The organism is Paenibacillus sp. plas6 (genome assembly GCF_057221655.1).
Window position 1 is genome coordinate 403701 of the sequence record NZ_CM170151.1, and the last position, 57671, is coordinate 461371.

The window sequence follows — 57671 nt, forward strand, 5'->3', positions numbered from 1 at the left end:
TCCTTGCACTAACTTTGTAACTTTCCCGATCATGGCGGCACTATGCTGTAGCTGCTCCATTTGCTGCTGTTGCTTGATCGCATTTGAGCTAATAAATGAGATCGCCTGTGTTAGTCTGCTAAGCATCGTTTTTCCCTCTAACGTCATATCGACCATTTGCTTAAATTTTTGCTCACTGCCGTGTACGACAAGCTGTACCCGCTCCACTTCATGAACGATCTGCTGAATGCTTTGCTGTGAGGACGTAATTAGCAATAGCTGTTGCTGTCTAAGCTTTTTTTGTAAAACCGTCGATAGCTCAAGCAGACTGGACATAGTTAGAACACCTTTTACCACTTTTTCGTCACAAACGATTACACATTCATATTGGCTTGCCCCTGTTCGGTCCAATGCTTGCCGAACAATTTGTTGGACATCCATTTTCAAATCGATCAGTAGCGGATTAGGGTTCATTAGCTTTGTTATTGGACGATGACTGAATAAATCGCGAATTAACGGCACGCTTAGCTTTACAAACAGCTCATTGCGCATAATAAGTCCAACCGCTTGATGCCGCTCATCAACGACAACTAAACATTCAAACTCTGGCTCATTTTGAAACATTGTCAGAGCTTCCTCACAATTGGTAGATTTATGTATAAGCGGGACCTCAATCATTGCTTGCTGAAGCAATTGCCCATTGTCATTGTCTACTACGAACATCGTATGTCGCCCCTCTATCTCTTTTTGAGCTAACTATAGAGAAGGAGAGTTAACTTATTTACTTAAATTTGTAAACTCAAGATTAAATATTTAAAAATTTGAAGTTGCTTATCCTAGAAGTAGCTTTATAATGAAAAAGAAAGCGATAACAATAATTTGCTTCAGTAAAAAAGGTTACACCATATCTTAAAACTCATTTGCCACTACGAAACTGTTTGGGAGGGGATAGTAGATGGAGGCTTACCATGAAATCGTTCCTTACGATAATCCGTTACTAAGGATTCGGATATTCCAATCACAGCGCAAACCTCATACGAGAACAGAGTGGCATTACCATAAACAGCTTGAGCTGTTGCTTATCCTTAAAGGACAGCTTGATTTATATATGGAATCCGATATGATCTCATTAACTGCTGGTAATGTCGCCATTCTTGGTACTTACGAGCTTCATCGAGACTATTGCTCTTCCCACTTGGAATATATCGTTGTCCAGTTTGATTTGGAGCATTTTTTCGATCAAAGCTCAATTTCTTATATGCGTTATTTTTCTGAAACGCGTGAGCCGTTAAGCCGTGCAAATTATATTTTTGCCGAACAACCGCACATTCAGCTTGAGGTCGCTAAATGTGTGCGAACAATATTGCAAGAAGCTAGCAATAAAGAAGCAGGCTATGAAATTGCAGTAAGTATTCTTATTAAGCAAATTCTGTTACTGCTGCTGCGCAACGATAATCGGAAAGTTTTATCCGAGCAGGATCCTTTTGATAAAATGCGGCTAAAACCAGTATTAGATTATGTGGAGCAACATTTGACCGATCGCATTCAAGTAGAAGAAGTATGCCAAATCGTTAATATGAGCTACTATTATTTTGTAAAGTTTTTCAAAAGATCAATTGGCTTGTCGTTTACGGAATATGTGAACTATCGGAAGGTAAAGCGCGCAGAACGTTTGCTGCTAACGAAGGATTTAAGTATTACAGAGGTTGGAGAACAAATAGGAATGCCGAATATGGCACATTTCTATAAAATGTTCAAGAAATATAACGATTGCTCGCCAAAGCAATATCAGAAAAAAATGCTGCAGTGGACTTCAGCTGATTCACAAAAATAAATATAAAGCAATAAAAGCTCGAAGACCTAACGACTAGGACTTACGAGCTTTTTTGGCATAACTAGTTTATAACCAACACCGCGGATCGATTCAATCCGAACCGATTGCTGTTCTAGCTCAAGTTTTTTACGAAGTGAGCTGACATGCACATCAACTGTGCGCTGGCCGCCAATATAATCAAATCCCCAAACGACATTCATTAGATCGTCGCGACTAATCACCATGCCTGGACGCTGGACCAAATATAACAAAACCTCAAATTCCTTTGGCCGCAAAGATATTGGCTGATTTTTAACACTAACCTCATATTTTTCTGGATAAATCGAAAGTTCACCTGCTTGTATAACTTTCTCATTTGATAAATTCGGCTTTGGCACATCATTTTGTGTTCTGCGCAAAACAGCGGATACTCGCGCTAGCAATTCAGCAACACCAAATGGTTTCGTAATATAATCATCAGCCCCATGCCGCAAGCCTTGAACAACCTCTTCCTCTGCATTGCGAGCAGTTAAAATAATAACAGGCGTCCGAACACCATGTTGATGGAGGCGGTTTAACACCTCAAAGCCATTCATGCCGGGCAGCATAATATCGAGAATAATTAAATCAAATTTATGCTCTAATGCAATTTGCAGCCCTTCACTGCCATTTTCAACGACAGTTGTCTCATAGCCTTCTTGATTCAAATTATATGTTAACAACCTAGCTAATGTAGGCTCGTCCTCGATAACTAATATTTTATTAGACATTATGAAACCTCCATCATTATACGATTTCTTTGTTTCCTCTATCGATAGTGTAACACTATCATGATTTGTGTGTAAAACATAAATAACGGACATCTTCATTTGTAAATCTTCCCTAATGATGTTAATGAATTGCTGGCAGCTCTAATGTAAATGTAGTGCCTTTGCCGACTTCACTTTGTACAGTTATTACACCTTTATGCAGTTCAACCAAATGCTTGACGATTGATAGACCAAGACCTGTTCCGCCTGAACTTCTAGAACGCGCTTTATCTACCCGATAAAACCGCTCAAAAATTCGCGGAAGATCTTTTTCTGGGATACCGATGCCAGTATCTGCTATTTCAATTCGAACCTTCTCTTGCTCAGTTAATGCAATTCGCACATCAACCTTTCCTCCATCAGGTGTGTAGGCTATTGCATTGCTTAGCAGATTAACAAAGATTTGTCGCAAACGATCCTCATCAGCCTCCATGTAAAGTTCCTGCGGAGCAGTTAAATTCACTTTAATATGTTTTCGCTTCGCACTTACTTCTAAAATCGTAATCGTGTCTGCCATAAAGCTTGAAATATCTACAGGCGACAAAATTAGCGGGGCACGACGTGACTCGATTTTCGACAGCTCCAATATATCTCCAATTAAGCGATCAAGCCGCTCACTTTCATCATAAATAATTTGCAGAAACGAATGGGCTGTTTCTTCATCTTTCACAGCACCGCCTAGTAGCGTCTCAGCAAAGCCTTTCACGGCCGCAATTGGCGTTTTCAGCTCATGGGATACATTGGCTACAAATTCACTGCGCATCCGTTCAAGTCTGCGTATAGCTGAAACGTCTTGCAGCACAAGCAGGATACCGCTAAAATCCTTACCTTGTGACTGATAAATCGGCACTAGATTCAGCTCAAGCAGTCTTTCCTCTGGATAATAAAACGTGATTTCATCATGAATTAGTTGTCGGGTATCAAAGCCTTCTGAAATTAGCTGAGCTAGCTCATACTGTTGCTTAATCTCGCTGTAATGCTTGCCGATTAACTTAGAGGCAGATACGCCTAAAATTTGCTCTGCTCGTTCATTCATTATAAGAATAGCACCACTGCTATCCATCATAATGACTCCGTTTATCATATTGCTTAATACACTTTGCAGATGGTTCTCATTTTCGCGAATACGTGTCATTTGAATTTGCAAACTGTCTGCCATGGCATTAATTGCATTGCCAAGCTCACCAATTTCATCATTTTTTGTGTTTTCTACACGCGCGCGATAATCCATATTTCGTATTTTTTTCGCGACCTGAGTAATTTTTTCAAGCGGCTTAGTAAGGCCGAGTGCAATGCGGTAGCTAATTAACGCAGCAATTATAAATAAAATAATTAAGCCTACAACAAGCACAGCGGTTAAGCTGCTAATCGACTGTTCAACCTCTCCTAAGCTTATCGCTAATCGCAGCACATAGATTTCATTGCTAGCTGTATTCGTAACGGGAATAGCAACATAAAGCATATTTTCATGCTGCGTTTCACTTGAACGCGTGGATTTGCCTATCCCGCTTTCTAATGCACCGATAACTTCTTCACGATGACTATGATTGTCCATTCTCCGTGCATCGTAGCTGGAATCTGCAAGCACTGTACCGTCAGCTTTCATTAAAGTGATACGGGCATCTGTCAATTGATGGAGCTGTACTGCACGCTCTGTATAATACTTAATAAGCTCTTTATCGTCGCCCGCAATCCAGTCCATTTGCGCAGCGATAAGCTTCATTTCACGCTCTAATGTATCCTCTAGTACATTGATATGGTTTTCCTTAAATGTGTTCAGCATTAAAAAGCCCGAAGCTATAACTGAAAGTGCAACCATTGAAATAATAATAAGCGTCAGCCTTGCACGAAAGCTTAACAATATATGTCCCTCCTAATATTCTCGCAGGCTGGTTAACCTGTATTAACTATATCACTGATTTGTAAACGTGCTGTTAACGAAATGTAAACTAGTTGTTTACTTCAATTACCGCTATAATAGCATAAGAACTGCAGATGCACGACATTTATATGAAATGAGGTGCCGATGTGAATAACAGCCATTACTTCAAATCAATCATTCAAATGCAATATGTTCGCCGCTGGCAGGAATTTTCGCCACGTTATATTGATAATGCAGCCAGTCATAGCTTCCGCTGTGCCAGCATTGCAGTACTAATCAGTATTGTTGAACGAAGATTGTTGCAAAAGGATATTCCTGCAGCTCTGCTTATTGGAAGAGCGCTATTACATGATTTGAATGAAACAGTTACTGGCTCGATTAAATATGTAACGAAAAAGGAAAAGTCGCTGGCAGGTCATATTCAACGATTAGAAAATGAAGTGAATCGCCAACTTGTTAGCAAATTATCGAAATCGCTACAAAACTCATTTACGGAATATATTGTCTATGCAGAGGACGATAGCTACATCGGCGGCTTAGTTCGAGAAATTGATTCGTTTGATGCGATGCTTTTTTGCAAGCGAGAAAGCGACCTGCAACAGGGAGGGTATTTTGCTGCACGTTATCATGAGCTGCGAAGCCAGCTACTACAGAGCAAATACGACTCTATCCGCTGGCTGCTGCATGCACAGGAGCAAGATCAAGGGGTCGCGCAGTTTTTACATTACATTTTAAATCTCGATTTAATTGAACGTTGGGGCGGCAGCTTTAATTTAATTCCCGATAACGATGCTACGCATAGCTTTCGGGTCGCTGCCATCGCTTTGTTTAATGCTCATTTGGAAAAAGAAAAATATAATCATGCCCATATAAACCTTTATGCCTTGCTAGGAAAAGCAATTATGCATGATGTCGTTGAAGGAGTTAGCGGTGATGTCGCTTCGCCAATTAAACACTCCTCTGCGGAAATTAAACAGGCTTTTGCTCAGTTCGAAGCACAAGTAGCTCGAGATATGGTGCATGAGCTGCCAAGCTTTATGATCGAGGATATGATGGACTTTCTCGTTTACGCGAAGGACGATAGCTATGAAGGCGAGCTCGTTGATATTGCAGATAAAATCGACGCACTAATTAAAAGCAATCTTGAAATACGTAACAATCCACATTATGCCTCCAAATATGAGCAGCAATTAATTCAAATTCAGCATCGTTATGAAAATCCATCGGTTATTTTCTTTTTAGCTTATATTTTGCATGATTTGACGTTTGATCATATTATGCGTTAATGATGTGCTAAAAATATTAAAAAATATCAATAGCCAAGCAGACGAATATCCCCGCTTGAATTCGAGGTATTTATTGTCGCTTGGCTATTATTTGCCAGAAGTTAATATCTATTCGTTTTATTTTCTTTTTAATGACTTCGCATATTGTGAAATTGCCGCATAGAATTCCTTCCATTGCTTACTTCCTGTAATTGGCGGTGCAGCTTGAGCAGCAGCCAGCTCCTCTTGCTCTTGACGAAATTCTTCGCTAGCATCCTTTAACCCGTTTGTTACGTTAGCAGCTGGCTTTTCACTTGACTCATTGTCGCTTCGCTTTATTTGCTCATTTGTCTTGCTCGACTCTTTTTGCTCGGCAGTCACGAAAATTTCTGTTTCATTTATCAAATGCTGCTCACTCCTTTAACCAGCTATTGCGCAACGTAAATAGCTCGCGCAATTCATCCGTACTCAGCTCAGTAATCCATTGTTCAGATTGCTGAACAATTTGCTCATTCAGCATTTGTTTGCTGTCGATCATCGCGTCAATTTTTTCCTCCAGCGTACCGATCGTAATAAATTTATGCACCTGTACTTGTCTCGTTTGCCCAATACGAAATGCACGGTCAGTTGCTTGATTTTCTACTGCAGGATTCCACCAACGATCAAAATGAATGACGTGATTTGCTGCGGTTAAATTTAGCCCTGTTCCTCCAGCCTTTAAGCTTAAAACAAATGCTACATGCGGCACATTCTCATCCTGGAAGGCTGCTATCATTTCATCACGCTTTTGCTTTGGAACTCCGCCGTGTAAGTACGGAATTTCCAGCTCGTAGCGCTGCTCTAACAGCTGCTTAATTTGCTGACCCATTTCCAAATATTGAGTAAAAATTAAGCAACGCTCTCCTAGTTCGGCAATATGATCAACAATTTCCAACAATCGCTCTAACTTGCTGGAACGAGTAATCGCCCATTGCTTTTTCGTTTGCTGTCCTAATAATAGCGCAGGATGATCGCATAATTGTTTAAGCTTCGTTAATGAGCCGAGAATTAATCCTCTGCGCTGCATTGGCGGTTCCTTATCCAGTCTCTCGAGCAGCTCGCTTACGATACCTTCATATAAGGAAACCTGCTCAGCCGTTAAAGGAATAAAGCTCTTTGTCTCTTGCTTGTCAGGCAACGAAAGTGAAATATTTGGATCTCGCTTCACCCTTCTTAGCATAAATGGCTTTACCCAGCGTTGTAGCGCTTCGATTTTGCCACTATCCTTCTCACGCTCAATCGGAACTATCATCGAACGGCGAAACTGATAGAGACTTCCTAAATAGCCTGGATTAATAAAATCATAGATTGACCATAGCTCTGTTAAGCGATTTTCCATCGGTGTCCCTGTTAAAGCAATGCGATGCTTTGCAGACAGTTTACGAATTGCGCTAGACTGCTTCGTATAAACATTTTTAATATTTTGTGCTTCATCAAGACAAAGCGAATCCCAAACAATTCCTCCTAAATCTTCAGCATCAATTTGTGCTAAAGCATAAGAGGTAATTACCAAATCAGCACCTTGCACGGCAGCTATAAACTGCTCACCTTTCAGGCGCTTTGAGCCATAGTGCAAAACAACACGCAAATGCGGTACAAAGCGCTGCAGCTCTCGCTCCCAGTTACCGATTACTGATGTCGGACAAATAAGCAAGGAAGGACTTTCTCTCTGCTCCAGCTCACTTTCCTTTATATTTGCTAAGTAAGCCATATATTGAATCGTTTTCCCTAAACCCATATCATCAGCAAGCACTGCGCCCAAACCGTAGCGGCGTAAAAAAAGTAGCCATGAGGTTCCTTGCTGCTGGTATGGACGCAGCTCTCCTAAGAATAGGGCTGGAGGTTCAACTAGCGGTATTTCACTAACGTTTTGCAATTGTGCGAGCCATTTCATTAAATATTGATTGAATTCGATTTCTGTTTCGATATTATCGTCCAGCTCATCCTCGATCCAATCTCCATGCTCGCCGCGCAAGTGCATTTGCAGCACATCACTAAAAGTTAACCCTTTTTTTCGATGAACGTGTTTTATCCATTTTTTTACACGAGCAATATCATCGGCTGAAAGATAAACCCACTGCTCTCCTATTTTGACAAGACCGCGATTGCTTGCAGCTAGCTCAAGAAACTGCTCTTCACTAATTTCGCTGTCTCCTAAAGCAAATCGCCAATCGAATTGGACAATTTGACTTAGCCCAAACATCGGCTCTGCAGGTGATCCTAGCGCACCGCGAATTTTACCTTTAATTTTTAAGCGACGATTTTTTACATTTTCCCACCATGACGGCAAAATAACTTTACAACCTGCTGCCAGTAACTGTTGGCTAACATATTCTAAAAATTGCCATGCTTCTTGCTCTGACATCGCATGCTGTAAAATTCCATTATTATTAAATTGAAGATCTTGTTCTATCACTTGTTTATATCGCTGCTGCTCACGCATTAACTTATCTGGCAATGTTTCAAGCCATTCAGCAGGTAAAGGCAGCTTACTGCCATCTATCGCTTGCATCATCCAGCGACTACTGCTAGAAATACCAGATGCTGGCGCAGAAGATTTGCTTTGCGCAAATGAAGAATTTTCATATTGTAACAAATACCACTGCTCATGCAGACTGCTATAAATTGATGTGCGCAGCATCCAGCTAGCATTTTTATGAGCTGGCTCATGCAAGGAAATTGCCAGCTTATAAGGAACTGTCCCTGCTTTATAACCTATGCTCGCTAACCATTCATCCTCATCATCTACAGTTGTCATCAATATGCTCTCACTTATATCGTTAAGCAAGTTATCCCAGCTCCGCTTAACAGCTTCATCAACCTCGAGCAATTCATTAATAATTAAGCTAGGCCATAACTGAATCCCTTCAAAGCCAAAAGCCTGTGCCTGCAGCAACATATTTTCCCACTGCTGCTGCTGATCTGCTGTAAGAACAAGCCTCCAGCTAGCCTGGTCTTTGCTCCATAATGCTGCGTCAGGCTCAAATTGTCCCTGCTCTAAACTGTGAACCAGTAACTGTGCCATACTGCGCATAAGCATTAACCGTTCACTATGTGCAAGTTTTAGAATTTGCAAAGCTCCTGGCGCGGTTAAAAACTCAAATGCTTGACGTGGCGTTAACGTTAGAATGGTGCGGCCATTTAATTTACTTTCCTCAATATCTGTGCCGTACCATGAACGAGCATCCCATCCAAATAAATAGGTTCTTAGCTGACCGTACGTCGTCTCCTTCCAACCGTCTACGCGCAGGACAATGCTATAATTTAATTGTTCATCTCGATTCCATATACCATCAATGGATATAGTCTGAACGCCTTCGTTGTTCATCATTCCAATTATTTTCCTTTCACAAGCTCCTCTTGTAATGCACGAAGCCGACTATATTTGCTCTGCATCCGCTCATTATAGCTCTGCCATACATCAAGTTTATCTAATTGCTCATATAAGCTATATAATTTCTTCATATGCTTCGCTGCCATTCGATAACCTTGACGATTACGCGAATGAATCGCCTGTTCAATCGCTTGATGATACATCGGCAGCAGCACTTGAGGTGCATGCAATTCTACTTTTTGCATTTCAGAGCCTTTAAAGTCTTCCGGCTTTCGTCCCATATACATTTGTAAATCTGCCCAAGCAGTATATTCTCCCTGTGAATAGTAGTAATCCGTTAACGCTTGATAGGAATGCGGCAGCAGCTCAAGCATTGCCTCAATCCATTTTTTCTCCTGTGGCTGTTGATTTAATGCTTTTCGCAATAAAGATAAAAATGGTCCGACTGAACGCAAATGATTGCCTCCAGAAAATTGCTGCATCAGCCACGTCATCCATATCGTCACTATGTCCCAACGCTCGCCTGCCATACGCTGTTCTATCATCGGATATACTAAACGTTGTACTTTCTCAAATGGACATTGCTGAACATAAGCAAGTGCAGTTTCATCATCATTACAATGAAAAGCTAATGCTGCTAACGAGCCATTAATCAATTGCAGCATATACGGTCGCTGTTCATATTTTAGATTTCGCTGAAGCTCGTTCTTTATGTCTTCTTCCAGCGGCTGTCGACCAGCGGCTACTGCCATCATGCGATAAATGATATGTTCCCATTCCAGCATCGGCTTTTCATATGTTTCAGCACATTCGTAGGCAAACAAAAATAGCTGCTGCAACCAGCGTTGTTGAAATGGCTGTAATCTGTCGTTTTGGAGTTGCTCAAACGTTTCATAAAGTTGACTGATCCATGGATCTGAAATACGTTTAAAGCTAATTTCATGATAATAACGGCTAAAACTATCAGTAGCTTGTAATGCACGTTCACCTAAGTAAAGCACAAATAATATTGAGGCGCACCAATGCATTCGTTGCACCTCATATTCACTATTTCTAGCCAAACTTTTTATTGCGGTTAACGTTTGCGAAAGCGGATGAAATGAATGCTTGCATTTTTTCCATTCATCGCCAAATCGTTCACGCAATTTATTAAATAATCCTTCGATTTCTGTATCTTGATCGATGGTTGGCTGCTGCTCTTTTCTTTCTATCGTTGCTGCTTTTACAATGCCAACTATTTGAAAATAGGCTTGCTCAGCGAGAACTTTTCCATTTTCCAAAGTCATGCAATATTGAAAAAACAGTGCACCGATATGCTCACAAAGCTGTGGTTGCTGGCATGTGCAACTGCTGTAGCGAATATGCTCAGAATCAATCACAACTGCATGCAGCTCTCCATCTCTAACTATTCCATTAATCATTCCGCCAGCATAAACCTTTACCTTCTGTACCGCTTCATCCTGCATAAGCTGCCAAGCTTGCTTAACAGTAGAGGTATACGCTCCATTCTGGCAAAGCTGAACAAATGCCGCCAGCAATTGATTATAGATTTGCATGCGTATTGATTCACCTCATTTTTATTCTCTCCATTCTAACTATTATATCAAAAAAACAAAAAAAGCGTACGAACAGATAAGCAATTAATTGCTTATTTGCCCGTACGCTGCTCGTATTTTATTACTTGCTTGCGACGATATGTAATTGTCTATTGATCTTTTTCATTTAAATGCGGCAACGAAACTGTAACAGCGGTACCTCTATTCTCTTGGCTATTAAGCTCTATTTGCCCATTATGGAGATCTATAATCTTTTTCACAATGGATAAGCCTAATCCATATCCATCAAGAAAAGGGATGGAACGCTCTCTGTAAAATCGTTCAAAAAGCAATCCATTGTCAGGTTTTTCCAAACCTTCGCCGCTGTCCTTGATAATAACGATACAATGATGATGATCCTCTTTCACCTCGATCGTTATGCTGCCTTCTTCAGGTGTATGCTTGATCGCATTGGACAGCAAATTACTCCAAACCTGCTGCAAAAGAATTTTATCACCGTATATGAATATGTTATCCTTTATTTTTAATGTACTTAAAAGCTTTTTATGCGAAAGCTGATATTCAAAAAGTTGAAGTGTATGGCGAAGCTGATCTTTTACTGGATAGTTTTGCTTGGATAGTGTTATCCCTTTATGCTCTAAACGAGCTAGCAGTAACAATTGACTGCATAGTTCTGAAAGCTGATTGACCTCATCGCTAATTATTTTTGCAAAATCAATTCGTTGCTGCTCTGTTGCTCCATCATGTTGAATAAGCATAGCATAGTTTTGCAAAATTGCTAAAGCGGCATGTATTTCATGAGAAACATCTGCAACAAATGCTTGTGCAGCTTGTTCTGATGTCTGCAATTCCGCTTGTTTACTGTATAGTTGCTCTACTTTTTCCCCCAGCTTATTGATTTTTTGCTTAGATTTCCGCAGCAAAACGATGAGTAAAAGGGTAACTAATATAAGCAAAGCTAGAATACAATTGAATGCAATAAACTGCAACGATAGTTTATCTGTCGAATAATTGAGCAGCTTTAGGCTACTATTCATTTCACGCACACCTCAAGCTTATAGCCTAGCCCTCTTATAGTACGTATTCTAAAACTATGCTCGTATTGAGCAAAGCGTTTACGCAACCGTTTAATATGTACATCAATTGTTCGTTCATCTCCGCTGTAATCAGCTCCCCAAATTAATGTAATTAACTCATCACGTGTAAACAGTCTGCAAGGATATTGGGCTAACTGGGCTAACAGTTCAAATTCCTTAAGCGGCAATATTTGCACTGTTTCACCGTCAGTTACCTCATGATTTATTCGATCGATAACAAGCTTATTTAGGCGAATTTTATCGCTCGCGACAATATAATAACGGCGAAAGAGAGCTTTAATACGAAACAATAGCTCTGGCAGCTCAAATGGCTTAGTTACATAGTCATCTGTACCACTTAAATATCCTTGCTCCTTCTCCTCTATTTTCTGATGTGCTGTTAACAAAATAATTGGAATATCATAATTGCTTCTAATATAACGGCATACATCTAAACCATTAATTTCAGGCATGTTCACATCCAAAATTGCTAAATCAATATGATAATCCTGCATAACTTGAAGCGCTTGTTTTCCGTTATCTGCTTCAACGACTTTAAATCCTTCTCGCGTTAAATAATGATTAACCTGCAAACGAATCCGTGCATCATCATCAGCAATTAGCAGCTGCTTCATAGCAATCTCCACCTTCTCTAACTCCAATATTGCAAAATACAGAAGGTATTTTCTATTATTTTACAACTATTATTGATAATGATAATCAATATCGTTTGTTTTGTAAACCATTACTTTTGCTCTAATTCTGGATACAGCATCGGCAATAATGCATCGATCGCTTCAATTGCCAATATATTGCCTGTTGTACCAAACAGCTCTTCCTCCAGGTCATAAACTCGATTATTTTTCACCGCATCAAAATGCTTCCAAATATCATTATTTTTAAATTCCTCATCAAACATTTTCACTACTTCATCTGGCATACCATGTGCGGCACGTAATATTACGTCAGGATTTGATTGATACAGATACTCAGTATTGGATGCTAAATATTCAACATCTTCGCCTTCCCCCTGTACCACGTTGACACCGCCAGCTAATTTAACAAGATCACCGATATATGAATGCTCAGTTGCTACCAGATAACTTCCAGGAATCCCCATTAAAATTAACACTGATGGTTTTTCATACTCTGCTGTTAATTCCTCTATTTTATCCACTTTTGCTTGAAATTTTTGAACGAGCTTTTCTGCTTGAGTTTGACGATTGTAGCGTTCTCCGAAATCAACAATCGCTTGGTTCATTGCTGCCACGCTTGTTAAATCTACAAATGTCGCATCAATCCCCGCTTCCTCAAAAACTGGCTTTAGATCGTACTCTAACGTTGTAACGGATAGAACCTCTGTCGGATTGAGCATTTTAACAAGCTCCATATCAGGACTCATCGGATTGCCAACCTTCGTTACACCATTATAACGTTTCGGTAATACCTTCACTGATGTTGGGATGCCGACGACATCTAATTCAAGTTCATCTAAAATTTGTGTAATTGCTACTGTAGTTGAAACAATGCGATATTCCTCGTCTTGCTTCTCCTCCTCATTCTTTGCCGCAGCTTGTGTACTATCACTAGAAACTTGTTTTGCATTAACGAAAGAGTCGTTTTCGTTCTGCGAGCAGCCTGTTAATAATGCTGTAACTAATACAGCAATAACTAACACAAGCACTGCTAAAAATAAGCTCCCCCTTTTCATTTTCACCCTCCTCGCCTTTAGTTACCGTATTTATCTAAAAGTCGCATAATCAGTGTTAGTGCCTCAGCTCGAGTAGCAGAAGTTGATGGTTCAAAGCGATGATTACTCTTACCGCTAATTAGCCCAGCTTGAACTGCTGCTGCCACTTCTTTTTGTGCCCAGGCTGGAATGTTTGCTTTATCAATGAAGTTAAGCGTTGCTTCTACCTCTATGTTAAGATTAGCTGCACGCGCAATAATTACGGCTATTTCAGCACGAGTAATGTTTTTATCGCCGCGGAAAGTTTGATCGCTATATCCGCTCATCAGCTTAGCAGCTACTGCTGCATTAACATGCTCAATTGCCCAAGAAGGAATATCCTTCTGATCGATAAATGATTCAGCTTGATTACTAGCGGGAAGCTTTAAAGCACGACTAAGCATTACAGCAAATTGCGAACGATTAATTAGTTCATCAGGACGGAACGTTCCATCGCTGTGACCAGCGGCAATACCAAGTTCAGTAGCACGAGTAATTGCTGCTTTTGCCCAATGATTTTCAACATCTTTAAAGCTCACACTGCCTGTTTGCTCGCCTGTTGTTGGTTGCGTGTTCGCTTCTTGCTCTGTAGAACCTCCTTTAGAATCAATAATATTCTCCGCATCGCTTGCATTTAGTCCGCTAGGAAAACCAACTGTTCCATCTTTCGTAGGGACTGGAGCATCTGCTTCAACACTAACAATCGTTTCAGGAAGTAACTTAAAGCGAATATCATAGGAGTGAATATATTTAAAATCTATCGCTTCAACAATCCAATGAATACTAATCCAAGCTGGATATGTACGTGTTAAATCATCCAATTGGAAGGTAACAACGCGAGTATTGTTGCCCTTATCTTCCTTAGAAACAACACCCTCTTGACCATCAATTTTGAATCCAACAATTTCTTTACTTTGCAGCACTGTTAATGAAAGGCTCTTTTTACCGTCATCTACCTTTAACAACGCTGGGCTTACTAAATATTGTGCAGAAATCGATGTTTTCTCCTTATCAGCATAGAGTACCTCATAGTCAATATAATAAGTGCCATCTTGTAAATTAGCTGGATCTATAGCTGAACTTTTGTTTTCTGTATTTGCTGCAGTAGCATTTTCTCCTTTAGCTGCATTTACCCATTGAACTCCTAATAACGAGACAAACAACATTGCAACCATTGTAATAAGCAGCAACTTTTTACGGCTCCGATTTAATATGAATTCCAACATTTAATTAACTCCCCTCGGTCAAGTTGTATTACTGTTTCACTTTTCTTTTGCGATACATAGCGATAATTGCAAATCCAACAATAAATACGAGAACAATAACTGCTCCGATAATCATCCAATTTGAACTGCTTGACTTATTGTTAACAGAAGCACTAATCACATTGGCATCTTCTTCATTTGCTCCATCTAATACCGTTCCTAGTTCAACATTTTCAGCGCCAGTAACTTGCTCCTCCTCATTATCACTTGGTTGCGGAATTGATTCATTTTCCTCACTATCGCTAGCAAAAGGCTCTATATCTTCCTTACTAGCTTCATTTTCTGCTAGATTAGCTTTATTTTCTTTTTCCGAGGAATCAGTACTTGGTGTTGTTGAAGGTGCAGACTCAGCTGCGGAATCAGTTGCGCTTGGTGTTGCAGTCGGTTTAACTGATTGCTCTATTGTTTGCGAGCTAGTGCTGGTAGAAGTTGACGCTGGTTTTGTGCTTGCAGTTGGTTGTGAACTTGCTTTAACAGCTTCTGAAGGTTTTGCTGTCGCCTTCACTTCTGAATTTGTCTCCGCAGCTTTTGATGGTTGTGTTGTTGCGCTTGCAGCAGGAGTAGCTGTTGGAGCGCTGCTGCTTTGCGGCTGGCTAACTAATTGTAACGAACTCGTATCATAAACAAAGCGAATCGTATAGTCGTGATCGTAATTAATATCTGGTACAGTTACATGGATTTGTGACAGCATGTCGTTATCTAAACTATCTACTGAAAATTGCACAACTCTCTTATCATTATCACTGTCGCTACTTACTAATTTAGCATCGACATAGCCACTTCCACCTGGAACTTTAAAGACCGTTACCCATTTGCTATGATTAATCGTCATTTGTACTGTAATTTTTCCTCCATCGACGATTACTTTTGCAGGCTTATCCCAATAATCATTCGCTATTGAAACCGACTCATCGTCCGGCTTCTTAATGAGAAAATCAACGGTATACGTGCCATCTGATAAGCTAGCTGCGTAAGTAGATTGACCCCCTTGAAAGAAAACAATAATCAATGAAAGTGTAATAAAAATACTTGAGATTACTTTCCACTTCATATGGATAATATTTCTCTCCCTTCCTTTACTCTATAGAATCTCATTGAGAATTCGGCATCATCTTGACTTAACCGCTTATTCTAGCGAGAAAATGATAATCATTATCATTGATAAATCAAAAAAAATAGTTTCTGCCAAATCCAACCATTATTGTAACCTAAAATTATGAACTGAATATGAACAACAGATTACAAAATAGTTGATAATATCCAGTTATAACAAAAAACTTTCGTCTGTAGCCTTTTGCACTCACTACAGACGAAAGCTAACTTATTAAGTATGATCAGTTTTTACTTAAATAATCCAGTAAGCGAATAATGATCGTTAATGCTTCTGCTCTTGTTGCTATTCCATTGCCATCGAAAAGATTATTTCCTTTACCAGAAATGAGACCTGCTTTTACTGCCGCTGCAACTTCCTTCTGTGCCCAGCTTGGAATATCTGCAGCATCTTTAAAGCTTAGCGAAATAGCTTCTTCGGTATTTAGCTTTGCTGCACGAGCAACGATAACAGCTAGCTGTGTGCGAGATAGTTGACCTTCTGCTCTAAAGCTGCCATCGGCAAAGCCTTGAATTAGTCCTGCTGTAACAATACGTCCAACATGCTCTTTTGCCCAGTTTGGAATGTTGGCTGCATCGCTAAAGGTTGTTTTCCCATTTCTGTCTAGCTTCAAGGCACGGCTAAGCATGACTGCAAATTCTCCGCGTGTTACAGTTGCATTTGGACGGAAGGTACCATCAGCATAGCCAGTTACAATTCCTAATCTCACTGCTCGAGTAATACTTGTTTTGGCCCAGTGGTTTTCTATATCACTGAATTCAACATTTTTAGTTGTCACACTGGAAGTTGACTCATTAGTTGTTGACTCCCCATTGTTGGTACTTGTCTCCGTTTCAGTTGCTTGCTCGTCTTTATCAGCTTTCTCCTCATCAGTCTGCTCTGTTGTGCCGCCTGGATGTGGTAAACCCGGAGCATCAGGAGTAAAATCTGCACCAGGCACTTGCGGATCACTAATATAAATAGCAGCCCCTTCGTCAAATTTGAACTGAATATCGTATGAATAATGGTAATTAACCTCTGGCCAGTCTACTTTTACCCATCCATCTAACGTTTGGGACAAATCATTTAGCGTAAAGCTGACAACACGTTGATTTTTTTTAGAATCTGAGCTTACTACACTGCCGCTGCTTCCATTAATTTTCAGACCAGTTATCTCTTTGCTGCGCAACACGGTAAACATTACTGTTTTCGAGTTGCCTTGCACTTTTACTAATGCTTCAGTTACCACATAAGTCTCTGCAACTGATGAATTCGTTGTTCCATATTTATAAATATGGAATGGCATTAAATAGTATCCGTTGGCAGGGTATACTGGATCCCCTGGGTTTGTTGGATTCGTTGGGTTACTTGGATTAGACGGATTTGGATCTGTTCCTCCGCCCGTTGTATCATTAAAGATGTTTAATGCGCTATTTAGCGCTTGATAAGCTTCATCGGTTGTTGCTTGCTGCGATGGCATACGTGTTGCTTCCTCATTTGCTCGTTGTATAGCTCTAGCTAAAGCATCAAGCGCAACTGTGTAATTTTGATTATTACTGTCACTGCTTGCCACTTTATTATAAGCTGCTTGAGCTGAAACAATTAACTCATATAATTGCGTGTTGTTCACATTGTTAAAGTTCAAGCGAATATTGTACGTTTGATCAAGGCTTTGTGATTGATCGACAACTTGCAGCTGAGCATCAAGCAACTGACTTAAGCTATTCGTTTTAAAGCTAAAGGTGCGTGTACCACTGGCTTCATCTTTTTCCACATTCGCAGCAGTAAATTGCTCTCCATCTTTTATTTTTAATGCTGCAATATGGCTGCTGTCTTTCACAGTTAAGCCAACTTGAATTTCTCCCTCATCATTTGTTTTCACCAATGCTGGTGTATCAAAATATTGCTGGAATGAAGAGAAAGCATCTTTATCTGCCTCAGCAGTTGTAACATAACTTAACTTCGTTTCAGCTGAAACGAATGTATCGATCGCTTCTTGCAAATTCGCTTTTGCTTTTAGAATTGTTGGTCGATCTGCAGATAGCTGTTCCGCTACCTCTTTAGCATCTGCTATTGCTGTTTTAAGCAGTTGAATATAATGTGCAGAGTGTTGACCTACTGCTATTCCTTCTTCTGCATTAGCTAGCAGCGCATTCGCATCTTCAATGAGTTGCTGCAACTCTTCTAAGTATGCTTTATTAAAGCTAATATAAATCGTTTTACGTTCTGCTTCTGGCAATTCAGTTGGATATTGAAGCCTCCATAGTCCTAACCATACATCATCTGAAATACTAGCTGCTCTTATTTGCGTTTGGAACACCTTAATGACATCGGCATTCTCACCTTCAAGTACAGCCTTAAACTGCGGGGTATTGCTTACATCAACATGATTTACTCGAGGAGCGGCAGTTGAAATCCAACTGTTATATCCGCCATTTGAAGTACTTGCTTGGCGAATAGATGAATCTGTAAGTTTGTTTTCATGGTCGTAAAAAGCAATATGCGCAAATGTCTGATAATAACCCGGTCCTGCTTGTTGCAGCAAAACCGCATTAGAGCTAATCTCATCTGCATATGGAGAAATGTTAGCATCCTTTTCAAGTGAATCCAGTACTAGCAATTCAATGTCTTGAGCAATCAATCGTTGCTTTTCATATAACTCCCATGTGCTTATTTTACTAAGATTATTATAAGCAGCAGTGACCTGTGAATTTGATGCAAATTGATCATCTACAACTAGCTGTGCTTCAGCTAATTTCTCTTTAACTTCCGTTACTGGTCCTTTGTAGCCAATTTCACGTCCATAAAATGTTTGTGGTAAATATTCTCCGTGAGCTACAGCAAATCTTTTAATATCACTAGGTATGCCTGTCTCATGTACACCAGCATCAGCTTTACCTTCTACCCATTCTGTAGCTTCAGCGATTAAGTCAATAAGAGCGGTTTTGTCTACAACAACTTTAGAGTTTTTAAATTTGATAATTGCCTCTTTGACAATTGTATATACTGCCTTTAGCATATCACTGTTGCCTGCAGCTTCCGCCACTAAGCTTTCTGCAAGTTGCAACTTGCTTAATAAAGTCTCCTTTGAATTGACAGGATAAGCCCCATCGTACTCTCCTTCAACTGCTTCTTCATGCAATTGATACCCTTCTGCGATTAACTTTGCAACCATATCTTCGCTAACTTGACTGTCGTTATCGTTTCCGTTTCCATTTTCGCCATCACTATTGTCTTCAGGTATTGTAATATTAGAAGTATAAATGACGATTTGAACGTTATACCAATGATTATATATGCTGCCTAGTCCAAAGGAATCCTCTTTGTCATTAATATGGATTAAGGCATCCTGCTTTTGCCAAACATCTTCAATTGCCAATGATAAGATTACATAATCTCCTTCTTCTCGCACCTGCACAGGCTGGTAGCCTTCCATTCCGACAATGACTGTTTCATTGTTTTCATTAGTAATGACTGCTTTATCTGCACCAGATTTTCTTGTTCCTAAATATTCAAACGTCTTATAAACGTTTTTCGTTACTTTGTGTTCCAGCATTGCCTTGCCGTTTATAATAATGAGCTTTGCTCCATCATGAACCATAAAGGTATCAGCTGCTGACGGATCATTCGTGCCATCCTTAACATAATCAAATTCAACATCGTATGTACCATCAGGAAGTGGCGTATTTGGTTCTACATACGCAAACGCTGAACTTGGGATTGTTAATGTAACTAGCAATGCAATCGTTAAAAATATAGCCAGTACGTTATTTGTTGCTCTCAACTTATTAGTCTCCTTTTCTTTTAAAATTACAAAAGTTATTGCAAGCTAAATAATATCCAAGTATTAAACTATAGGCATTCCTCCTTTACTAAACGATTTAATAAGAAAAAACGATTTGAATCGTATTCAGGATAATGATAATCATTATCACTATTAAGTAAAAAAAATATTAGCTGCCAAATCTAGCCAGTATCATACCCTAGAATTATGAACTAAATATGAACAATAGATTACAAATCACATTATTTTATCCAATTGAATTAAAGAACACGATAAAGAGCGTTCTGTAAAAACAGAGCGCTCTTGTATAGATGTATTATTTGCTTAGCCCCACACCAATGTTAGTGGGTACCAAGCATTGTGCCAAGGAGCTACAACAACATGCAATGTTAACTCAATATTTGATGAACTGCTGCCAGGGAATGTAAAAGTAGTTGTATTCGTTGTTGCATTGTACACACCAGTATAGTAATCTCCATCAACTTCGATTTCAGGAAAATAGTTACCGGATAACGTGATTGTTACATTGCCATCAGAAACTGTGGCATCAGCAGCAATATAGCCGCTGGAATGAGCATGATAGCTGCCGTTATACTCAAAGTAATAGTTATATGAATTGTAAGGATTTGCAAACGCTGAAGCAGCCAATACTAACATAAGCATTAAAGCAAACATTGCCAGACCAAAAGATCTTTTCATAGTTTTTACCATCGTTCAAACACTCCTTCTTTTTCATAAAAATAACTATAATAGCTTGCTGTGTACACATGTTGTTAGCCTCTTTCATTTTTAATGAACGAAGCTATAATCAAAGTATTAACTGCAGGCATTCCTCCTTAAAGATTGATTTGCACTGGAAGGCTGCATTATTGTTTTTTTAGATAATGATAATCATTATCATCAAAGTGGTAAAAAAATATTTCCCAGCAACTCCAGCTGTTAATGAGTATACAACTCTTCTATGAACAGAATATGAATAAAAGATTACAAAAAAATAGAGCCTCTAGGGCTCATAAAATTAATTTAAATATTTATCTAAACAATAAACTAATCTACTTTTAGATTGATAGAAAATACATTGTTGTCAATAGAATTAATGTTTGATTCCATTCGTCCTACATCAGTACTAATGTTATCGACATCGTATCTAATACTGTCTAAATTAGAATCGATTGACGATAACTGATCATCGATCGAGCTAGTATTACCCTCGATGTTACTTAACTCTTCCTTAATATCATTCAGTGTTTCCTCCATACTTTCCATTCTGGAGTTCATTCGTCTAACTTCATTTAATAATTCAGATAGTAACTCAATCGTAGGGTCCACAATATTCATCGTTCATCCACCATTTCTGTCGAAAGTTGTCTGTCTAGCTCTAAATATATTTTTGATGAAAATGATGAAGTTGTCAACTAGCGGGTTGCAGCTCATTTCTTAACAGCAAGAAGGGTGAAAAGCTTTAAAGCTCTCACCCTTCTTAATTGTTTTAGGTCATTGGGGGACTATCCTTTTAAATCGGTGAAATATTTCCATCATATTGAGTTTAAAGCATTGTAAATAATGACTGCTGCTTCTGCTCGGCTGGCATTTTCTTTCGGAGCGAATTTGTTGTTACCCACTCCATTGATAATGCCTGTCGCTTTCATCGCAATGACGGCTTTTTGGGCATAAGGAGAAATTTGCTCCTGATCGCTAAACAGTGTCGTACCTGTTGATGCGGTTTCTAATTGTAAATATTCCATAACCATATACACCATCATTGCCATATCTTGTCTAGTTATAGCTTCATGAATACCGAAGCTGCCATCTGGCTTACCGCTTACGATGCCTAGCTTTTGAGCAGTTGCCACTTGAGCATAATACCATGCGCCTTCTTTTACATCGCTAAAGCTGCTTCGAGCAGTTTCATCTGTTAAGTCAAACGCATTTATCAGCATCGTAATAAATTCAGCACGAGTGACTTGATCATTTGGTTTAAATAACTCTTCACTTTTGCCTTTTACAATGCTTTTTGCCGCTAATGCTTCAATCGCATCTTGCGCCCATCCCAGTGTTATATCAGTGAAGCTTGTTTTCACATGGGCTATAGCAAATTTGCTTAAATGATTTGGCTTAAAGATGATTGTACCAGCAGCTGAATTATATTGAGCATTTCTTTCAACTGTTAGCTCTCCGTTGTCTTTAATCCAATATACAATAATTTGATTTGGCTTTTCGTCCACTTTTAGCTTATATGGCAATTCAATCATTAGATCACTTCTGCCGTCAAACTCCGTAATTTTCTTTCCATTAATCTCTACATAAATTTCATATATCGGATTGCCATTTAACTGTGACTGAAGCTCACTTGATAAAGAAGAATGATGAACCTTTTTCACAACGAGTTTCATAGTTTCAGCTTTATTTGCTGATTTCGTAATGATGTCTGTTGATAATGTAATTGTGGCAAGCCCGCTGCTAATCACAATGCTCTCGATAAATGCACTTCCGTTTTTGATACTATCGTTAATTGGAAATTCAATAGAAAGCTCACTCATTTGCCCGTTTGCTTCAATAGCAATGTGTAGTTCGTTACCTTGTGTTTGTTCGATTGCTCGACTCATTACATCGGCGTTAAGTTTTATTGCAGCTTCACCATCAGCATTTAAGCTCGGTTTAATTGTTATCTCACCATTTTGCTTAACTTGAACCTCTTCTGTTGATGTGACAGGTGTTTCTGAACTATCGCTGACTGGACTTGAATTGCTTGGCCGCACAGGAGTTCCAGCGACAACAACTCCAGCCGATTCATTACCGGCATTGTCTACCGTTACAATGATAAATTCATAGCGTTTACCATTCAATAAACCAGTAAAGGTATGGCTTACTTGCTCCTTACTTAATTCGACCGTCGCAATGTCTATTGCGCTGTCACCATGTCCGCTTATTTTTATTTTAGCAAAGTCAGGATCAATAGGATTAATCCATTTAAGCGTTAATTTGGTGTTGCCAACCTCAACTTTTACATTAGAAACTGCTCCTGGTGGAGTCGTATCCCGATCATCAGGACCGCCTGGGGTTTCTCCTGGATCATCTGGAGTTTCTCCCGGATCATCTGGGGTTTCTCCTGGATCATCTGGGGTTTCTCCTGGATCATCTGGGGTTTCTCCTGGGTCATCTGGGGTTTCTCCCGGATCATCCGGGGTTTCTCCTGGGTCGACTGGTTCCTCTGTATCAGCTTCTACTGTAATGATTGCCGAGGCAGTAAAGCCTCCATCTGCTGTTTTTACCGTAATTGTTGCTGTACCCCGAAGAATCGCTGTTACAGCTCCATTTTCATTAACAGTAGCTATCGATTGATCGCTTGAACTCCAGCTTACAGCTTTATTCGTTGCGTTGGCTGGTTGCACAGTAGCGGTTAATTGCAAGGTTTCGCCAACTTTTATTACAGCTTCATTGACATTAAGCTCGACACCCGTAACCGCAACTGGAGCTGGTGCTAAATATTTGGCATAAATTGCGTCATACTCACTTTGAGTAATTGGTATTACCGTTCCATGTCTAGGGCTTGTAGGCAAACTATAGTTAGAGGATAATGTCCATACGCCAGAATCAAGATCGGCGGATTCAAATGGAATATATCCTCTGCCGCCAAATTCATCAACAAAGAGATACCATTTGTCCTCTGTATTTGATTTAAAGATTGTTGGTCCTTCCACCCATTTAATATTACCGACTCCTTGATTAATCATCTCGAAGTTCGGATCTAAGATTGAACCGCCTTTTTCTTGGAAAATCATTTTTCCATATGGACTAGCTGCTTCATTGTTACGTTCATCTTTTGAGAATCTATAAATTTTACCGTTATGCTCAATCATTGTTGTATCGATAACAGAGTAACCGTAATCGATATAAATTTTCGGCTCGGTAAAGGTATAGAAGTCTCTCGTTTTGCTATACATAATTCTTTGATAAGCACTGCCCGTATGCTCTGGATTGTCATATAGCTTAGAAGCCCAGAAAACAATGTATTCGCCAGTACTATAATCATAAATGACTTCTGGCGCCCAAGTATTACCAGCTGTTTCAGGTGCAACCTCAACCATACGCTGCTCGCTCCAATTGATTAAATCATTAGACTCCCAAACCATAATAGAGCGGCTGCCCCATTGTTGCGCTCGCGTCCAGTTGCCATTGCCATAAATTCTTAGATCCGTAGCGATCATATAAAATTTATCGCCCTCTGGAGATCTGATAATAAACGGATCTCTAACTCCCATTTCACCTAAATGAGAGGTCAAAACCGGATTTCCGTTATTTAACTCATGCCATTGCAGCGGATTATTGCCATTACTTAGCGCAAAGTAAATTTGCTCTCCATTCGCTTTGCCTTCACCTGTAAAGTAGGTGAAGAAGTAACCTGCATAAGCCTCCTGCTTTGGCAGCTCTTTAACTACTGCAATAAATTCCTTTGTTGCAGTTGCACTGTTGCGCTGAATCGTTGCAGTTAGCTTGACAATAGTATCGCCGCTGCCATTTACTGGACGTGTAACCTCTCCTGTTGAAGTGATAATTTCATTATCTGAGCTCCAAGAAATACTTGAGCCGTTTGCACCTTTCGTTGGTAAAGTTAGATTGCCTCTTACGTCATGAATGTTATAGACAACTAGTGCATCTTTATCCAATTGAACGGCTTGCTCATCATTCGGTAATTTAATAACCTTCACTTCAAAGCTTCTTATCGCTAATGCTTTGCCGTCCGTTAGGCTGGCTGTTAATGTGATAATTTGATCGCCTGCTTCATAGTCAGGTCTTGTAACAGCACCGCTATTGCTAATTACGTCAGGATTTGAGGAAGTCCAAGTAATCGTAGTACCATATGCCCCGCTGCTTGGTAATACTAGATTGCTAACAATACTATCCTTACTATCATTTTCACCAAGAATATCATTATACGACAACGCAGCCGCAGCAGCTTCAACGAATACACTTCCCATTTTCTGGATTTTTCCGTCTGCTTCTTGTTTTAGCTCTACAATATCAGCCGCATTCAAGACACCATCATAAATTCGGAAATCTGCAATCATTCCGCCAAAATATGGGTCAGCCGCATAGAACGATCTGCCGAGATAACCGCTAATTCCTGAAGTTGCTTTAATTTGCTGGAGTGAATATCCATTAGTCGAACCAGTAGCAACAAGTACACCATCAATATAAAGCGATAATGTTCCAGTTGAGCCTGACAGAACAGCAGTAACGAGCTTCCATTGGTTGGCAGGTAATGCAGTTGCATATCTCGCCGAGGTTTCATCTCGCCAGCCATTCGTCGCAATTCCTAAGCGCATAGAGCTGTCAGCATTATATCTCGGTGTAAAATACGTATAATGAGTTTCTGTATTCGCTCTGCCGAGTGCATATAGCCATTCTGCAGAAGCTTTGCCGCTCCAGTTAACTAATGTGGAGACTGTCATATCCGTTAAGTTATTTAAAATCCCCGCTGGCAATTCAATATATGAATTTGTTGTACCTCCTGCAAAGCTAATTACGCCAACCTCTGTGGAATGAATCCATTCAGATTTATCTGAATTCACCCAAGTGCCATCATAATTTCCAGTTTGGTCTTTCACAATATTCCCTGCAATATCCCTCATATCATAATGCAGAATTAACTCAGCATCGGTCGGTTCTTGCACTGGCGGCTCCACATCTTGATCTGCTAATGCAGCTACTTCCGTTGCGGATAATGCACGATTATAGATACGGAAATCATCAAATTTACCATCAAACAAGCTGTCTTCACTGCGTCTTGATTTACCGATATAGTTCATTGTCGTTTCAAGCAGCATTCTCGGCTCAACATTATAAGTTGAGCTTCTAGCAACTTCTTCACCGTTAACGTATAACACTGCATCAAATCCATCGATCGTAATCGCAATATGCTGCCATGCATTGGTCGGAAGTAAAGAGTTGCCTCTAAGTGCATACTTATAGCTTGCTGAAAGATTGCTGCTGTCATTGCTGAATTTCTCAGTAAATGGTGTAATAATGGCAAATTCGAGAGTACCAGTATCGCCTTGTGTGCTTAAATACATTGTATTGCGATTCACCAGTCTGCCAGTGTCAGAAGCAAAATCAAACAGGCGTTGTTTGCTTTGATTTTTATCTAATTTCACCCAAGTTGCAAATGTTGCTTTTTCAAGATTTAAACTTTGAATGATATTGTCTGGCAGCTTCACATAGCCTGTTGAACCATCAAGCTCTAATGCCCCGCCATTTTCACCAACTTTATCTTCGCTGTTAATGGTTGCCCCGCCAATTAATGTTGCATCATAGCCATTCCCAGAAACGTCAGTAATCGTCGTTCCATTAACCGTATTCGGATCAAATGTATAATGCACGACCGGCTCATCGGAGATTTCTGGACCAGGAACACTATATTTTTCTTGAAGTGCTTCATATTCTGCACGTGAAATTGGAATAACAGTTCCGTGACGTGGACCTGGCGGCAAAGCATATTGTGAGCTGTCCAACACATTATTTTTATACTGCTCGCCATCATCTAAATCGGTTGTATAACGAACATGATATGGCCAAGAATCAAGGAATAAATACCATTTATCTTCTTTCAAGTCTTTAAAGATCGTTTGACCTTCGTTATTCCCGCTATGCCCGATTAAGCCTTGGTTACCGTTTCGCGTGCCTTCTACTGGCTCATACTGGAAGCCATTTTCCACAATCCCATCCTTGTCATAGTAGAAATGATCGGCTTTTTCTACATATACTTTATAGTTAACCTCAGACTTAGTTAAGCGATAAAGCGTGCCATTATGTTCAATAAAAGTTGTATCAATGGTCGGTAACGATTCATCGATCATTACTTTCGGTTCAGAGAAATTGTAGAAATCACGTGTTGTTGCATAATACATGACATTATATTGACCATTTGGTCGTCCATTAGGATAACTGCCATACGTATCGCTATCTTTCATTGACGAAGCCCAGAAAACAATATATTCACCTGATTGTTCATCGTATATCGCTTCAGGCGCCCAAGTGTTTCCACCATTTTTCGGAGCTACCTCTACCATTCGTTGCTCGCTCCAATTAACAAGGTCATCAGATTCCCAGATCATAATGGAATGACTGCCTGTAATTTGTGCCTGATCGAAGTTAGTGCTCTCACCCATTTTCAAATCAGTCGCTAACAAATAGAACTTATCGCCTTCATGTGAGCGCATAATAAACGGATCACGTACCCCTTTTTCACCTAGTGTTGATTGAAGTACTGATTTACCGTTGTTTAATGCTCTCCAATATAAAGGATCCTCCGCAGTAGCAAACGATATTTCTTCTCCTCCTTCATACTCCCCCGTAAAATATGCAAAGAAATATGCATCGTAATCTACTGGATCAGGAGCTTTCACCACTGTTACATGGAAAGTCCGTTCTGCTGAAACATTGCCGCTAGAAACTGTTGCAGTTAACGTTACATACGTATCTGTTGCTTGACGTACCACCCAGCCAAGCTTTTTCTCATCTTCTGCAGCTTCAGCAGTGCCTTTAATTACATCAGAATTGCTTGAAACCCAAGTAATCGTTGAACCATGTTTTCCTTGAGTAGGTAATCTTAGATGTCCTTTCACATTATTTGCATGATAAATGATTAACTCTTGCGCATCTAAATCAACAATTTGCTGATCATCATATTCCTTTAATACTGTTATTGGGAATATCTTGGATACAGATACACCTTGGTATGATACAGTCGCTGTAAGTTCAACTAGAACATCAGCAGCATCTACTGCAGGACGCATTACTCGACCGTTGTTTGCTAATACATTTGGATTGCTAGAGCTCCAAGAAATAGTTACCCCATTTTTTCCTGTTACAGGCAACGTTAAGTTTTTCGTTACACGCTCCGCACTATTATCGCCTTCACCCAAATAATCAAGAATATCTAATGCATTTGCGGCATCCTCAACCGTAAGCTGACGAATTTGTGCAATTTGATTTGCGCCTTCAATATCATATAACTCACTCGCTTGCTGATCCGTAAATGCAACGTTATAAACTTTGAAATCAGCGATACTGCCCTGTAAATATGGGTCATTCGTAAAGATTGATTTTCCTAGAAAGCCAGAGAACGATGCATTAGGATCGATAATTTCCGATAGCTTAAGCCCTTTCGCACTGCCGCTTGCAACCTTTACACCATCTACATAAAGACTTAACATATCTGTTGCTTCAGAGAAGGATACTGTAACATGCTTCCATTGACCGCCAGCTAAATAAGAGTTTGGAGAACCAGTTACAAGCGCCTCATTGCGCCAACCATTTTTCGATATTCCTGCCGCAATTTGATTACCGCTACCAGAGCCATGACGTGGAGTAACAAAGAAATATTTATTCGTTTCTGACGTTAAAGCAGTTCCGAATCCGAATATCCAGCGATTTGTTCCGTCATTTGTCCAGTTAACAATCGAAGAGACAGTAATTTCATTTAATCCATCAAGTAAATCTTGATTGTTAGAGCCTTTAGGAATTTCTACGTATGCACTGTTAGAGCTAGAGCTGCCGCCATTAAACGATACGAATCCAACATCATGGTTAGCAATATGCTGTCCATTGCTCGCATTTCTAAATATTCCGTCAAAAGTTACCGCATGATTAGCAACATCTTTTAAGATAAGCTGACCATTAATCGTATCTGTTGTTTTCATATCATAATGGAGAATCAAATGCTCTGGCAGCACTGCGTCTTTAACAGAGATAGTTGCATCCGCAGTAAATCCTCCATCCTCTGTAGTAACCGTGATCGTAGCGACACCTGCACTAAGAGCCGTTACTTTACCGTTTTGATCAACAGCGGCAACATCAGTATCGCTAGAACTCCAAGTTACTTGTTTATTAGTGGCATTGCTAGGGAAAATTGTTGCAGTCAACGTTTCACTTCCTCCAACTGGTATAACTAAGCTCGCTTTATTTAAGGTCACTCCTGTAACTGCAATTGGTTGAGCATACCTCGATAAAACGGTTACAATAAACGCTTTAGTTGTTTGACTTTCACCTAAAGTAAGCGTAGCCGTTAATATCACTTGCTGTTCTTCTTCGGGCAAATTTACCTCGCCAGCCGAACTAATAATCGATTCATCGCTAGATTGCCATGATATTGATACTCCGCGACTATCTGATGTCGGCAAAGCAAGATCGCTTGCAACTGCTGAAAGCTCACCTAAAGTAAGCTCTTTTTTACTTTCGTTAAGCTGTTTTTCGTTCAGTGATTCTGTATAAATGTTAGCTACTTCTTGTTCGCTTAACGCTTCTCCTATAATTCTTAAATCCTGAAAGCTACCTGCAAAGGTATGGTCGCTAATATAATTAGAGCGACCGATATAAGCGTTCAAGCCTGTCCCAAAGCTGCTTACCGTTTTTGACTTATTCGCAGTTCCGATGTTTTGACCATTAATAAAGCCTGTAATTGTTGTTTCTGTTATAACTGTTGTGTAATGAACCCATTGATCATAATATTGTGTCGTTGAAGCAGAAGTAACACCGACTTCTGTTGTCCATGGTTGGCTGGCATTATTGGAGTTGGTAAAAACTGATTTAAAGTTTCCTGACGGGTTGGTCGGATTAAATAGCCAATAATTCGTCGGAACATTATTCGAAGCAGGGGTACCAAAAAATAATGCAGAATAATTCCCGCTTGGTGTATTGCTTTTAATCCAAACAGAAATTGTTAAGTTTTCTTGATTATCAAATAGGCCATCAGGAAGCTTAACATAATTTGAATTACTATTGCTTCCTCCCGGTAAAGTCAGGCCATCATCATACGTAATATTTCCAACCTCTTGGCCATGCATATCGTTGCCCGATATGTCGAGTACATCTTCAATTAATGGATAATGAGCTAAATATTGAAATGAAGCGGCATGTGCCTGATTACTTAATGCTGGTATAAGATTAAACCAACTACTAAACATAAGGAGTAAAGCCAATCCAACGATAGTAAATCGTCTTTCCATAATGCTCTTCCCTTCGTTTATTTTTAGTATGAATAGTAGAATGATAAGTCCCGCTAAAGTTATTCTCTGTATCACCTCACTTCTTTAAAGTGTTATCAGCTATCAATTCCTTTAAAAAGTATGCGCTTACATATTTATTTCATATTAGGTCGTTCCGGCTTATAAAACAATGAACTATCTTTTTATTAAGTTGCAATTTTTTATTCTATTTTCTCTATTTCAAAAAATAAGGTACAGTTTTATCGGATATTTTTGCTAAATCGCACCCTCTTTCGGAGGGATTATTTTGTACAAAGAAAACAGATTACCACAAAGTAAAAAAGAAGGATTATTGTTTATGCTTATCGTTTCAATCATCTCGGTTAACACGATTGCGCCGCTGATTTTTGGGTTGGAACGAGGCTTCAGCCAAGCGAATTATATTGAAACGCTGAAAATAATTCCTATTATGTGGGTAATTGTCGTTTGTCTAGTGCAATTTGTTGCAAGTCCATTAGTTCACAAAATTATGCCTAAGTTTGTAGGAAAAACAGATGGCTTTAACGCAAGAGTATTGCTTAACCTTGTGTTAAATGTTACGATTTTATCCGTGCTGTTAACAATTATTGGAACTTGGATTGGTACACGACAAATCAGCTTATATCCTTTCCAACATTTCTTCCAAATTTGGTTTAGAAACTTCGGTGTTGCTTTTTGGATTGAATTGTTGATTGCCCAGCCAATTGCTAGATTTGTAATGGTAAAAATTCATGAGGCGAGAGAGCGCAAATTATAAGCTGCAAATTCGAAAGATGCAGCATAACAATAAGAAGGTTGCTTATGTAGTCAGAATACTGACGCATAAAGCAACCTTCTTTTGTATAACTAAAACATTAGCTAAACCATTTCAAGTATAGCTGAATAGACGGTAATAAATATAAGGAACTATCATATGCTTTAGATGAAAGCAATTATTGCTTGATAAAATGTTGGAGAGCTAGTCTTCCTTTCAGCATGTGCATCATAGCATGGAGCGAAAAAAAAGAGCCTCGCCTGCCTCAAGTTCTCTCGAGGCAAGCTAGCTCATACGCCTTGCAATCAAATTGTATATCGTTCCATATAATGGAAGATTGATGCGCATCGTTAAATCTTTAGCTCTCCCATTTTTATTAACTCGACAACTGCCTGCGAACGACCCTTTACATTGAGTTTTTGCATGACGTTACTGATATGATTTCTCACCGTTTTCTCACTAATAAAAAGCTGCTGAGCAATATCTCGTGTTGTTTTATCCTGTACGAGGAGCTCGAATACTTCACGTTCGCGGTGAGTCAAAAGAAACTTGCTTTTATGGTCGTTGTCCCTCAATTTGTTTCAGCCCTCCTTGCCAGGGTTTTTTTGTCTACCAAGGTCAAGGGATACAGTCAAAATATCATATGTTTTTGTTAAGAGGTTTGTTACCTATAACAAAAAAATGGGCTTTCGCATCAACTACTCGCGAAAAACCCATTTTTTCATTCCTGTAAACTGTATAACAATAACGATAGCCGTAGCAACTAGCTTACTCCAAAGCTCAGACCAAGCAGCAAGCTCAATCAATAGAGCAATAATTATGCTAGATAGTAGCAATGTTACCCCATTCCAAATGACAAAGCGCAGAATTGTCTCTGATGCACGCTGTTTTTTAGTATTTGCCTTATCCTTAGAGTTTCTGCGAAACGTTACATTATTGTTCCAAAGATAACTATTTAACATCCCCGCACCATAAGATAGTACATTAGCTAACACATAATAAACAGACAGCTTGATTAATAGCCAAAATACTACTAAATCTACTGCTGTATTCATCACACCAACTAAACCAAATATAATAAATTGCAACGCGATTTTCTTGCGACCTGCTGCTGAATCCTCTGCTTGCTGCTTAACGTCCGCTTGTTTCTTCGCTTGTTCTAATTCCGTCATCCATATTCCTCTATTCCCTACTGCTGTCGGATTGGAATTTTGCTGTACTGCCAGCTTCTTCAGCAACTTGCTGACCGATTCGCTCACGTACAATATAAAGTGGACGATTTTTTGTTTCCTCATAAATACGTCCAATATACTCTCCAATTACCCCTAGCAGAATAAGAATTATTCCATTAAACAGAAGGTTAATCGCTACAATACTTGCCCAACCTACTGTGGTTGAATCTGTAAACAGGCGTTGATAAAGTACGATAAGCAAGTAAATAAAGCTTAAAAACGATATTGTAAAACCGACATAGCTGGCTATTCGCAAAGGCTTAAAGGAAAAGGACGTTATCGCATCCATTGCAAAACGAATCATTCGCTTAAGCGGATATTTTGTCTCCCCAGCAAACCGCTCCTCCCGAACAAATTCTACACTTGTTTGCTTAAAGCCAATCCAGCTTACAAGTCCGCGAACAAAACGATTTTTCTCTTTTAATCCTTTCAGAACATCGCACACTTTACGATCAATTAAGCGAAAATCCCCTGTATCTGCTGGTATATCAACATTTGTCAGCATACGCAACGTGCGGTAAAACAGCATAGCGGTTGTTTTCTTAAACCAGGTTTCCCCTTTACGTTTAATTCGTTTGCCATAAACAACCTCATAGCCCTCACGCCATCTTTCTAGCATCAACGGTATTACTTCCGGAGGATCCTGTAGGTCTGCGTCAATAATAACGATCGCATCACCACGTGCATAATCCATACCTGCTGTAATCGCTATTTGATGTCCAAAATTACGTGAGAAGTCAATTAATACAACTTCAGCGTGTTGCTCGGCAATTTCCTTAATAATTTGTGCTGAACGATCTTTGCTGCCGTCATTTACAAAAATAAGCTCGTAGCGTTCATTTGTGCTGTCCATAACTTCCTTCAACCGAGCAAACGTAGTGCTTATTACTTCTTCTTCATTGTACATTGGCACAATTACACTTATTAACGCAGACATTCAAGTCCTCCTATAACAGATAATGTGATGTTCATTTGTCCTTGTCTTATCGCTTGACAGTTTAAAACAGCCATGAAGGGAACCAACGCAATATATTCGTAATATAGCTCTCAGACACCATCATTCCTGAAAGCGCAGGATAGAACATAATAAATAGCACAGTTGCTGCACCGATAAACATATAGCGAATTTTGCTGCTCCATCGATAGTGCTCCTCAAGCAGCATAAAAATATACATGATGCTTATCGTCATAAATGGCACCATTGCAAAATAATGATATAGGAAAGTTTCACGAGGTACAAGCATCCAAGGTACATATTGTGAGAAATAAGCAATGACTAGCATCGTAGCCATGCCATCCTTACGGCGTATGCTAAGTACAGTCGTTGCTAGAATTGTAAATACTCCTGTCCACCAAATTAATGGGTTGCCAAATGCAGCAATAGTTGAACGCATACCCTCTAACGGCGCAGAATCTAGAAAATACCAAACAGGTCGTTTCATAAATGGCCATTCCCACCATGAAGAGGAGAATGGATGTGACGATACTAAATTGCTATGGTAATTATACATATTGACCTGATAATTAATTAAGGCTTTAAAAGTATAACCACTAGGTTCAGCATTAAGTACAGGAATATAAGAAAGAGCATAAATCCCTGCAGGGATTACAATATAAAACAGCAAGCATATCGCTAACGTGGCAATCGTCTTGGGCATAAATGCTTGACGAATTGCTGTTGCTCGCTGCTTCATACCTTCAGTAACATGTGCAAATACCAACTCATTGTTGTCATTCGTCTTTGATTTGGTACGAGCTTTCCCCTTCTCTTTTTTAGGAGAAACAGCCTGTTCGCTTAGTTCAGCAGCGTCCTTCTTTTGCATACTCTCGTTCAAAATGATTGCTGCACTGCGATATTCTGAATAACGGTGCAAAAGTGAGATCGCAAGCATTATAGCTAAACCAGCACCACCATATAATACAATCCATTTGGAGGCAACACCTAGACCAAAAAATAGTCCAGCTAAGCCAAGTGGAATAAATGTTTTCCATAAGCGATCGCGATAAAAATTCATTCTTGCATACAAATTCATAAAATAGAACATCAACATAATAAACAGCACGCCATAAACATCAATCGTCGAAATTCTTGTTTGCGTAAAATGCATAAAATCTACTGCAAACAATATGGTAGCTCCTGCTGCATAGCTTGTTTTACGGAAAATCGCTTTAGCCATCCAGTATATGATTGGCAGCATCAATACGCCGCAAAGTGTTCCAACAATGCGCCAGCCAAATGGACTAAGTCCAAACAACTTAATTCCAATAGCGATTAACAACTTACCAAGCGGTGGATGTGTACTTTCATAAGCTTGAATACCTTCCAAATGTTCAAAAGCAGTGCGCGCATGATATATTTCATCAAAATAACTGCCGACCTTATAGGTGTGATGGAAAGGAACAATATTCTGCTCATCGGTCAAATTTTTTGCTTCCCCGCGAGTTGCCCCTTGCGGAGCATAAATCTCTGCAAATTTCAAAGGCAACGGCTCCTCTGAATTTTGCTCAAACACACCAATTTCGTGGATACTGAATCCTTGCTTAATTGCTTGAAGCTTAATATATCGTGCATTTAAAGCAATATCCGTTTCCTTCCATGAAAATACTGCGACATGATCGTGATTAATAAGTTGCTCGTCAGTCCAGTTTATTCTGTCATCAGAGAAAGAAAATGAATATTCACCGCTCCCTACACCACCAAAGGCAATAATACGCTGTAACGGCTTACTTTCCTCAAGATCAAAAATGATATAGTCCTCTGCAGTTGCTGGCTGCCACGCAGTTTTCGGTCCATCCGTGCTGCCAAGATTAATAAGTGCCACAATTGTATAAATCGCGGTCACTGCCGAAACAATCAACCAGTCTTTACGTGTCATGCCAATGCTATACCATTTTCTATCTGTGCCTTCTGCAGATTCCAATGCAGTCATCTTTTCGATAGCTTTCGCACGCTGATCCTGTTCGCTTTGCAGCTTTAACTCATATATATTGCCGCGTACATAAAGATCATAGCCTACAAACAGCATTACTAACGTCAACAGTACGTTTACAAATGAACATACCACTGTCATAACATCATTCGGTACAAAGGTTGTCGTTTCACTATATTCAAGAACAATATATAAATTAATAAAATTCGTTGCCGTAAAGCCATAGCTTAAATATAGCAAACGTCGATCTTTACTATACACAAAAGCCATTAGAAGCAGCATAACGACAGAAAACATATAGCGCTCATGCATTTTAGTTACAAACATAAACACAATGCCAATTAATGCGGCAGCAATAAACCATAGCGACTGATTTTTCAGTTCAGCTTTCGCCGCAATTCCGATATAAGCTGCGTACACAACGGCAAACGCAATAGCTGCCCAGCCAAGAACGGAATAAATGGAATGGTCTGCCAATGATACCCAATTTAAATTAAACAGCATGTACACATTAAAGGCATTAAGCGTCGTATATGCATAAGAAGATAAAGTGCTACCGTATAGCTTAACAAGCTGGACAATACCGTCCCCCCTTAAGAACAACGGCAGTGAAAGCAGTAAAAAACTGCCAAATCCCCATGCAGCACTGTAAGCTACCATTTTCCAGCGTTTACTATACCATAACGCTAAAAAGACAATTGGCATAAAGATAAATGCCTGCGGCTTAAGTAATGCCGCTAGGGCAAAGGCAAGTGAAGCTTTGCTAATTTTCCCTTCGATAAATAATCCAATGCTAAGGACAATGAGCAATGTAAAGATGGAATCAATCTGCCCCCAAACTGCTCCGTCATATAAGACAACAGGATTAAGCCAATAGAGCAGCATAATGCCAAATGACCAAGACAAGCCAAATCGTTTACTGGCTAATTTATATATGTAAATCGCAGCGATTAAATCTGCAATGATAGCTGGTAACTTGTATAAAATTAAGAAACCTGTTCCGCCATATTGTATGTCAAACAGCTTTTGAATAGCTGCAACAGCATATAAAACATATAAATAAGCAGGCGGGTAATCTAAGAAAAAGTCACCATGGTATAAATTAAGCAACCCTTCATTAAATGCATAGTTACCCCAATAATGAAAGAGCGATAAATCATTTACATATCCTTGATTGGTTCCAGCTAAATATAAGCGCAAAATTAAACCGAGGAACAACACGATTGTTAGACTCGACAAACTAGACTTAAGACGGTTTTGCTGCTCCATTAGCTGATTCGTGCTAAAAGCAAAATGATGAATTAAACCAACAAATACGCCAAACAAAAAAATAGATAAAAGTGGAACAACGGTGGATATATGAGGCTCAACTTGCTCCTCCTGTGCATAAGCGGGTATTGCAGCAAATAGTAGAATGAAAAATAGCGCACATACTGTGAATGCTCTATAGGAGCGATTCGACAGTAACGATGCTATATGATGCTTCATCGCTACAGCTCCTTTTCTTCGTGGTTTTTTTGTAACCCTTTATAAATATATCATGTTTTACAAAAAAGACGCAGTGAGCAGAATTACAGCTTTTCGCCTTTCTACTCAACTACGCCGATGCATTTTATTAATTATAATTTAATAATCGAAGTCGGGATAATCCCTGCCTGCTTACAAGCGGTGTAGATAATAACGACGAGCGGCCCCAGAAATACACCAATCACGCCGACAAGTTGCAGTCCTACATAAAGACTTATTAATACGGATAATGCGCTAATTCCAATTGAATCACCAAGCACCTTTGGCTCCACAATTCTGCGAAATACCGTAATAACAAGAAACAACAATACTAGTCCGATCGCTGTAAACAAATCGCCCATAAATAAGCAATATGCTGCCCATGGTACGAGCACAGAACCGGTACCTAAAATTGGAAGAATATCAACGATGATAATTAGTAACGCAATTGCCATCGGATATTTCACATTAAGGATAAGCAAGCCTACTAGAGATAACACATAGGTCATCGCACTTAAAATAATTTGAGAGCGCAAAAAGCCAAAAATCGAATTTTTAAGCTTTTCAAGCACAGAGCTGACCTTATCGCGAGAATCTTCATGAAAGAACGATAACACAGAATTTTTCAGCGTATCTAGGCTGAAGCTAAACATATACACGGCAACAATAAATACAATAAAGAAAATAAACAAATTTGGCACGCTTGAGATTAAGCCGCCCATTTTGCCTGAAAGACCAATTGCTTGCTTCGTTAGCCATTCAAAAAATGTTTGCGTATATTGCTCAATCGACTCTACCGTTTCTGGCGGTAGGTTTTCATAAGTTTTTCTCAGCTCAACTAGCCAACTTTCAGCAATGCTGCTTAGCTCAGAAAAATATCTCGGCAGCTTTTCAACAAAACCAATAACCTCATTCAGCATCTTTAAGCCAATCAATACCATTAAGCCTAATAAAACAATAGTAAACAGCGTGCAGGAAATAATTGCCGAGATTAGCCGATTGAAGCGAAATCTCTTCATAAACAGTCCATTTAATGGCTCTAAAAATATTGCAATGACTAATGCCAGCAGAAAGGGAGCTCCTGCTGTAAACGATAAATATAGTAGCCCTAATGCAACTGCAATTGAGAGCATAGCACGTACAGACAACAGCATCACTTCCAATTCATTTTTAATCGACTATCGCTTTTCTCGTTAAAAAATCTACATCTTTATAATACATATTTTTCACTAATAAATTCGGTCCACAGCAAGAAACAGCAGGACAATAGCAGTTAACACTTTGTGCTAATGGATGCTGAAGCCATTTATCAAAAATATAATCCAGCTTAGAATCAAAAATATTGCCAAACGCAGGAATATCTGCAAAGTCAGTCACAAATACCTCACCTGTAAACAGGTTAACATTTAGACGGTTGCGACCATCAGGATCATTGCGAACTGTTACATTTTTCTCCTTGGCAAGTCGCGCTAACAGTTTACGCTCCTCAGGATCGTTGCTGCAATGATAAAACGGCAATGTACCGAACAGCATCCAAACATTTTGATCTCTTGCATCAAGCAGCGTTTCAATTGCCTTGCGCATTTCTTCCTTAGATAGCATTGGCAAATCTTTAGCGAACGAGCTTGGATACATTGGATGCACTTCATGACGTTTACAGCCCATTTCGACAATTAGCTCGTGAATACGCGCAATTTTGTGATGAGTACGATAATTAATCATCGATTCTGCAGAAACAAGCACTCCTGCTTCACTTAGCCGTTTTGCATTATCTATCATCCGATAATACAGTTTTTCTGCTGCTTCATAAGATACGGCATGACCAGACTTCGCAAAGCCGACTTCATGAAAATCCTTTGGCTCAATATAGTTAAACGAAATATGCATAACATCCAAATAGTTTGCAATTTTCTCGTAGCGTTCAAACGGAAGCGTGACATTGGAGTTGATTTGCGATCTTATCCCGCGTTCACGTGCATATTTCAGCAAAGGAACGATATATTCATCAACCGTTTTTTGCATAAAGGTCGGTTCGCCGCCGGTAATGCTAATCGTTTTTAAATGCTCTACTTCATCCAAGCGCTTAAGCATTAACTCTAGTGGTATTTTTTGCGGCTCACGCAGCACAAGAGTATCTCCTACAGCACAATGCTCACAACGCATATTGCACAAATTAGATACCGTCATTTCCACACTCGTCAGCTTATGTTTACCAAATTGTTGTAAGGAATGGATCGTTTCCCAAGGATCGTAGCTTGGGGACAAAGGTATTAAAGTTTTCATCATTATTGTATTCGCACCTTATTTTCTTTTATTACATATCTATTGTAAAGGTCAGTCGTAATAGAAGCAAATAGAATCATCATTTTATAAAAAATTTTACAAGCTTAGCCAAACAAAGAAAGCCCATTTCTTCTTGGAGCTGCTGCACATTTTTTCGAGCAGATTCAAGAAAAATGGGCCTATGTCAAAATGATTCAAGCTACCTAATCCCGATAACCTTCCCCATTAACCTTCGTTATAGTGACATCAAGTACTTTGGACATATCAACCTCATAAGGCGTATTCAAATCTTCACCCGCTTCATTGGTCAGCACCCGTACAATTGGGCGATGAGGATAACTGGCATTGTAATCGGTAACGACACCGCTCTCCCCTGTGCTAAGCGTTACTGTAATGCCCACTGGATAAATCACAACTTTATCGCGAAAATGTTCGAGCATCCATTGCTCGTATAACGTATCAGAACCAGCATACAAATTTTCAACAGCCATATGCGGCAGCATCGGTTTACTATAAACTCGACTTGTTGTCATCGCATCATATGAGTCAACGATGCCAATCCATTTGGCATGCTCCATAATTTCTGAACCAACTAAGCCTCTTGGATAACCGCTGCCATCAATTCGTTCATGATGCTGTAAAGCACAATGAGCTACAGACAATGGTAGATTAGGCTCATCCTTTAAAATCTCGAAGCCTCTAATCGTATGAAGCTTCATCTCCTCATATTCTTCTCTAGTTAAGGAGTCCGCCTTTTTTAATATTTCTTCAGATATTTTGATCTTACCAATATCATGCAACAATGCTCCTAAACCTAAATTCATCGTTTGTTCACGTGAATAACCGTGGCTAATTCCTAGGACGGTTGAATAAACGCACACATTTAACGAGTGCTGGTATAAATAATGATCAACGCTCCCCATGTTCATTAGCATGATCATGGCGTCTTTATTATGCGATATATCATCAATAATGAGATCCATAACTTTTTTTAATGGCTGGGCAATAAATGGTCGTGTAGCCGTTTTATGATTGTTAACAGGCTCCATCATTATTGCAAAATTTCTTCGTATTTCTCTCACTGCATAAGTAAATGTTTCATCACTAATTAAAGGCTTATTAATAATATCCTCTGTGCGCGGATCGTGAATATACACGTATTGAACATTGCATGCTTCTAGTCGCTCGATCAAGCGCTCTGTCAGCTCCATATTTTCACCAAGAAGCACTATTCCTTCTTCGCTGAAAATCCGTTTCGCCAGCTTCATACCTGGCTTACATTGCTTTATAGTAAGCAGACGCATACTTCCGATCCCTTCTATTGTTGTACTAATTAAAAATAACTCATTAACTCTAATGACGAAACTTATCCGACTATAGTACTAAATTAAAATATATATCGACATTTAGCAACATATTTTATACAACTTTTGCTAATTTTTTATAGCAATCCATCTTTGCTCCTTACATAATGTAAGATGCAGTGGATTAGATAGCTCAACCTCAATGACATTGCGAATAAATTGAGGCAAAAAGAAGCTAACCTCGCTGTACTTAGCTAAGCTTTTATAGCCGATGTTAAAGGTGAACATATCAATACTTGCAACTCGGTAACTTTTTTCCAAATCTAATGTCTCCCCATTTACAAGCACTGAACGTACTTTATTCATAGGCGATGATTGAAGTGAATAGGTTACAGTCATACCATCAACAGCTAGTCTGCCTAGCTGCTCCCCGCGAAATCCGTATCCTTTTAGTTTAAGATCTTGAAATTCACGAAGCAAAGACTGCTCCAATGCTTCCAATAAGTACTTTCCTTTAATTAACATAAGACAAGGATTAATTGGAGATGGACAAATTGCATGAAGCTCAGAAGCGGTTACTGGTCCTTTTGCTAAACCACCTAACAATTGACCTGTATTTACAATGCCAATTTCTGCTTTACACCATTCTTTTAACCCCATGGCAAGTAAATTAGGAAGCGGGGATTCCATATAATTATTGCTTTCTAGCGGCTCCTGTAAATCGACAATAACGCGTGAAAGTTTCTCAACCGCTTCCTTTTTACCAAGCTCAATTTCCATCATAAATGCCTTGTCTTCTTCATACGCCGCTGTTGGAATCACTTCACCGCTCGCTGTATATTTTTGCAATGCTTCATCATATGTGATAATAACCTTGCCCACGTAGGAACCAAACTTTTCTGCCGCACACATTAAACTGCGATTACGCATAACGGGAGGATCGAATAAATGATGGGTATGTGCTCCAAGAATAACGTCTATTTGCGGAAAACGATCAGCAATTTCCTCATCATAACGTATTCCTAAATGCGACAGTAAAACAATAACATCACATTTATCTTGTATTGCTGAAATTTCACGCTCAATCTCTGCAATAGGATCTAATGTTTTCCAACCTAATAATTCATAAAAGTCAGAAAAATTTGCAGTAGCAGCAATGAAGCCAATTGTTATTCCTGCGCGCTCAATAATTGTGGAGCGAGCTAACCAATCCGGCAATTGCCCATCCATCTTCTGTATGTTACAGCAAATCACTTGAAAACTATTATTTCCTCCATAAATAGAGTCCAGTTGCTCACTAGTAAAGGTAAGCCCTTCATTGTTTCCTAACGTAATCACATTGTATGCAGTTGTATTTAATAAGGCTTGATGAAGTTGTCCATCCGTTCCTTCAGTTTCCATACGCGCACGATCCATATGATCTCCAAGATCTACTGCAATTACGTGATCAACACCATATCTTCTACGCCCTTCATTGATAATTGAAGTAATTTTGGCCCCTTGCTCTAGTCTGCTATGTAAATCATTACTATGATAAATTATGACTTTACGCTTCTGCTTCATTATGTTCACCTCGTCTATCAAAGCATACTTCCGCATTATACCCGCCAATTGCAACATTCGACGAGTTATCTAAACAGCTTAAAGTACCGTTCGTTTCCAGGCATGTTAGTCTACCTTTAATTTTAAATAGCTTGTCTTAATGTGTTACAGATATTCATCATTAATAATTAAGTAATCTAACGTTTGTGTCTTCTAAGCTGTTCGATAGTGCCACTTCCCTTCCTTGCTATTGATTAGGATAACATTTTTCGTGTAAATATGGTATGCTAATACTACTTGAACATTACTAAAGTAAGTAGGTATACTATGAAATATATATGGAAAATTCAATTATTTGCCGGACTAGCTCAACGCTTTAATGGAGATATGCTTCAGCTTGAGCTAGATGATCATCAGCTAACATGCGCTAGTCTAAAGCAACAACTTATGGCTCTTTATCCTGAGCAAGCCCATCTGTTAAAAAGCTGCTATGTCGCAGCCAATCAAGCATACTGTCGAGATGAGCAAATCATTCAAGCAGAGGATGAGCTTGCATTGCTGCCGCCAGTATCGGGTGGTCAATCATCTACCAATTTCACACCCTTTAATTCCCAGAATAAACCTAAATTTGTTATAACAAGACAACCAATTGACGTCGAAGCTGTCATGAATAAAGTAATATCACCAGCTTGTGGCGCTACATTATTATTTGTAGGAACTACTCGTGAATTTACAGACGGACTTCGTACTGTAGCGTTATACTATGAAGCTTATGAGCCGATGGCAGTAAAAACGATGGAACAGATTGCTAATGAAATCGCTGAGCGCTGGCCAGGGACAGAAGTTGCTATCACTCATCGTATAGGAAAGGTAGATTTGGCTGAAATAAGTGTTGTTATAGCCGTTGCTGCAGCTAGACGTGCGACATGCTATGAGGCTAGTCGCTACGCCATTGAACGGTTAAAGCAAATTGTGCCAATCTGGAAAAAGGAAATTTGGGAGGATGGCTCAGAATGGAAAGGGCATCAGCTAGGACCTTGGGATCCTACTGCACCGCCACAATGAGCATAAAAACAAAATGAATTTAACATCTTTGAATCGCTATGCTAAACAAATAAAAGTACATTACATAGGTGAAAGTGGTCAGCAGGGGATAGCTAGTACATCCTGTGCGATAATTGGTGCAGGCGCTCTAGGTTCGGCAGCAGCAGAACAGCTTGTGCGAGCAGGAATCGGTTATTTACGTATTATTGACCGAGATTTTGTTGAGCTTAGTAATTTGCATCGACAAACTTTATATACTGAAGAGGATGCTCGCCAGTTAATGCCAAAAGCAATTGCTGCCAGCAATGCACTTAAAGCAATAAATCGTACTGTAAAAATTGATGCTGTTATTGCCAATGTTCACGGCGGTAATATTCACGAATTGCTCCATGATATTGATATTGTTATTGACGGAAGTGACAATTTTACTGTTCGCTATATCCTTAACGATTATTGCGTTTCTATGAATAAAACATGGGTATATGGAGCGGTTACAGCTACAAATGGCACTACAACAACCTTTGTCCCAGGGCAAACCCCTTGCTTCCGTTGCTTATTTCCAGAGCCGCCTGAACCAGGAGCTGCAGATACTTGTGATACAGCCGGCGTCATCGCACCAATCGTTTCCATGATAGCTGCCATTCAAGCTACCGAGGTTATTAAATTTGCAAGCGGCCATAAGGATCAGCTCAATACCAAGCTCATACAACTAGACTGCTGGAGTTTACAGTTTTATAAGCTGAATATTGCCCATGCAGTCAATGACAATTGTCCTTGCTGCAAGGGAAAGCAATTCATTTGGCTTGATAAGGAAGAAGAAACTGAAGCTAGCACACTTTGCGGCCGCAATACGATTCAGCTAGCATTAGCTTCGACACTTCCCTACTCTTTAGATGAATTGGAGCAACGTTTCAAACCTAGTTATCAACTGACACGTAATCGCTATTTACTAAAGCTTCACTATTCCGAAGATATCAATATTATCTTTTTTCCAGATCGCCGCCTAATGGTTCAAGGTACAGAAAATCTATTATATGCCAAAACAATTGCAAACAAATTAATGCAAGTATAAGTTAATAATTGATGATATACGTAACTTGATGTATAATTTTTCTACTATAACAAAGTGTTGGAATACGAATTTTTATAATAACAATCATTCATAACGAGGTGGAATATGCGTATTCACGTTACAGATGTCGTTGAAAATGATATTTTAAAAGATGATGTTTTTAATAATTTTGGCTTACATATTATATCAAAAAATACTGTATTAACTGCTAAAGAGATTAGTCTTCTGCTCCAACACTCCATCGATTATATTGATATATTAGATCGTTCTTCTGTGCTTGATAATAGTGCTCAAGCATTGGATCAACTTGAACGAACGTTAGAATCAACGGCTTCTCCTAAGTGGGTACCGCATATGAAGCCAATTTACAATTCAGTAGTTGATAATATCAAAAATATTTTCGAGACGGCTAGCGTTGAAAATAAGATTAATACTGATGAAGCAACTGCTTCTTTTAATCCTTTACTTGAAAATCTAGTTTTGGAACGCGATGTTGTCTCCCTCTTACTGCTGCTTAACAATAAAGATGATTATACATATCAGCATTCTGTTCAAGTCGGTATGTTATCTTACTACATTGCCAATTGGATTGGCCTACCTGAAAGTGAATCGAATCGAGCAGCTTATGCTGGATTTTTACACGATATTGGCAAATGCAAAATTCCTCTTGAAGTTCTAAACAAACCAGAAAAACTCACCGAAAAAGAATTTGAAACTGTTAAAAAGCATTGTCAATACGGCTATGATATAATTAAAAACTCTACTACAGATGAAATGATTGCATTAGGTGCTCTTCATCATCATGAGCGTTATAACGGCACTGGCTATCCTCACGGTCTTAAAGGTGAAGAAATTTCATTATTTGGTCGAATTATTGCTGTAGCTGATATTTATAGTGCAATGACCTCTGCCCGTATTTATCAGAAAGAACGCGATATGCTGTTTGTCTTGAAAGAAGTTTATCGCTTAAGCTTTACCGATCTAGATCCGGTCATTACACAAACGTTTATTAAGCATATGATACCTAACTTTATTGGCAAAAGAGTTATTCTTAGCGATGGTCGTACTGGAACGATCATAATGACTCATCCTACTGAATTTTTCAGTCCTCTTGTGAAAATTGATTCAGAATTTATTGATTTGTCTATTGATCGTTCACTTGAAATCACACATGTTTATTTCTAACGTCTCCTTTGTATAATTTCAATTAAATCTACAGCACCAGTTGTTTATATACCAAGCAAATGGTGCTGTATTATATTTCATTTTTGTTATTTTATTTGCAAAATATATAGAAAATGGATAGATGTGAGGAGAGAATTTATGAATTTGAATTCAACTTCCGGACCAACACAAGAGAATGTTGGCCAAATTAAAGTCGTTCCTATAGTAATCGCACTCATTATCGGTGCATTTGTATCACTGCTTAATGAAACTTTGCTTGGTAACGCAATGCCTTTGTTAATGCAAGATTTGCAAGTTTCACCAGCTACAATTCAATGGCTTACTACAGCTTATATGCTAGTTATCGGAGTTCTCGTTCCTATTTCCGCGATTTTGCTGCAATGGTGGACTTCTCGTCAAATGTTTTTAATATCAATGACTACCTTTTTAGCTGGAACTATCGTTGCAGCCATTGCGCAAAATTTCGAATTTTTATTAATTGGACGCATAATTCAGGCAGCAGGCACAGGGCTTATGCTCCCACTTATGATGAACACGATGCTTGTTATTTTCCCTCCTGAAAAACGAGGTGGAGCAATGGGCATGATGGGGCTAGTCATTATGTTTGCTCCAGCAATTGGTCCAACACTTTCAGGCATTATTGTCGATCATTTAGATTGGCGCTGGTTATTTTACATCGTTATTCCGTTAACGATCATTTCGATTATTTGCGGAGCGCTTTACATGAAAAATGTAACGGTTGTGACAAAGCCAAAAATTGATTTTCTTTCTGTTATTTTATCCAGCATTGGATTTGGCGGCATTGTTTACGGCTTTAGCGCTTCAGGGGATCACGGCTGGAGCGAGCCATCAGTATATTACACATTAATAGTCGGCAGCATAGCCTTAGTGCTATTTATTATTCGTCAGCTAACTGTAAAACAGCCAATTCTTGATTTGCGAGCATTCCGTTATCCTATGTTTTCATTAGCAATCGTATTGATGTTTATTGTGATGATGTCTATGTTTTCTACAATGATCCTGCTCCCATTGTTCTTACAAACGGTACTATTAATGACTGCGTTCAAATCAGGACTAATTATGCTGCCTGCCTCGATTTTGAATGGCATTATGGCACCTATTACAGGTAGGATGTTTGACCGCTTTGGGGCAAGAATTATCATTATCCCAGGTATCGTAATTATCGCTATTGCAATTTGGTTATTTTCAAATATCAGTTTATCAACGACAACTGGGGAAATTATTACGTATCACATTTTACTAATGATTGGTATTTCCTTAGTTATGATGCCTGTTCAGACGCATGGACTTAATCAGCTTGAGCCAAAGTTTTATCCGCACGGTTCAGCGATTTTTAACACGTTATCGCAAGTTGCAGGGGCAATCGGTACAGCGCTCTTTGTCTCACGAATGAGTAATAGCGCTGCAGAAGAACTTAGTAAGCTTGCTGATCCAACTGAACCGGCACAGATGCTGCAAGCCCAAATTGTTGGCTATCAAGATGCCTTTGAACTTGGCTTTATGCTTGCAATTGTTTCATTAGTATTAGCTTTATTTATTCGAAAATCAAAAAGACCTCAGCAAATGATGGAAACTGGTAAGGCTGTAGAGTAATGCGTATCGCTTGCCTCTGCCATAATATCAATAATTAAAAAACTCCTAAGTTCCTATGATGAAACTTGGGAGTTTTTATTTAACACTTCGTTATTGGGTTTTATATAATTTCCATTCCCCGTCCACTTTTATAAAAATAAAATCCCCGGTATTTTGACTAGAGCCTGTTCTTGAAGAGACATCCATTGTTATTTTAACAATCGCAGCTTCATCTGCAATTTCGTTTAAACTATACTCATCGATGACTGCATTTAATCTTGTATCATCAGTTTCAATTTTATCAACACTAAGTATATATGGTCCTATTAGAGAAAGATCTTCTAAACTAGGATCGTATATAAACTTGAAGTGTGATTGATAGTCGTTATTTTCGATAGTTTTAAATAATGCAATGATCGTTTCTACCAATTCCTCATTTACATCGATAATTTCAAAATTGTCCATCTCAATTTTTCCAGCTCTCTTTTTTATCTCATTACTCCCTTCATCATTTTCAATATTATTCTCATCCCTATTTGATTGTGAGTTAGAAGATAATTGAGCATCATTTTCTAGTACTGAGATTTCATTAGAGTTATTTTTTTCTTCAAGTCGAGTTTCTTCATTCACGTTACTGCAAGCAACACTAAAGCTAAGAAAAACCAAAGCACATACCACTATTAGTTTTTTAATCATTAGATCCCTCCTTTTTATAATTTGACGAAATAAATATGAAAATTGTTCCATTTTTATATTGCGTAATGTTACGCTACATGAAATTATATAGCCAAGGTTAGTTGATATCTTGAAACGATGCGGGGATACATCTTTCAAGACTATTATCCCTTTATATCTAGCCTTTATACTTAAATTTAATTATGAAAGGAGAAAAAAACATGTATATGAATCATTTTAAGGTTCCAAACATTAACTCAACTGGTGTTAATGCAGAAGTTTATGCTTTATCTATTCCTCTAGAAAATATTAAAATTGACTCACTAGGTTCTACTTCGGTATATAATTCTAACTACCATGGTGTAAATGGAACATTTTATGGATCTTCAGGACTTCTTGGTATCGCTATTAACAATAAATCTGTAGTTGTTAGCGGAGGCGATCGAAACGGTACTTCTTCAAATCAAAAAACAAGAAGTACAATGTACTGTCGAATTGATACAGGTGCAGTAGGTGTTACTGCAGTTCACCAAGCAAGCTCTCTTCCGGTAGTGTCAAAAGTTCTATGAAAACTCAATAGGTGTTCGGGTCGTCTCCCATTTGTTGGGTGGAAAGGCCACGCAATCGCTCTTGACAAACACGCCAATGGTTTGACTCTACTTTAACAAGGGCGACGGGGACAAAAAGAAGGCATGCTAAATAGCCCTTGGTTTTTCCATTTTAAACCATTGGCTAGTTCGGTTTGTCAAGAGTTCGCTCCGCCGATTGCTCGTTTTTACTTCGGGCTCTGCTAAACCAAAAAGTTAGGCTGGTTGTTGTTCGTTAATCCATTGTTGTGCTAAAGCGATCAGTTTAGTCCATCTCGCAGGCATATTCGGGAGCTGCAGTAACTCTGGATTAAGCACTGGCACCTTACCTTCTAATGCAGAATGAGGCCTTAAAAAGTTAAAGTAAGCTACAAACAGGGTCACAAAAGAAACAGATCCTTGTTCGGATCCAAACCCGTGTGTTGAACGATAATTGCCTTTAAATGTGCGATTTAGTCTTTCGATAACTTGTTTGAGATGCCTATACTCCGTTGACACAGGATCTTCATTGGTAAGTCCAATAACCTGCTTGATGTCGAACTGAATATCGTGTTGAGCGAAAAAGTGCTGAGCTAAGAGATAAATCGGATTGCCATCCACCACAAATGTAAGATCTTTAGGAATCTCTTTCAGTTTCATTAAGACATCATCAATGGCACGGATTGCTGACACTGTATCCCGATTTGGCGATACTGGGTAAGACAAAATAATCTTTTTTACCGCATCAAAGAAGAAAAACAAGTAATGCCAACGCCCATTCACCTTGATGTAGGTTTCGTCTCCACAGAACTGGTCAGAAAGTTCGTAGGGATAATAATCTACGTAAGGCTTAAGTATTAGGGCAACTGCATTCTCATAATTTAAAATACTTTGATGCGATATGCTTACCCCATGTACATCTTTCATGAGTGCAGCTGTTTTACGGGCCGAAAGTCCATAGTTGACATGATAGGTTAAAATGAGCCCCAAAGTATGTGGCGACGCATACAGCCTGGATAAATCAACCTTGGGCTTTTTGGGGGAAGACTTAGACAATGGCTGAAAATCGATGTGAAACTGCCGGAAAATGTATCTTAACTTAAAGGATTGAGGATCTTTTTTAAACTGTCTCTTCTCTTTCGAAGACATACCATTTAGTTTCTTTTGGTAATAGGGACAATCATTATTTTTACACTTGAACACGTTAAAGTCTTTTCGCTCTTTGATTTTTTCAAGAGTCTTAGAACAATGAGGACACTTTAAAATGGCCTCTTTCAAATAGCGGCTCTTATCATTAAACAGACAGGAACATACCTTACATTGATACTGTCCTTTGCCCCCATTATTGGCATAAAGATAATCCGATGGAGCACCACACTTCGGACAGTTCATAGATTTAGGTACAGTCGTCTTTGCATTCAAACGCCTTTGAACAGGCTTTAGATGTTTACCGTTTTTCTCTAGGTATTCTGTTAGAAGGATTCGATAATCAAGCTTCTGAAGAGTTTCGTTGATCGGAAGATCATCCACCTGAAGCTTACGATATGGTTTATTGATTGGCTCTTCTTTAGGTTTATCAAACATGTTTTTACCGATAAGAAGAGTAAGTAAAGTTTTAATAATTTGATCTTGGTACTTGATAAATTCAAGTAAATAGGTTAATAATTGAGGATACAAACTTGTCACTTCCTAGTTGTTTGGGATTAAGTGTTCGGTGTGGTAACCTTACTTTTAACCTAAAACTATGGGGGTGGCAAGTTTTTTGCTTTCCGAGACTTATATATCAAGGAAAACCCTCAATTATATATATAAAGTTTTTACAATACGTCTCTTCCAGGCGGGGTTAATAATATGAAATGGGCTATCGGTGGATTGGGATTGTTTTTGGATGAAACTCTAACCTTAACACAGTATAACAATAAGCTTAAAAATGATGAGGATTCAGATGGCGTAGGGGGAACAAACGATTACAGACCACGAACGATGATTGGTTATCAGCCAAATGGAAACGGAATTGGAAAACACATGATCATCTTAGCGGTTGCATTCGACTATGACAACCCAACATCAAGTAATAAAGGCATTCGTTTTTATGATGGTCGAATAATTATGAGTAAACTTGGTTGCACGAAAGCTATTCATCTAGATGGAGGTAGTTCTAGCTCGGTTCGAGTAGTAACAAAAGACCAAGATGAGCCTGCTGTTACACATCGTTATCGTGCATCTACTAATGCTCAAAAGTGTATTGTACGTGCTGATTATAGTAGCAATTATTACTTCCACCACCTACCGGTTCCTTCGACAACAGGATTCGTTGATATTTAATCCAACTTGCACTTCGCACATTTTTTCCAAAACTGTACTTACTAGAACCTAACGACAAAAAAAGAACGGCTTAGCAAATCGTTGCAAAGCCGTTCTTTTTGTTTTTACTTTGAATCATAATCAAAGTAAGAATTTCATTTCACACTTCCGCATTCTTTTCATTAGGAAGCAATATGCCAGTCTTTAGCACGTTCTATGCGCCATAGCTGAGCGTAATAGCCATTTGCTGCAAGCAATTGTTCATGCGTGCCGCGCTCGACCACTTGGCCTTTTTTAAGCACAAGTATTTCATCCATATCTACTGTGTCAGCCAAACGATGAGTAATCCATAGCGTCGCTCGCTTCTGCAATTCTTGTTTAATGTTGCTGCGGAATGCAAGCTGTGTTAGATGATCTAGTCCTGTAGCAGGCTCATCAAACAAGATCGCAGGACTTGGCTTAAGCAGGGCTCTCGCCAATGCTAAGCGTTGCCGTTGACCGCCCGACAACTTAGCACCATATTCTCCAATCATCGTTTCATAGCCTTGCGGCAATGACATAATAAATTCATCGATTTCTGCAAGCCGAGCTGCCTCACGTAACTCTTCATCACTTGCCTCACGATTACCAAGTCGTAAATTGTCAGCTACAGTAGCATTAAATAATTGCACCTGCTGAGAAACAACTGCAAATTGGCTGCGCACTTGTTCCTCTGAAAGCTGCTCATAGCTTTGACCGTTAATTGTAATGTAACCTTGCTGGATTGGCGCAAGCTTCAAAATAGCTTGGATTAACGTGCTTTTACCAGCGCCGCTTTCCCCAACTATTGCAATCTGTTTGCCTGTTTGCAAGGTTAGACTAATATCTTGCAAAGCAAGCCTAGCTGCACCTTCATATTGAAAATCTATCCCGCTTAGCTCACAGTTCCAAGTCGACAGTGGCTTAGCTGCTTCGTTTAGTGGTTCAACTTTACTTTGCTGAGCGTTATTTATTGCAGCATTAACTTGTTCGTTAACTCCGTCATGCATTAAATTCTCAGATTCGTCTGCAAGCTGGAATAGTCGATTAGCTGATGCTGTAATTGCAGAGCTCATCGCAAAGGCTTGCGGCAATGGTGCGGCAGCTTCAAAGCTAGCTAATGTAATGAGCAAAATGGCAGGCAGCATGTATGGAGCAATATCTCCATTTACTACTAAAGGAATTGCTATTAATAACATTACCCACATGCCAAGCTGCGTCAGCATTGCCATTAATCCGTTACTAATCGCTTGCCGACGATGCTCCAACGTCTGAAGCTGGTTAAGATCCTGCTGCAAATCAGCAAGCTTCTCTCGCTCTTGAGCTAATTTACCGTATTGCTGTAATGTTGGCAAACCCCGCAATAAGTCTAGACTTTCTTCATAAAGTCTAGTTCTCGCCTGTACAAGTTTACTTCCACTTTGCTTACTAACATAATAGCTGCCATACGGTAATGCAATCCCTGCGATAAGCAGCATTATAAACAAGGCAATCCCTAATGAAAAATGCTGCCAGCTAACAATGCTTACCGCTAGCACAACAGTTAAGCAAAAGACAATAGGCGGAGAAAACAGTCGCAAATAAAAATTTTGTAACTGCTCAATATCACTAATAATCGTACCTAATAAATCTCCACTTCGTCTATTTTTTAATAACGAAGCAGCACGCGGCTCAATTTTTTCATATAGCCACACCCGTAAGCGATGAAGCACTCTGAAAGTCGCATTGTGGGCAGCAAGTCGCTCCAAGTAACGAAGTACAGCACGAGAAATTCCAAAAAATCTAACACCAACAATTGGAATATAAAGCATCAGCACATTTTCAGGTCTTAAGGCTGCCTTAGCTATTAAATAGCCCGACGTTCCCATTAAACCAATATTCGCCGCAATCGTTAAAAACGACATTAATATCGCAATAAATACGATGAGCTTATGCTGTTTAAAAAATTGCATTAGACGACGACTTGCCTTTAGCAGCATAAGGAAATTAAAGCTTGCTGTTTGCCGAACAGTATTCTCTCTTATGACAACCTGCTCCTGCTCAGCTTCGCCTCGAAAGCCGCTCTCCGCACTAGCCGTTTTACTCAAGCTGCTTGAAGCTGTTGAAGTAGCTTCTGTAGCAAACATAGAATGATAAGCTTCTTCATGCAAGGTTGCAGCTTCGTTACCTGACTGACGGAACGCAGCTCCGCTAGTCTGCTTAAAGCTCGCATCAAGTGAATTATTTGTATTCGCATGTTGAGTATTATCATTACTGCTGTTCATTGCCTCTAGCATCGAAGCAAATTTACCGCTGCTTGCGGCAAGCTCCTGTGGCGTTCCCGCTTCAACAATTTTTCCTTCATGCAGAACAATTATTTTATCTACTGCTGCTATTGTTTGCAAATGATGGGCAACAATAATTGCACTTTTCCCTTTTATCCATTTGGCAATATTACGAGTAACAATCGCTTCGTTGTAAACATCAAGTCCACTCGTCGCCTCATCAAGCATAACAACCGACGAGTTTGGTCGAAGCATTGCTCGTGCCAACACAAGTCGCTGCTTCTGTCCTCCTGATAACACAATATTTTCCGTTAATACCGTATCCAGTCCATGAGGAAGCTGTGCAACAAAGTTATGAGCCTCTGCATGACGCAAAGCATTCCATATCATTTCATCCGTTATATCTTCTAACCCTAATGTGATATTCTCTCTAACACTACCATGAAATAAATGAACAGACTGTGCTACTGTTGTAAGCTGCTGTCGCCACTCTTTTATAGACAGCTCTTGTAATGGAATACCGTTCACATAAATTGTGCCACTTGTTGGCTTAATAAAGCCCTGCAGGAGGTCAAGGATTGTGCTTTTCCCTGCACCGGTTGCTCCGACAATCGCTAGTGTTTCCCCTGCCTCCAGCTTAAATGAAATATTATCAAGTGCGGGCTTACTATATCCTTTATGCTGTAAAGTAACTCTGTCAAATTGAATAGTAAAGCCGACTTGCTTATTAGGTTGTACTTTAAGTGCATCAGCTCGCTCAACAAGTCCTTGCGGTTCAGCATCAAAGATTTGAAAAATACGTGTAGCTGCTGATGCACCGTTCATACCAGAGTGAAACTGCGTACCTAGCGCTCGAATTGGCGCATAAAACTCAGGTGTGAGCAATAAAATTAAAAACGCATGATAAAATTCTAGTTGTCCTTCAATTAAGCGTAAACCAAGAAAGACAGCAATAATTGCTGTGCTTATCGTGGCGAAAAGCTCCATAACAAAGGCTGATAAAAAGGCTAATCTCAGCGTTGCCATCGTCGAAATACGGTGCTGCTCGCTTATGCTGCCAATAATCTTAATTTGTTCCTTAGAACGATTGAACATTTTTAGTGTCTCGATTCCTCGTAATACCTCTTGAAAATGTCCTCCTAATCGACCTAGCAGCTTATACTGACGATCAGTGCGAGCCTTCGTAAACTTGCCGATTAATATCATAAATAAAATAAGAAGCGGCAAGGTGACAGCATAAATAAGTGCAGATAGCCCATCCTGTCCAAGCACAACAATAAATACAGCAAATGGCACAAACATCGACAACGCAATTTGCGGAACATATTTAGCCAAGTAATTTTCAAGCTGCTCGACACCTTCATATAACGTAGATACTAATTCACCGTTACGTTCGCCCTTGCTATATTGTGGACCGAGCTCAGCTAACTTGTCGATAAGACGCAGCCGCAAATCAGTTTTAATTCCTTGAGCCAGCTTTGCTGAAGTATAGTCACTCAGCATATGCAGCAATCCGCGCAGTACAATTATTCCAAGCAGAATTATTAATAGTACTTTAACTTTTGCCAAATTAGCTCCTTGCAAAAATACGCGATTAACTATATTTGCTACATAATAGGCCTCAGCAATTAGTACAAGACCGCCAATACAGCCGAATAAAATGCTAATGAGCAACAGTTTGCGACTGTTCTGCACCTGCTGAAATAGCCTTTTCATCATAAGCCATCATCCTTAATAATCTAAATGATCCTCCGCCGTAACACGTTTACGGAATACCCAATAGTTCCAAGCTTGATAAGCTAAAACGATCGGAACGAAGGTACATGCAACGATCGTCATGACTTTCAACGTATAAGGATTGGAAGCTGTATTATGAATGGTTAAGTTCCAATCAGGATTTAACGAAGAAATCATTACGTTCGGATACAAGCACATAAATACTGTAATTGTTGAAAGTACAATTGTAGCACCTGTCATAATAAATGCCCAACCTGATTTACCAGCTTTAATAAAGAAATGTACAGAAAGCAGAGCAAAGCCGGCTAAGATCGGAATTGAACCAGGGTTAACCCCTTTACCAGTAAACATATCAGTTTGGAAATAGCTTAGTACGACGAAAATTAATAACACCGCACTAGTCCATTTACCGATACGCAGAGCAAATGCATCTGCACGCTCTTTAATAACACCGCTAGTTTTCAGGCTAAGGAACAATGCTCCATGCAATAAGAACAATAGAACAATTGCTACACCTGCCAGCACAGAATAAACCGAAATTAAATCCCAGAACGAACCTACATAGTTTTGATTTGCATCAATAGGAACACCGCGCATTAGATTTGCCAGTGCCACACCCCAAAGTAGCGGCGGCAACAAGCTGCCAAAGAAAATAACCCAATCCCATGTATTTCTCCATTTTGGACTTTCAAGTTTACTGCGAAATTCAAATGCTACCCCACGACCGATTAATGCAAGCAGCATTAAAAACAATGCCATGTAAAATCCACTAAACAATGAGGCATACCAGTTAGGAAAGGCAGCAAACATTGCACCGCCCGCAGTAATCAGCCATACCTCATTACCATCCCAGAAAGGACCAATTGTGTTAATGATAACTCGACGTTCAGTGTCGGTTTTTCCAAGGAATCTAGCGAGCATGCCGACGCCAAAGTCAAAGCCCTCCAGGAAAAAGAAGCCGACAAATAGTACAGCAATTAAGCTAAACCATACCGATTCAAGCATTATTTTCCCTCCTCTAAATCGCTGGAATATGATCTACTTGATCTTGCGGTTTGCTGTGAATATCGTGGTCGTTTGTATCAATGCCTTTACGCACAAAATGAACAACCAAATAAACAAAGACCGCAGCCAGTATACCATAAACTAATGTAAATCCAATTAAGCTTGTTGCGACTGTTCCAGCACTTACATTCGGAGATACACCATCCGCAGTATGCTGTAAACCAAATACAATCCATGGCTGACGTCCAACCTCAGTCATAATCCATCCTGCAGTATTTGCGATATATGGCAAGGAAATAGCCGGAATAAGCAGTTTCAATAAGAATGAACGTTTATCCAGTTTGTTACGAATTACATATAACGTTCCTAGAGCGCCAAGCAAAATCATCAACATACCTGCAGCAACCATAATGCGGAAGCTCCAATAAGTTGTTTTTACTGGTGGAATATAGTCACCTTCACCATATTGCTGTTCATATTGCTCTTGCAGCTCTAACATACCAGGTACGCTACCGCTTAAGCTGTTGTAAGATAAAATACTTAGCAAGTATGGAATTTCAACGTTAAATGTATTTTTTTGATTTTTTGTATCAATAGCTGCGATAAGCGACCAAGGGGCATGTTCACCAGTTGATTCCCACAACGCTTCAGCAGCAGCCATTTTCATTGGCTGTGTTTTTACAAGATGTTGGGATTGAGTATGACCTGCTGTTGCAGTTAGAATACTCGAAATTAATGCAACAATAATTGAAATTTGGAACGACTTCTTAAACAGGTCAACTTGTTTTTTACGCAGCAATTTATATGCTGAGATACCTGCAATAAAGAACGAACCAGTAGCAAATGCCGCATAAATAACATGCGGAAACTCAACCCATAGCTGTGGGTTGCCAAGTAAAGCAAAGAAGTCTGTCATCTCAGCTCGGCCATTTTTAATTTCAAAGCCTACAGGCTCCTGCATAAAGGAGTTCGCGCTCAAAATCCATAGCGCAGATAATGTTGCAGCGATAGCTACTAACCAAATACTTAACAAATGAACTTTTTTCGGCAAACGATCCCAACCGAAAATCCAAATTCCTAAAAATGTTGATTCTAGGAAGAAAGACACTAAAGCTTCAACTGCCAGTGGTCCGCCAAACACTGCACCAACAAATCTTGAATAGTCGGCCCAGTTCATACCGAATTGAAACTCCTGCATAATTCCAGTTACGATTCCGACAGCAAAGTTGAGCAGGAACAACTTGCCCCAAAATTTCGCTAAATGTTTGTACGATTCATCATTTTTCATTACGTACATCGTCTGCATAAATGCTATTAAGTATGCAAGACCAACGGATAGTGGAACGAAAATAAAGTGATACACAGTTGTTATTCCAAACTGCCATCTTGATAAATCTAATGCATCCACATTTATCTCCCCTTTCATAGCTCATAGTATAGCTCTTTAAACAAAAGATAAATGTGATTTTTTTCACAGTATTCATTCTTATTCAAAACGAGATTGTGACAATTCAGCAAAAATAAATAAACCACTTTATACTGAACGTGTGAAAAATCTCTCATTCAGTATTCAAGTGGTTTATTGATCTCGTTAACACAGTGAGTCACTACTAAATCAATATTTAAAATACTTTTGATAAAAGTCCATATAGTTTAAGGTGCAAATTTGCAAACTGTGGTACATATTACGAACGATTAAAAATAATTAGCTTGGTTTCACACATTTCCTCTACTGCATATTTAATTCCTTCACGGCCAATACCGCTAGACTTCCAGCCGCCATATGGCATATGATCAAGTCTGAATGTTGGAATATCATTAATAAGGACACCGCCTACCTCCAACTTATCACTTGCATCTAGCGCTGTTTCCAGCTTATTGGTGTAAATTCCAGCCTGCAATCCGAACTCGGAATCGTTCACTAATTGGATTGCACGTTCAATGCTTGGAACAGCATTTATGCTTACGACTGGAGCAAAAACTTCTTGACGGATCACCTTTGCCGATTCGGGTACTTGCACAAGTACAGTTGGCAAAAGTATGCCCTGCTCAACATATCCACCTAACGCAAGCTTTGCTCCCTGTTCGATCGCTTCTTCAATCCACTGCACTGCTCTATCTCGGGCAGCCGGTTGAATCATAACCGAAACATCCGTTTCCGGATGCAGAGGATCGCCTGTCACAAGACGACTTGCTTGAGCAATAAATTGCTCAACAAAAGATTCAAAAATATCCTCCATCACATAGATGCGCTGCAAAGAAATGCACACTTGCCCTTGGTTCGTAAATGCGCCAGTTACACAGCGAGCAGCTACTTTTTCAATATTAACATCATTGTCGATAATAACTGCGGAGTTAGAGCCTAACTCTAATGTTACACGCTTTAAGCGAGCATTGCTTCTAACCTGCTCCCCTACATAAGGACTTCCTGTAAAAGTAACATAATTAACTCGATCGTCCTTTACAATATATTCGCCCAGCTCTTTACCTTTACCAGAGATTACATTTAATGCTCCATCTGGCAAACCCGCTTCTTTAAATAATGCGGCAATATAATACGCCGACAAAGGAGTTTGATCTGCAGGCTTCAACACAATACTATTACCTGCTGCAATTGCTGGACCTAATTTATGAGCAACTAGATTCATTGGGAAATTAAACGGTGTAATCGCAGCAACAACTCCTACAGGCTCTTTACGAGTATACGCGATTCGTCCTTCGCCACCAGGTACACTATCTAATGGTAAAGTTTCTCCATATATTCGCTTTGCTTCTTCGGCCGCTAATTTAAATGTTGTAACCGTTCGATCAATCTCAGCGTAAGCTGCCTTTATTGGCTTAGCTGCTTCTTGGGCGATTAATTGTGCTGCTTCATCTTTACGCTCAGCAAGCAAGCTGCTTACGTTTTCTAAAATGCTGCTGCGACGATAAGCAGATAACTTACGCATAACAGCTTTTGCTTTCACAGCAGCCGCAATCGCTTGATCAGCTTGTGTTAGGGATGCGCCTGC

General features: G+C 39.4%; 38 protein-coding genes (2 of these 38 cut by a window edge). 9 read left to right on the plus strand and 29 right to left on the minus strand.

All coding sequences use genetic code 11. From position 1 onward, the window contains the following. Nucleotides 1-702: the 5' portion of a methyl-accepting chemotaxis protein gene (locus AC2TDL_RS02020; RefSeq protein ID WP_484698416.1), read on the minus strand. The gene continues 390 nt to the left of window position 1, outside the view; the window shows 702 of its 1092 coding nt (coding positions 1-702); the start codon lies at nucleotides 700-702; the stop codon falls past the left edge of the window. 232 nt (nucleotides 703-934) lie between these two features. On the opposite strand from AC2TDL_RS02020, the gene AC2TDL_RS02025 reads away from it, so the two are divergent. Next, nucleotides 935-1813, plus strand: coding sequence for a helix-turn-helix domain-containing protein (locus AC2TDL_RS02025; protein ID WP_484698417.1), 879 nt, complete (start codon nucleotides 935-937; stop codon nucleotides 1811-1813). A gap of 26 nt (nucleotides 1814-1839) precedes the next feature. On the opposite strand, the gene AC2TDL_RS02030 is transcribed toward AC2TDL_RS02025, so the two are convergent. Continuing rightward, a complete protein-coding gene (locus AC2TDL_RS02030) occupies nucleotides 1840-2562 on the minus strand; it encodes a response regulator transcription factor (protein WP_484698418.1) in 723 nt (240 codons plus the stop codon). A 121-nt stretch (nucleotides 2563-2683) separates the two neighbouring features. Then, on the minus strand, nucleotides 2684-4462 hold the full coding sequence (gene pnpS, locus AC2TDL_RS02035) for a two-component system histidine kinase PnpS (protein ID WP_484698419.1): 1779 nt from the start codon (nucleotides 4460-4462) through the stop codon (nucleotides 2684-2686). Nucleotides 4463-4629: 167 nt separating this feature from the next. Here pnpS and AC2TDL_RS02040 point away from each other — a divergent pair, with 167 nt between their 5' ends. Continuing rightward, nucleotides 4630-5769 (plus strand): YfbR-like 5'-deoxynucleotidase, encoded by a 1140-nt coding sequence (locus AC2TDL_RS02040; protein ID WP_484698420.1) that lies wholly within the window; start codon nucleotides 4630-4632, stop codon nucleotides 5767-5769. A 117-nt stretch (nucleotides 5770-5886) separates the two neighbouring features. Here AC2TDL_RS02040 and AC2TDL_RS02045 read toward each other — a convergent pair whose 3' ends face one another. The 12 genes from AC2TDL_RS02045 to AC2TDL_RS02100 all read right to left on the minus strand — a co-directional run bounded on the left by AC2TDL_RS02045 (nucleotide 5887) and on the right by AC2TDL_RS02100 (nucleotide 29628). Then, entirely contained in the window at nucleotides 5887-6153 is a 267-nt protein-coding gene (locus AC2TDL_RS02045) for a hypothetical protein (RefSeq protein WP_484698422.1), read from the minus strand. Between the two features lie 7 nt (nucleotides 6154-6160). Further along, entirely contained in the window at nucleotides 6161-9118 is a 2958-nt protein-coding gene (locus AC2TDL_RS02050; RefSeq protein WP_484698423.1) for a DEAD/DEAH box helicase, read from the minus strand. 5 nt (nucleotides 9119-9123) lie between these two features. Then, entirely contained in the window at nucleotides 9124-10677 is a 1554-nt protein-coding gene (locus AC2TDL_RS02055) for a hypothetical protein (protein WP_484698424.1), read from the minus strand. Nucleotides 10678-10826: 149 nt separating this feature from the next. Then, nucleotides 10827-11714, minus strand: a complete 888-nt coding sequence (locus AC2TDL_RS02060; protein WP_484698425.1) for a sensor histidine kinase — start codon at nucleotides 11712-11714, stop codon at nucleotides 10827-10829. Then, entirely contained in the window at nucleotides 11711-12388 is a 678-nt protein-coding gene (locus tag AC2TDL_RS02065; protein WP_484698426.1) for a response regulator transcription factor, read from the minus strand. Before AC2TDL_RS02065 ends, AC2TDL_RS02060 begins: the two co-directional genes overlap by 4 nt. A gap of 110 nt (nucleotides 12389-12498) precedes the next feature. Beyond that, on the minus strand, nucleotides 12499-13470 hold the full coding sequence (gene isdE / locus AC2TDL_RS02070) for a heme ABC transporter substrate-binding protein IsdE (RefSeq protein WP_484698427.1): 972 nt from the start codon (nucleotides 13468-13470) through the stop codon (nucleotides 12499-12501). A gap of 11 nt (nucleotides 13471-13481) precedes the next feature. Next, entirely contained in the window at nucleotides 13482-14708 is a 1227-nt protein-coding gene (locus tag AC2TDL_RS02075) for an S-layer homology domain-containing protein (RefSeq protein ID WP_484698429.1), read from the minus strand. 28 nt (nucleotides 14709-14736) lie between these two features. Continuing rightward, nucleotides 14737-15798: a heme uptake protein IsdC gene (gene isdC, locus AC2TDL_RS02080; RefSeq protein ID WP_484698430.1), complete on the minus strand. Its 1062-nt coding sequence runs from the start codon at nucleotides 15796-15798 to the stop codon at nucleotides 14737-14739. Nucleotides 15799-16081: 283 nt separating this feature from the next. Beyond that, nucleotides 16082-19621: an NEAT domain-containing protein gene (locus tag AC2TDL_RS02085; protein ID WP_484698431.1), complete on the minus strand. Its 3540-nt coding sequence runs from the start codon at nucleotides 19619-19621 to the stop codon at nucleotides 16082-16084. 324 nt (nucleotides 19622-19945) lie between these two features. Next, nucleotides 19946-20332: a hypothetical protein gene (locus tag AC2TDL_RS02090; RefSeq protein WP_484698433.1), complete on the minus strand. Its 387-nt coding sequence runs from the start codon at nucleotides 20330-20332 to the stop codon at nucleotides 19946-19948. 336 nt (nucleotides 20333-20668) lie between these two features. Further along, the gene (locus AC2TDL_RS02095; protein ID WP_484698435.1) at nucleotides 20669-20959 is read right to left on the minus strand and encodes a hypothetical protein; all 291 of its coding nucleotides are present in this window, start codon (nucleotides 20957-20959) and stop codon (nucleotides 20669-20671) included. Nucleotides 20960-21156: 197 nt separating this feature from the next. After that, the gene (locus AC2TDL_RS02100; RefSeq protein ID WP_484698436.1) at nucleotides 21157-29628 is read right to left on the minus strand and encodes an immunoglobulin-like domain-containing protein; all 8472 of its coding nucleotides are present in this window, start codon (nucleotides 29626-29628) and stop codon (nucleotides 21157-21159) included. Nucleotides 29629-29914: 286 nt separating this feature from the next. On the opposite strand from AC2TDL_RS02100, the gene AC2TDL_RS02105 reads away from it, so the two are divergent. After that, nucleotides 29915-30403, plus strand: a complete 489-nt coding sequence (locus AC2TDL_RS02105; protein WP_484698437.1) for a DUF2798 domain-containing protein — start codon at nucleotides 29915-29917, stop codon at nucleotides 30401-30403. A 347-nt stretch (nucleotides 30404-30750) separates the two neighbouring features. Here AC2TDL_RS02105 and AC2TDL_RS02110 read toward each other — a convergent pair whose 3' ends face one another. The 8 genes from AC2TDL_RS02110 to AC2TDL_RS02145 all read right to left on the minus strand — a co-directional run bounded on the left by AC2TDL_RS02110 (nucleotide 30751) and on the right by AC2TDL_RS02145 (nucleotide 41218). After that, the gene (locus tag AC2TDL_RS02110) at nucleotides 30751-30975 is read right to left on the minus strand and encodes a helix-turn-helix domain-containing protein (protein WP_213513698.1); all 225 of its coding nucleotides are present in this window, start codon (nucleotides 30973-30975) and stop codon (nucleotides 30751-30753) included. 123 nt (nucleotides 30976-31098) lie between these two features. Continuing rightward, the gene (locus AC2TDL_RS02115; protein ID WP_484698438.1) at nucleotides 31099-31659 is read right to left on the minus strand and encodes a GtrA family protein; all 561 of its coding nucleotides are present in this window, start codon (nucleotides 31657-31659) and stop codon (nucleotides 31099-31101) included. Beyond that, nucleotides 31583-32569, minus strand: coding sequence for a glycosyltransferase family 2 protein (locus AC2TDL_RS02120; protein WP_484698440.1), 987 nt, complete (start codon nucleotides 32567-32569; stop codon nucleotides 31583-31585). Before AC2TDL_RS02120 ends, AC2TDL_RS02115 begins: the two co-directional genes overlap by 77 nt. 61 nt (nucleotides 32570-32630) lie before the next feature. Beyond that, a complete protein-coding gene (locus AC2TDL_RS02125) occupies nucleotides 32631-36050 on the minus strand; it encodes a glycosyltransferase family 39 protein (protein ID WP_484698442.1) in 3420 nt (1139 codons plus the stop codon). 131 nt (nucleotides 36051-36181) lie between these two features. After that, nucleotides 36182-37201, minus strand: coding sequence for a sporulation integral membrane protein YtvI (gene ytvI / locus AC2TDL_RS02130; protein ID WP_484698444.1), 1020 nt, complete (start codon nucleotides 37199-37201; stop codon nucleotides 36182-36184). 37 nt (nucleotides 37202-37238) lie between these two features. Next, nucleotides 37239-38354: a radical SAM/CxCxxxxC motif protein YfkAB gene (gene yfkAB, locus AC2TDL_RS02135; protein ID WP_484698446.1), complete on the minus strand. Its 1116-nt coding sequence runs from the start codon at nucleotides 38352-38354 to the stop codon at nucleotides 37239-37241. Nucleotides 38355-38554: 200 nt separating this feature from the next. Beyond that, nucleotides 38555-39655: an HD-GYP domain-containing protein gene (locus AC2TDL_RS02140; RefSeq protein WP_484698447.1), complete on the minus strand. Its 1101-nt coding sequence runs from the start codon at nucleotides 39653-39655 to the stop codon at nucleotides 38555-38557. 129 nt (nucleotides 39656-39784) lie between these two features. Next, entirely contained in the window at nucleotides 39785-41218 is a 1434-nt protein-coding gene (locus tag AC2TDL_RS02145; protein ID WP_484698448.1) for a bifunctional metallophosphatase/5'-nucleotidase, read from the minus strand. A gap of 306 nt (nucleotides 41219-41524) precedes the next feature. On the opposite strand from AC2TDL_RS02145, the gene AC2TDL_RS02150 reads away from it, so the two are divergent. The 4 genes from AC2TDL_RS02150 to AC2TDL_RS02165 all read left to right on the plus strand — a co-directional run bounded on the left by AC2TDL_RS02150 (nucleotide 41525) and on the right by AC2TDL_RS02165 (nucleotide 46112). Next, the gene (locus AC2TDL_RS02150) at nucleotides 41525-42262 is read left to right on the plus strand and encodes a molybdenum cofactor biosynthesis protein MoaE (RefSeq protein ID WP_484698450.1); all 738 of its coding nucleotides are present in this window, start codon (nucleotides 41525-41527) and stop codon (nucleotides 42260-42262) included. A gap of 13 nt (nucleotides 42263-42275) precedes the next feature. Beyond that, entirely contained in the window at nucleotides 42276-43313 is a 1038-nt protein-coding gene (locus AC2TDL_RS02155; protein ID WP_484698452.1) for a ThiF family adenylyltransferase, read from the plus strand. A gap of 105 nt (nucleotides 43314-43418) precedes the next feature. After that, complete coding sequence (locus tag AC2TDL_RS02160) at nucleotides 43419-44498, plus strand: HD-GYP domain-containing protein (RefSeq protein WP_484698453.1); 1080 nt, start codon at nucleotides 43419-43421, stop codon at nucleotides 44496-44498. 138 nt (nucleotides 44499-44636) lie between these two features. Beyond that, entirely contained in the window at nucleotides 44637-46112 is a 1476-nt protein-coding gene (locus tag AC2TDL_RS02165) for a DHA2 family efflux MFS transporter permease subunit (protein ID WP_484698455.1), read from the plus strand. A gap of 90 nt (nucleotides 46113-46202) precedes the next feature. On the opposite strand, the gene AC2TDL_RS02170 is transcribed toward AC2TDL_RS02165, so the two are convergent. Beyond that, the gene (locus AC2TDL_RS02170; RefSeq protein ID WP_484698456.1) at nucleotides 46203-46787 is read right to left on the minus strand and encodes a hypothetical protein; all 585 of its coding nucleotides are present in this window, start codon (nucleotides 46785-46787) and stop codon (nucleotides 46203-46205) included. Between the two features lie 200 nt (nucleotides 46788-46987). Here AC2TDL_RS02170 and AC2TDL_RS02175 point away from each other — a divergent pair, with 200 nt between their 5' ends. Next, nucleotides 46988-47335 (plus strand): hypothetical protein, encoded by a 348-nt coding sequence (locus tag AC2TDL_RS02175; protein ID WP_484698458.1) that lies wholly within the window; start codon nucleotides 46988-46990, stop codon nucleotides 47333-47335. Nucleotides 47336-47569: 234 nt separating this feature from the next. Here the strand turns inward: AC2TDL_RS02175 and AC2TDL_RS02180 are convergent, their stop codons facing one another. After that, nucleotides 47570-49009 carry an IS6 family transposase gene (locus tag AC2TDL_RS02180; RefSeq protein WP_484696056.1) on the minus strand — a complete coding sequence of 480 codons (1440 nt, stop codon included), beginning with the start codon at nucleotides 49007-49009 and terminating at the stop codon, nucleotides 47570-47572. Nucleotides 49010-49183: 174 nt separating this feature from the next. On the opposite strand from AC2TDL_RS02180, the gene AC2TDL_RS02185 reads away from it, so the two are divergent. Continuing rightward, nucleotides 49184-49657 (plus strand): phosphodiester glycosidase family protein, encoded by a 474-nt coding sequence (locus tag AC2TDL_RS02185; RefSeq protein WP_484698459.1) that lies wholly within the window; start codon nucleotides 49184-49186, stop codon nucleotides 49655-49657. A gap of 161 nt (nucleotides 49658-49818) precedes the next feature. Here the strand turns inward: AC2TDL_RS02185 and cydD are convergent, their stop codons facing one another. The 4 genes from cydD to AC2TDL_RS02205 form a co-directional block, all read right to left on the minus strand. Then, nucleotides 49819-53637, minus strand: coding sequence for a thiol reductant ABC exporter subunit CydD (gene cydD, locus AC2TDL_RS02190; protein ID WP_484698460.1), 3819 nt, complete (start codon nucleotides 53635-53637; stop codon nucleotides 49819-49821). Nucleotides 53638-53649: 12 nt separating this feature from the next. Next, complete coding sequence (gene cydB / locus AC2TDL_RS02195; RefSeq protein WP_484698461.1) at nucleotides 53650-54660, minus strand: cytochrome d ubiquinol oxidase subunit II; 1011 nt, start codon at nucleotides 54658-54660, stop codon at nucleotides 53650-53652. A 13-nt stretch (nucleotides 54661-54673) separates the two neighbouring features. Beyond that, nucleotides 54674-56068, minus strand: coding sequence for a cytochrome ubiquinol oxidase subunit I (locus AC2TDL_RS02200; protein ID WP_484698463.1), 1395 nt, complete (start codon nucleotides 56066-56068; stop codon nucleotides 54674-54676). 277 nt (nucleotides 56069-56345) lie between these two features. Further along, nucleotides 56346-57671 carry the 3' portion of an aldehyde dehydrogenase family protein gene (locus AC2TDL_RS02205; protein WP_484698465.1) on the minus strand. Its footprint extends 96 nt past the window's final position, so only the last 1326 of its 1422 coding nucleotides appear in the window; its start codon lies beyond the right edge, outside the window — the gene reads right to left on this strand; its stop codon occupies nucleotides 56346-56348.

Excerpts from the sequence above, each read along its gene's own strand:
- AC2TDL_RS02025 (WP_484698417.1), top strand. The coding sequence starts at position 935 with ATGGAGGCTTACCATGAAATCGTTCCTTACGATAATCCGTTACTAAGG.
- AC2TDL_RS02030 (WP_484698418.1), bottom strand. The coding sequence starts at position 2,562 with ATGTCTAATAAAATATTAGTTATCGAGGACGAGCCTACATTAGCTAGG.
- AC2TDL_RS02050 (WP_484698423.1), bottom strand. The coding sequence starts at position 9,118 with ATGATGAACAACGAAGGCGTTCAGACTATATCCATTGATGGTATATGG.
- AC2TDL_RS02055 (WP_484698424.1), bottom strand. The coding sequence starts at position 10,677 with ATGCAAATCTATAATCAATTGCTGGCGGCATTTGTTCAGCTTTGCCAG.
- AC2TDL_RS02060 (WP_484698425.1), bottom strand. The coding sequence starts at position 11,714 with ATGAATAGTAGCCTAAAGCTGCTCAATTATTCGACAGATAAACTATCG.
- AC2TDL_RS02065 (WP_484698426.1), bottom strand. The coding sequence starts at position 12,388 with ATGAAGCAGCTGCTAATTGCTGATGATGATGCACGGATTCGTTTGCAG.
- AC2TDL_RS02075 (WP_484698429.1), bottom strand. The coding sequence starts at position 14,708 with ATGTTGGAATTCATATTAAATCGGAGCCGTAAAAAGTTGCTGCTTATT.
- isdC (WP_484698430.1), bottom strand. The coding sequence starts at position 15,798 with ATGAAGTGGAAAGTAATCTCAAGTATTTTTATTACACTTTCATTGATT.
- AC2TDL_RS02090 (WP_484698433.1), bottom strand. The coding sequence starts at position 20,332 with ATGGTAAAAACTATGAAAAGATCTTTTGGTCTGGCAATGTTTGCTTTA.
- AC2TDL_RS02095 (WP_484698435.1), bottom strand. The coding sequence starts at position 20,959 with ATGAATATTGTGGACCCTACGATTGAGTTACTATCTGAATTATTAAAT.
- AC2TDL_RS02100 (WP_484698436.1), bottom strand. The coding sequence starts at position 29,628 with ATGGAAAGACGATTTACTATCGTTGGATTGGCTTTACTCCTTATGTTT.
- AC2TDL_RS02120 (WP_484698440.1), bottom strand. The coding sequence starts at position 32,569 with ATGTCTGCGTTAATAAGTGTAATTGTGCCAATGTACAATGAAGAAGAA.
- AC2TDL_RS02125 (WP_484698442.1), bottom strand. The coding sequence starts at position 36,050 with ATGAAGCATCATATAGCATCGTTACTGTCGAATCGCTCCTATAGAGCA.
- ytvI (WP_484698444.1), bottom strand. The coding sequence starts at position 37,201 with ATGCTCTCAATTGCAGTTGCATTAGGGCTACTATATTTATCGTTTACA.
- yfkAB (WP_484698446.1), bottom strand. The coding sequence starts at position 38,354 with ATGATGAAAACTTTAATACCTTTGTCCCCAAGCTACGATCCTTGGGAA.
- AC2TDL_RS02140 (WP_484698447.1), bottom strand. The coding sequence starts at position 39,655 with ATGCGTCTGCTTACTATAAAGCAATGTAAGCCAGGTATGAAGCTGGCG.
- AC2TDL_RS02145 (WP_484698448.1), bottom strand. The coding sequence starts at position 41,218 with ATGAAGCAGAAGCGTAAAGTCATAATTTATCATAGTAATGATTTACAT.
- AC2TDL_RS02150 (WP_484698450.1), top strand. The coding sequence starts at position 41,525 with ATGAAATATATATGGAAAATTCAATTATTTGCCGGACTAGCTCAACGC.
- AC2TDL_RS02155 (WP_484698452.1), top strand. The coding sequence starts at position 42,276 with ATGAATTTAACATCTTTGAATCGCTATGCTAAACAAATAAAAGTACAT.
- AC2TDL_RS02160 (WP_484698453.1), top strand. The coding sequence starts at position 43,419 with ATGCGTATTCACGTTACAGATGTCGTTGAAAATGATATTTTAAAAGAT.
- AC2TDL_RS02165 (WP_484698455.1), top strand. The coding sequence starts at position 44,637 with ATGAATTTGAATTCAACTTCCGGACCAACACAAGAGAATGTTGGCCAA.
- AC2TDL_RS02170 (WP_484698456.1), bottom strand. The coding sequence starts at position 46,787 with ATGATTAAAAAACTAATAGTGGTATGTGCTTTGGTTTTTCTTAGCTTT.
- AC2TDL_RS02175 (WP_484698458.1), top strand. The coding sequence starts at position 46,988 with ATGTATATGAATCATTTTAAGGTTCCAAACATTAACTCAACTGGTGTT.
- AC2TDL_RS02185 (WP_484698459.1), top strand. The coding sequence starts at position 49,184 with ATGAAATGGGCTATCGGTGGATTGGGATTGTTTTTGGATGAAACTCTA.
- cydD (WP_484698460.1), bottom strand. The coding sequence starts at position 53,637 with ATGATGAAAAGGCTATTTCAGCAGGTGCAGAACAGTCGCAAACTGTTG.
- cydB (WP_484698461.1), bottom strand. The coding sequence starts at position 54,660 with ATGCTTGAATCGGTATGGTTTAGCTTAATTGCTGTACTATTTGTCGGC.